The organism is Micromonospora sp. CNZ322 (assembly GCF_007827755.1).
Genome location: NZ_VITD01000002.1, coordinates 279,925 through 337,595, shown reverse-complemented (window position 1 = coordinate 337,595; position 57,671 = coordinate 279,925). Strand labels below are relative to the sequence as shown.

The 57,671-nt window shown below is 70.9% G+C and carries 42 protein-coding genes (2 of these 42 only partly in view); 11 read left to right on the top strand and 31 right to left on the bottom strand.

Annotated features, from left to right (window positions below):
* Together FB453_RS06535 and FB453_RS06530 are read left to right on the top strand one after the other, a co-directional pair.
* Positions 1-93, top strand: partial view of a hypothetical protein gene (locus tag FB453_RS06535; RefSeq protein ID WP_091400038.1) — the end only. It extends 249 nt beyond the left edge of the window; the window shows 93 of its 342 coding nt (coding positions 250-342); the start codon falls outside the window, past its left edge; its stop codon occupies positions 91-93.
* A complete protein-coding gene (locus FB453_RS06530; protein ID WP_145788333.1) occupies positions 90-749 on the top strand; it encodes a nucleotidyl transferase AbiEii/AbiGii toxin family protein in 660 nt (219 codons plus the stop codon). The genes FB453_RS06535 and FB453_RS06530 overlap by 4 nt, the downstream gene beginning before the upstream one ends.
* A 169-nt stretch (positions 750-918) precedes the next feature.
* Here the strand turns inward: FB453_RS06530 and FB453_RS06525 are convergent, their stop codons facing one another.
* Positions 919-1,821, bottom strand: a complete 903-nt coding sequence (locus FB453_RS06525; RefSeq protein WP_145788330.1) for an SDR family oxidoreductase — start codon at positions 1,819-1,821, stop codon at positions 919-921.
* 184 nt (positions 1,822-2,005) lie between these two features.
* Here FB453_RS06525 and FB453_RS06520 point away from each other — a divergent pair, with 184 nt between their 5' ends.
* Positions 2,006-3,799, top strand: coding sequence for a 5'-nucleotidase C-terminal domain-containing protein (locus FB453_RS06520; RefSeq protein WP_145788328.1), 1,794 nt, complete (start codon positions 2,006-2,008; stop codon positions 3,797-3,799).
* Positions 3,800-3,857: 58 nt separating this feature from the next.
* Here the strand turns inward: FB453_RS06520 and FB453_RS34060 are convergent, their stop codons facing one another.
* The gene (locus tag FB453_RS34060) at positions 3,858-4,031 is read right to left on the bottom strand and encodes a hypothetical protein (protein ID WP_167362358.1); all 174 of its coding nucleotides are present in this window, start codon (positions 4,029-4,031) and stop codon (positions 3,858-3,860) included.
* Positions 4,032-4,115: 84 nt separating this feature from the next.
* Positions 4,116-5,276, bottom strand: coding sequence for a geranylgeranyl reductase family protein (locus tag FB453_RS06515; RefSeq protein ID WP_145788326.1), 1,161 nt, complete (start codon positions 5,274-5,276; stop codon positions 4,116-4,118).
* A 148-nt stretch (positions 5,277-5,424) separates the two neighbouring features.
* Between FB453_RS06515 and FB453_RS06510 the strand changes: the two genes are divergently transcribed.
* Both FB453_RS06510 and FB453_RS06505 read left to right on the top strand, forming a co-directional pair.
* A complete protein-coding gene (locus FB453_RS06510; protein WP_112587077.1) occupies positions 5,425-5,661 on the top strand; it encodes a hypothetical protein in 237 nt (78 codons plus the stop codon).
* Between the two features lie 85 nt (positions 5,662-5,746).
* Positions 5,747-7,186, top strand: a complete 1,440-nt coding sequence (locus FB453_RS06505; RefSeq protein ID WP_112724826.1) for an MFS transporter — start codon at positions 5,747-5,749, stop codon at positions 7,184-7,186.
* Positions 7,187-7,429: 243 nt separating this feature from the next.
* Here FB453_RS06505 and FB453_RS06495 read toward each other — a convergent pair whose 3' ends face one another.
* The 4 genes from FB453_RS06495 to FB453_RS06480 all read right to left on the bottom strand — a co-directional run bounded on the left by FB453_RS06495 (position 7,430) and on the right by FB453_RS06480 (position 12,544).
* Complete coding sequence (locus FB453_RS06495) at positions 7,430-7,996, bottom strand: hypothetical protein (protein ID WP_145788320.1); 567 nt, start codon at positions 7,994-7,996, stop codon at positions 7,430-7,432.
* 775 nt (positions 7,997-8,771) lie between these two features.
* Entirely contained in the window at positions 8,772-9,401 is a 630-nt protein-coding gene (locus FB453_RS06490) for a hypothetical protein (protein WP_112587085.1), read from the bottom strand.
* A gap of 13 nt (positions 9,402-9,414) precedes the next feature.
* On the bottom strand, positions 9,415-11,193 hold the full coding sequence (locus tag FB453_RS06485; protein ID WP_486480180.1) for a DUF4012 domain-containing protein: 1,779 nt from the start codon (positions 11,191-11,193) through the stop codon (positions 9,415-9,417).
* Positions 11,194-11,296: 103 nt separating this feature from the next.
* The gene (locus FB453_RS06480; RefSeq protein ID WP_145788316.1) at positions 11,297-12,544 is read right to left on the bottom strand and encodes a glycosyltransferase family 4 protein; all 1,248 of its coding nucleotides are present in this window, start codon (positions 12,542-12,544) and stop codon (positions 11,297-11,299) included.
* Positions 12,545-12,712: 168 nt separating this feature from the next.
* Between FB453_RS06480 and FB453_RS06475 the strand changes: the two genes are divergently transcribed.
* Positions 12,713-13,267 (top strand): arsenate reductase/protein-tyrosine-phosphatase family protein, encoded by a 555-nt coding sequence (locus tag FB453_RS06475; protein ID WP_112587092.1) that lies wholly within the window; start codon positions 12,713-12,715, stop codon positions 13,265-13,267.
* On the opposite strand, the gene FB453_RS06470 is transcribed toward FB453_RS06475, so the two are convergent.
* Positions 13,248-14,726 (bottom strand): tyrosine-protein kinase domain-containing protein, encoded by a 1,479-nt coding sequence (locus FB453_RS06470; RefSeq protein WP_244220624.1) that lies wholly within the window; start codon positions 14,724-14,726, stop codon positions 13,248-13,250. The two genes, FB453_RS06475 and FB453_RS06470, sit on opposite strands and share 20 nt — an antisense overlap.
* 323 nt (positions 14,727-15,049) lie before the next feature.
* Here FB453_RS06470 and nhaA point away from each other — a divergent pair, with 323 nt between their 5' ends.
* Complete coding sequence (gene nhaA / locus FB453_RS06465) at positions 15,050-16,423, top strand: Na+/H+ antiporter NhaA (RefSeq protein ID WP_145788940.1); 1,374 nt, start codon at positions 15,050-15,052, stop codon at positions 16,421-16,423.
* A 94-nt stretch (positions 16,424-16,517) separates the two neighbouring features.
* Here nhaA and FB453_RS06460 read toward each other — a convergent pair whose 3' ends face one another.
* The 10 genes from FB453_RS06460 to FB453_RS06415 all read right to left on the bottom strand — a co-directional run bounded on the left by FB453_RS06460 (position 16,518) and on the right by FB453_RS06415 (position 24,336).
* Entirely contained in the window at positions 16,518-16,715 is a 198-nt protein-coding gene (locus tag FB453_RS06460) for a hypothetical protein (RefSeq protein WP_112587094.1), read from the bottom strand.
* 4 nt (positions 16,716-16,719) lie between these two features.
* Positions 16,720-17,043, bottom strand: coding sequence for a hypothetical protein (locus FB453_RS06455; protein WP_145788313.1), 324 nt, complete (start codon positions 17,041-17,043; stop codon positions 16,720-16,722).
* Positions 17,040-17,402: a DUF1622 domain-containing protein gene (locus FB453_RS06450; RefSeq protein ID WP_145788311.1), complete on the bottom strand. Its 363-nt coding sequence runs from the start codon at positions 17,400-17,402 to the stop codon at positions 17,040-17,042. Before FB453_RS06450 ends, FB453_RS06455 begins: the two co-directional genes overlap by 4 nt.
* 39 nt (positions 17,403-17,441) lie before the next feature.
* Positions 17,442-18,029, bottom strand: a complete 588-nt coding sequence (locus tag FB453_RS06445) for a TMEM165/GDT1 family protein (RefSeq protein WP_112587100.1) — start codon at positions 18,027-18,029, stop codon at positions 17,442-17,444.
* Positions 18,030-18,246: 217 nt separating this feature from the next.
* Positions 18,247-19,212 (bottom strand): L-histidine N(alpha)-methyltransferase, encoded by a 966-nt coding sequence (gene egtD, locus FB453_RS06440; protein ID WP_145788309.1) that lies wholly within the window; start codon positions 19,210-19,212, stop codon positions 18,247-18,249.
* The gene (egtC, locus tag FB453_RS06435) at positions 19,209-20,009 is read right to left on the bottom strand and encodes an ergothioneine biosynthesis protein EgtC (protein ID WP_145788307.1); all 801 of its coding nucleotides are present in this window, start codon (positions 20,007-20,009) and stop codon (positions 19,209-19,211) included. Before egtC ends, egtD begins: the two co-directional genes overlap by 4 nt.
* 43 nt (positions 20,010-20,052) lie before the next feature.
* On the bottom strand, positions 20,053-21,390 hold the full coding sequence (gene egtB, locus FB453_RS06430; RefSeq protein WP_145788305.1) for an ergothioneine biosynthesis protein EgtB: 1,338 nt from the start codon (positions 21,388-21,390) through the stop codon (positions 20,053-20,055).
* Positions 21,391-21,470: 80 nt separating this feature from the next.
* Entirely contained in the window at positions 21,471-22,706 is a 1,236-nt protein-coding gene (gene egtA, locus FB453_RS06425; protein ID WP_145788303.1) for an ergothioneine biosynthesis glutamate--cysteine ligase EgtA, read from the bottom strand.
* A gap of 156 nt (positions 22,707-22,862) precedes the next feature.
* Positions 22,863-23,687 carry a hypothetical protein gene (locus tag FB453_RS06420; protein WP_145788301.1) on the bottom strand — a complete coding sequence of 275 codons (825 nt, stop codon included), beginning with the start codon at positions 23,685-23,687 and terminating at the stop codon, positions 22,863-22,865.
* A 16-nt stretch (positions 23,688-23,703) separates the two neighbouring features.
* Positions 23,704-24,336, bottom strand: a complete 633-nt coding sequence (locus FB453_RS06415; RefSeq protein WP_145788299.1) for an RNA polymerase sigma factor — start codon at positions 24,334-24,336, stop codon at positions 23,704-23,706.
* Between the two features lie 538 nt (positions 24,337-24,874).
* Between FB453_RS06415 and FB453_RS06410 the strand changes: the two genes are divergently transcribed.
* Positions 24,875-26,242 carry a serine/threonine-protein kinase gene (locus FB453_RS06410; RefSeq protein WP_145788296.1) on the top strand — a complete coding sequence of 456 codons (1,368 nt, stop codon included), beginning with the start codon at positions 24,875-24,877 and terminating at the stop codon, positions 26,240-26,242.
* A gap of 125 nt (positions 26,243-26,367) precedes the next feature.
* Complete coding sequence (locus FB453_RS06405) at positions 26,368-27,630, top strand: nucleotide sugar dehydrogenase (RefSeq protein WP_145788293.1); 1,263 nt, start codon at positions 26,368-26,370, stop codon at positions 27,628-27,630.
* Between the two features lie 108 nt (positions 27,631-27,738).
* Here the strand turns inward: FB453_RS06405 and FB453_RS06400 are convergent, their stop codons facing one another.
* From FB453_RS06400 to FB453_RS06385, 4 genes are all read right to left on the bottom strand, one after another.
* The gene (locus FB453_RS06400) at positions 27,739-30,213 is read right to left on the bottom strand and encodes an FtsX-like permease family protein (RefSeq protein ID WP_145788291.1); all 2,475 of its coding nucleotides are present in this window, start codon (positions 30,211-30,213) and stop codon (positions 27,739-27,741) included.
* A 147-nt stretch (positions 30,214-30,360) separates the two neighbouring features.
* On the bottom strand, positions 30,361-31,026 hold the full coding sequence (locus FB453_RS06395) for a response regulator (protein ID WP_112587120.1): 666 nt from the start codon (positions 31,024-31,026) through the stop codon (positions 30,361-30,363).
* Positions 31,023-32,243, bottom strand: coding sequence for a sensor histidine kinase (locus FB453_RS06390; protein WP_145788288.1), 1,221 nt, complete (start codon positions 32,241-32,243; stop codon positions 31,023-31,025). Before FB453_RS06390 ends, FB453_RS06395 begins: the two co-directional genes overlap by 4 nt.
* A 47-nt stretch (positions 32,244-32,290) precedes the next feature.
* Positions 32,291-32,998: a DUF305 domain-containing protein gene (locus tag FB453_RS06385; protein WP_145788286.1), complete on the bottom strand. Its 708-nt coding sequence runs from the start codon at positions 32,996-32,998 to the stop codon at positions 32,291-32,293.
* A 139-nt stretch (positions 32,999-33,137) separates the two neighbouring features.
* Here FB453_RS06385 and FB453_RS06380 point away from each other — a divergent pair, with 139 nt between their 5' ends.
* Positions 33,138-34,583, top strand: coding sequence for a hypothetical protein (locus tag FB453_RS06380; RefSeq protein ID WP_145788284.1), 1,446 nt, complete (start codon positions 33,138-33,140; stop codon positions 34,581-34,583).
* A gap of 155 nt (positions 34,584-34,738) precedes the next feature.
* Complete coding sequence (locus FB453_RS06375; protein WP_145788282.1) at positions 34,739-35,947, top strand: SLC13 family permease; 1,209 nt, start codon at positions 34,739-34,741, stop codon at positions 35,945-35,947.
* A gap of 4 nt (positions 35,948-35,951) precedes the next feature.
* Here FB453_RS06375 and FB453_RS06370 read toward each other — a convergent pair whose 3' ends face one another.
* From FB453_RS06370 to FB453_RS06330, 9 genes are all read right to left on the bottom strand, one after another.
* Positions 35,952-36,779 (bottom strand): MerR family transcriptional regulator, encoded by an 828-nt coding sequence (locus tag FB453_RS06370; protein WP_145788280.1) that lies wholly within the window; start codon positions 36,777-36,779, stop codon positions 35,952-35,954.
* Positions 36,780-36,840: 61 nt separating this feature from the next.
* Positions 36,841-38,430, bottom strand: a complete 1,590-nt coding sequence (locus FB453_RS06365) for an asparagine synthetase B family protein (protein WP_112724813.1) — start codon at positions 38,428-38,430, stop codon at positions 36,841-36,843.
* A gap of 4 nt (positions 38,431-38,434) precedes the next feature.
* Entirely contained in the window at positions 38,435-39,403 is a 969-nt protein-coding gene (locus tag FB453_RS06360; protein ID WP_145788277.1) for a DUF5715 family protein, read from the bottom strand.
* A gap of 482 nt (positions 39,404-39,885) precedes the next feature.
* Positions 39,886-40,683, bottom strand: coding sequence for an isocitrate lyase/PEP mutase family protein (locus FB453_RS06355; protein ID WP_145788275.1), 798 nt, complete (start codon positions 40,681-40,683; stop codon positions 39,886-39,888).
* Positions 40,680-41,627: a cytochrome P450 gene (locus FB453_RS06350; RefSeq protein ID WP_486480179.1), complete on the bottom strand. Its 948-nt coding sequence runs from the start codon at positions 41,625-41,627 to the stop codon at positions 40,680-40,682. Before FB453_RS06350 ends, FB453_RS06355 begins: the two co-directional genes overlap by 4 nt.
* Positions 41,628-41,786: 159 nt before the next feature.
* The gene (locus tag FB453_RS06345) at positions 41,787-42,530 is read right to left on the bottom strand and encodes a winged helix-turn-helix domain-containing protein (RefSeq protein ID WP_145788271.1); all 744 of its coding nucleotides are present in this window, start codon (positions 42,528-42,530) and stop codon (positions 41,787-41,789) included.
* Between the two features lie 96 nt (positions 42,531-42,626).
* Positions 42,627-44,990, bottom strand: a complete 2,364-nt coding sequence (locus tag FB453_RS06340) for a DUF8189 domain-containing protein (RefSeq protein ID WP_145788269.1) — start codon at positions 44,988-44,990, stop codon at positions 42,627-42,629.
* A gap of 85 nt (positions 44,991-45,075) precedes the next feature.
* Entirely contained in the window at positions 45,076-47,442 is a 2,367-nt protein-coding gene (locus FB453_RS06335; protein ID WP_145788267.1) for a DUF8189 domain-containing protein, read from the bottom strand.
* A 369-nt stretch (positions 47,443-47,811) separates the two neighbouring features.
* Positions 47,812-57,671, bottom strand: the 3' portion of a protein-coding gene (locus FB453_RS06330; protein WP_145788265.1) for a LamG-like jellyroll fold domain-containing protein. 61 nt of this gene lie beyond the right edge of the window; the window shows 9,860 of its 9,921 coding nt (coding positions 62-9,921); the start codon falls outside the window, past its right edge — the gene reads right to left on this strand; the stop codon is at positions 47,812-47,814.

The window sequence follows — 57,671 nt, the reverse complement described above, 5'->3', positions numbered from 1 at the left end:
CGGACGCTGCGTCGGGTGTGGCGACTGCTCAACCTGCCGCGGGGCGTACGCCAGGCGTGGGAGAGCCGGCACCGCGGCCTGCGCGCGGCGTGATCGAACCTCATCTGCACGAGTTCTACCGGGAGGTGGCCCGGGTGGCGCTGGCCGCCGCCGGGCCGTACCGGTTCGTTCTGGGTGGTGGGGTGGCGTGGGCGGCGCACGGGCTGGTCGCCCGACCGACGGAGGACGTGGACCTCTTCGCGGACGTGGAGGGCGCTGCTGCGGCCGCGTCCGCCGGAGTGCGGGTTGCCCTGGAGCGGGCGGGGTTCATCGTCAGTGATGCCGACCCGGACAGTGAGCTGGCCGAGCTGTTCGACGGGTACGAGCAGGACATGAAGGACTTCGTGGTGAGCCGCGACGGACGGCAGATCCGGCTCAGCCTCGCCCGGTTGGACCGCCAGCAGAGCCCGGTGGTGATGGACCTGGGCCCGGTGATGGACGTTCGCGACCTGGTGGCGAACAAGATCGCGGCGTTGGTCAACCGACGGGAGGTTCGCGACTTCATCGACGTGGCCGCCGCCCTCGACCACTACGACGTGACCGAACTGTTGGTGCTGGCACGGCAGGTCGACCCCGCCCTGGACCCGGACGACGTGCGCGCCGCCGGCCGCTACCTGGACCGGCTCTCCGACCAGCGCTTCGGCCGGTACGGCCTGGGCGCCGCCGACGTCGCCGAGATCCGGCAACGCTTCGCCGCCTGGCCACGCTGACCAGCGAGCCACGCGAACAGGCCGCACCAACAACGGGCCGCGCGAACAAGCTTCACCACCAACGGGCCACGCCAATAAGCCGCACCAACAAACGGCCGCGTGAACAAGCGACGCGAGCGGGCCACAGCGTCGGGTGGGCATCCCGCGCGGGCGCCCACCCGACTGCTGGTCACTTGGTTGGTCGACCGCCCGTGACCCCCAGGATCTCGCCCGTCACGTAGCTGGACTCCTGCGAGGCGAAGAAGACGTACGCGGGCGCCAACTCAGCGGGCTGCCCGGGACGCCCCTCGGGGGTGTCGGTGCCGAACTGCTTCACCTTCTCCTCCGGCATGGTGGACGGGATCAGCGGCGTCCACACCGGTCCCGGTGCGACAGCGTTGACGCGGATGCCCTGCTCGGCCAGGTCGGCGGCGAGGGCCTTGGTGAAGTTGGCGATCCCCGCCTTGCTGGTGGCGTAGTCCAGCAGCTGCGGCGACGGGTCGAACGCCTGGATCGACGACGTGTTGATGATCGCCGACCCCTCGGCCAGGTGGGGAATGGCGGCCTTGCAGAGCCAGAACATCGCGTACAGGTTGGTCTTGAACACCCGGTCGAACTGCTCGGTGCTGATGCCGAGGATCCCCTTGTCCTGCGACATCTGGAACGCCGCGTTGTTGACCAGGACGTCGAGACCGCCCAGATCGCGCACCGCCCGGTCGACCAGTTCCTGGCAGTGCGCCTCGTCGGTGATGTCACCGCGTACCGCGACGCCCCGCCGGCCGGCGGCCTCGACCAGCCGGATGGTCTCCCGGGCGTCGGCGTCCTCCTCCTCGCCCAGGTAGGAGATGAGCACGTCCGCGCCCTCCCGGGCGAAGGCGATCGCGACGGCCCGGCCGATCCCCGAGTCACCGCCGGTGATCAGCGCCCGCTTGCCGTCGAGCTTGCCGCTGCCCCGGTACGACTCCTCCCCGTGGTCCGGCTTCGGCGTCATCTCCCCGGTCGAGCCGGGCGCTGACTGCTGCTGTGCGGGCTGACCGGACTGCTGGCCGTACTGGCTGGTCGGGTCCTGCTGGGTGTGCTGGTCCTCGCTCACTGAAATCTCCTCGCTGCGCGCGGGAAGCGGGGCTCTCCCGCGAATGTCGTCCCTGACCGCCCTACCCTGCGTCGGCCTGCGGAAACCGCTGCAACGATCGGGGCTGCCGTGGCGGCAGTGCCGGGTGCTGGTTATGGTGCCCAAGGCGCTCACGAGGCGCGTCCACCCCATGGAAAGGCACGTCATGACCTCTCCCTCCGGCCCGTCGCGCCGCCAGGTGCTCGTCGCCGCGGCGGCCGCGGCGACCACCCCGCTGATCGCCGCCGCGCCCGCGCAGGCGGCCGGCGCGGCCCGGCCGCGCACCTGGGACCTCACCCTCCTGGGCACGTCGGACACGCACGGCAACGTCTACAACTGGGACTACTACCGCGACGCCGAGTACGACGACAGCAAGCAGAACGACATCGGCGTGGCGAAGCTGGCGACCCTGATCAACCAGATCCGTCGGGAGCGGCGCGGCAAGGCGACGCTGGTGCTCGACGCCGGCGACACGATCCAGGGCACGCCGCTGGCCACGTACTACGCCAAGCAGGAGCCGATCACCGCCACCGGGGAGAAGCACCCGATGGCACGGGCCATGAACGTCATCGACTACGACGCGGTGACCCTGGGCAACCACGAGTTCAACTACGGCCTGCCGTTGCTGGACCTGTGGATCCGCCAGCTCGGCTTCCCGGCGCTCGCCGCGAACGCCGTCAACGCGAAGACCGGCAAGCCGGCCTTCCTGCCGTACGTCATCAAGAAGGTCTCCCTCGGTTTCGCCGCGCCGACCCTGCGGGTCGGCATCCTGGGATTGACCAACCCCGGTGTGGCCATCTGGGACAAGGGCAACGTCGAGGGCAAGCTGCGCTTCGACGACATGGTCGCGACCGCCGCGAAGTGGGTGCCGATCATGCGGGCCCGCGGCGCGGACCTCGTGCTGATCTCGGCACACGGCGGTGACAGTGGCACCTCCAGCTATGGCCCGGAGCTGCCGAACGAGAACCCGGTGGCGCTGATCGCCCAGCAGGTGCCGGGGATCGACGCGATCCTCTTCGGTCACGCGCACAACGAGGTGGTCGAGCGGTTCGTCACCAACGAGCGCACCGGCACGCAGGTGCTGCTCTCCGAGCCGTCGAAGTGGGGCCAGCGGCTCACCCGGATGGACTTCACCCTCACCCGTGAGCGTGGCCGGTGGACGATCACCAAGAAGGCCGCCACCATGCTGAACACCAACACGGTGGTCGAGGACCCGAAGGTGCTCGCCGCCGTGCGGGCCCAGCACCAGAAGACCATCGCGTACGTGAACCAGGTGGTGGCCCAGGCCACCGTCGAGATGTCCACCGTGGAATCCAGGTACAAGGACACCCCCATCCTGGACTTCATCAACCACGTCCAGGCCGAGACCGTCACGAAGGCGCTGGCCGGCACGCAGTACGCCGACCTGCCGGTGCTGTCGCAGGCGTCCCCGTTCAGCCGCACCGCGGTCTTCCCCGCCGGGGACGTGAAGATCCGTGACGTGGCAGGGCTCTACGTCTTCGACAACACGCTCGAGGCGGTCGTGCTCAGCGGCGCGGAGGTGCGCACCTACCTGGAGTACTCGGCGAAGTACTTCCGGACCCTCGCCCCGGGCGCCCCGGTCAACCCGGAGCAGATCAGCGACTCGCCGGCAGTGCCGGACTACAACTACGACGTGATCTCCGGCCTGGACTACGACATCGACATCTCCAAGCCGGTCGGGCAGCGGATCACCCGCCTGGTGCTGGCCGGCACCGACACCCCGGTGGCCGACAACGCGCAGTTCGTGGTGGCGGTGAACAACTACCGGCGCAGCGGCGGCGGCAACTTCCCCGGCATCGTGAAGACCCAGGTCTACAACGCGCAGCAGGAGATCCGCCAGCTGCTCATCGACTGGGCGCAGGCCAAGGGGACGATCGACCCGGCCGACTTCTTCCAGCCCAACTGGCGTCTGGTCCGCGAGGGCGTGCCCGTCTTCTGACCGCAGCGCATCACGAACGGGCCGTGGGTGGCGACACCCGCGGCCCGTCGCGCGTTTCTCAGCCCTGCACGTTCCAGCGGATCGGGTCCTCGGACTCCTCCGGCCGGTCGCGCCCGGGGTCGGTCTCGGTCAGGGCCACCCGCTCGTCGGGACGGACGGCGGGCGGCAACTCCCCGAACCGCGCGTGGCGCAGAAACGCGTACTCGTCGTCGGTGAACGGCTGCTCGGTCATCAGCGCCTCCTCCTGCTCCACTGTGATTGTCCAGCGGCCACGCCGGTCGACACCAGTAGCCGGGCACACACCCTGTAAGGCATCCTAGGATCCTGGGTGAGCAGTGGTGGCCTGGCGCGACGATTGGGACAACCGGTCGAGCACCGCAAGGGCGGCCCGGATGGGGCGGCGGCGCAGCATCTCGTCGAAGCTCGCCCGCCCCTGGCAGAACTGCACGAACATCCGCCAGCCCGGCGGGGTCGCCAACAGGGCGTGGAACACGTCCGGCCGACGGGTGAACACGTCGAGCAGCCGGAACCCCGCCCGCATCTCCGGCAGCAGACGCTCGGCCACCGCCCGCTCGTACCCGGCCAGGTCACCGTCCGCGACCGCAGCTCCGGCCAGCTCGCCGGAGCGCAACGCGAAGCTGATGCCCTCCCGGCTCCACGGCTCCAGCAACCCCGCCGCATCCCCCACAACCAGCACCCGACCGTTGCGCAACGGTGAATCCTCCGCCCGACAGCGGGTCAGGTGACCGGAGTCGTGCTCCGCCGGCAACCCGGTCAGACCCAACCGGTCGACGAACCGCCGCAGGTAGTCGCGGGTCCCCTCCCCCGCCCCCCGCGCGGCGATCACGCCGACGGTCAGCCGGTCACCCTTGGGAAAGACCCAGGCGTACGAGCCCGGCATGGCACCCCAGTCCAGCAGCAGCCGGCCCCGCCACCGCTCCTGCTCGACGGGCGGCACCGGAATCTCCAACTCCAGACCCAGATCCACCTGCCGGTACCGAACCCCGACGTGCCGCCCGGTCACCCCCGACGAGCCGTCCGCCCCGATCACGGCACGAGCCGCGATCGTCGTACCGTCGGCCAGCCGCAGGCGTACCCCCTCGGGGTCCTGCTCGATCGCGCGGACCGCGACCCGCTCCCGCAGCTGCGCGCCGGCGGCGACCGCCGCCGCGCGCAGCCGGTCGTCGAACTCCTCGCGGCGCACCATCGTCACCACCGGACTGCCGTTGCGGCGGGTGAACTCCCGACGACCGTCGCGGGTGAATGTCACCCGGTCCACCCGGTCGTGCGCGGGCACCTCGATCCGATCCTGAACGGCCGCCAGCGAGGTGCCGATCAGGCCACCGCCGCAGGTCTTGTACCGCGGGTGAACTGCGCGCTCGACGACAAGGGTGGAGACGCCCGCACGGGCAGCGGCGTGCGCCGCGGACAGCCCCGCGGGGCCAGCGCCGACAACGACGAGATCCCAAACGATCACGGAAGCAGCCTAGGGCACCTCCCCCGCCCGACCGCCGGACCCGCCCGCCGTCGCGACCGCCCGATCGGGTGTGCATCTTCGGGCACCGAGGGGGTAACCGGCGCACGGCAGCCGCCACCGCAGTGGCGGACGAGCACAAGGAGGAACCATGCAGCAGGTGCAACTGTCGGAGGCCGAGCAACGGGTGTACCAGGCGGTCACCACCCTCGAAGCACGCGGGCAGGTGCCCTACCCGGACCTGATCGCCGAGGAATCCGGGCTCACCCAGGAGCAGGTGGGCAGTCCCCTGCACCTGCTCACCGAGAAGGGCCTGCTGCACCGCGAGGACTCGCCGATGGCCGGCCTCGACTTCGGTCCCCGGTTCTGCGCCCGCCAGATGGCGTGACCCACGGAACCAACCGGTACGGTTCGCCCCCCGAAGACCCGGGTAGCGGTCAACCATGGATGACCGAGGGTCGACGGGGGGCACGATGAGCGCGGCGCAGACGCCGCAGCCGGTGACCGCGGCCGAGAACCGACGACGCTGGCAGGCGGTCGGCGTCGGACTCGTCGCCGCCTTCATGACGCTGCTCGACGTGAGCATCGTCAACGTGGCCGTGCCCTCCATCGACCGGGCGCTGCACGCGTCGTCGAGTGACCTGCAGTGGATTCTCTCCGGGTACGCGCTCACCTTCGGCCTGGCACTGGTGCCCGCCGGCCGGTTCGGCGACGCCCGCGGCCGGCGCAACGCCTTCGTCTTCGGCATCGCGCTGTTCACCATCACCAGCGCGCTCGCCGGCCTCGCCACCTCCCCGACCTGGCTGGTCATCGCCCGACTGCTGCAGGGCGCCGCCGCCGGCGTCGTCAACCCCCAGGTCATCGGACTGATCCAGCAACTGTTCCGCGGGCCCGAACGGGCCCGCCCGTTCGGGCTGCTCGGCGCCACCATCGGCATCTCCACCGCCGTCGGGCCGCTGCTCGGCGGACTGCTCATCGCCATCGGCGGCGAGGAACACGGCTGGCGATGGGTGTTCTTCGTCAACGTGCCGGTCGGTGTCCTCGCGGTGATCCTCGGCTGGCGACTGCTGCCCGGCCGCCCCACCGGTCAACCCGGCTGGCGTCGACTCGATCCCGTCGGCGTCCTGCTGCTCGGCATCGGTGTCGTCCTCGTCCTGCTGCCACTGGTACAGGAGCAGCAGTGGCGGACCCCCTGGAAGTGGGCGCTCATCCCGGTCGGCCTGGCGGTGCTGGTCGCCTTCGGGCTCTGGGAACGACGGTACGCACGCCAGCACCAGCCCCTGTTCGACCTCCGACTGTTCAGCTTCCAGTCGTACACGCTGGGCTCGATCCTGGCGCTCGTCTACTTCGGCGGCTTCACCGCGATCTTCTTCATCTTCACCCTGTTCCTGCAGATGGGGCTCGGCTACAGCGCCCTCGTCGCCGGCCTGGCCATCACCCCCTTCGCCCTGGGCTCCGCGGCCGCCGCCGTGCTCGGTGGCCGCATCGTCAACCGCTTCGGCCGACCACTGGTCGCCATCGGACTGCTCACCGTGGTGGTCGGGCTGGCCGCCACGGTGATCGCACTGCGCCTCTTCCCGGACGCTCCGGCGCCCTGGGTCACCGCCGGCCCACTGCTCGTCGCCGGCATCGGCAGCGGACTGGTGATCGCACCCAACCAGACGATCACCCTCTCCGAGGTGCCGGTCGATCAGGCGGGCAGCGGCGCCGGCATGCTCCAGACCGGCCAGCGGATCGGCGCCGCCGCCGGGATCGCCGCCGTCGGCTCGCTGTTCTTCTCCACATTGGCCGACAGCCGCGGGGACTGGACCAAAGCCTTCGAACAGTCCCTCATGCTCGCCACCGTCATCATCGCGCTCGCGCTGATCACCGCGCTGATCGATATCTGGCGCAGCCACAACCACAAAACCTGACCGGGTACGCCGCTGGCCGGCACCCCGCGTGTGAGTGCCGGCCAGCAAGTCGGTGTCGTGGTGCGGTTTGTGCGGGGGGCCAGGGCACGGAGATGCCGCTGGCCGGCACCCCGGGTTGCGGGTGCCGGCCAGCGGTCGGTGTCGTGCTGTGGTGTTGCCGTGCGGTGTCGTGCTGCGGTCTTGCCGTGCGGTGGTGCTGGCGTGCGGTGGTGCTGCGTGCTTGTGGTGTGGTGTGGTGCGGGGTCAGCTGTTCCAGTGCTGGGCGACCAGGTCGGTGGCCTGCTGCTCCCACTGGGCGTAGGCGTCCGGGTACGCCGACACCTGCACCGTCTGCGCGGCGTCGGTCAGCGGCATGTCCTGCCAGCCGTCAACCTGCTTCAAGCCCTTGAGGAACGCGGTCGTCGAGTACTCCGGGTCGGTGATCTGCTCCGGCGTACCCCAACCCGAGCTCGGGCGCTGCTGGAACAGGCCCAGCGAGTCGTGGTCGTTCCTGTCGCCCAGGTGACCCAGGTTCTCCAGCTTCGACTCCTGCAGGCTCGTCGCGATCGAGATGACCGCGGCCCGCTCCGGGAGACCGGCCTTCTTCGTCGCGGCGATGATCGCCTTCACGTTCGCGGTCTGCTCATCGTTCAGGCTGATGTGGGACTGCTCGCCCTGCGGCTTCGGCGCCGCCGACTGCACAGCAACCGCAACCGGCTTGGCATCCACGGCCGGGGTGGCGGCGTGGGCGGCGATCGGGCCGGCGAACACACCACCGGCGAACGCGAGACCAGCAACAGACAGCATGCTCTTACGGAAGATCGTGTTCATGAGGGGTAGCTCCTTCGGGGGTAGAACACCCCGACCGCCAAAGGGGGCAGCGGCAAGGGTGTGAGCACCTCGTCCGGCGCTGCACAAACAAGGGGGGAAAGTCTGGGGGGGTGACGCCCTGTCGGGCGCCGGGCGGCAACCTGCGAGCGGGGGCTCGTGGCGCCGGGTCCCTGTGTAACGACCGGGGGGCCGAGGTCATTCCGGGGTTGGCCCACCCCGTCGGCACCCTCATCGTGGCGGTGCCCGTCGGTCGTTCGCTGGGGACTGTAACGACCGGGTGGAGGCTGGCATTCCGGCCTGCGCGACCAGCCCTCAGGGGTCGGGCGGCGGGTCGGTGGTACTGCGATCGTCAGGGTATGTAACGACCCCGACCCCGCCATGATTCCAGCCCACGGGTGCGCCCAGTCACCACCCACAAACCCCCACCAACGGACAAATGACCAACGCAACGGCGGGCTCGCAGCGCCGAACCGGCCCTCACCGGGTGATCCACTCGGGTTCACGGAAGTCGGGGCATCCCGGACGCCCGGATACCCCGACTTCATGCAACCCGAGTCGATCACGAACGAGTCGACCGGCGCAGAGGACGCAAGACGGACATGACGCGCCGTCGTACCGCGGTATGTCGACCTCGGTATCCGGCGGGCATGGCCGGACCGACGACGGCCCGAGGGAGGGTGCCCGGGCCCCGTCTCTCTGAACAGGCTGGCGCCCGTCGGAGTGTTCCGACGGGCGCCAGCTTCGGTGCTATCCGGGCGCAGCCCGGTGGTGTGGATTAGTGCGCCGCACCACCGAAGCGCTGGCGGCGACGCCAGGCCAGGGTCAGCAGCAGCATCACTGCTCCGGCGCCGACCAGGCCGCCACCGAGCTTCATGGGCGTGCCGAGGCTGTCGCCCGTGACGGGCAGCGGCTGCTTCTTGTGCAGCACCCGCAGCTCGGTGGTGGCGGTACGGCCGGACTCCCGGCCCGTGGCGGTGAAGGTCAGCAGACCCGTCACCGACGGCTTGTAGGTCTTGGTGAAGCGGCCCTGAGCGTCGGTGTACGCCGTGAAGTGCAGGGGCGCGCTCGCCTGGTAGGCCACCGGAGCCATGGCCACGGTGCTGCCGTCGCTGCGGCGAGCCGGAGCCGCACCGCCGGCCGGAGCGGCCTGCGGAGTGACCGTCACGGTGATGTCGACGGTCTCGTTCGGGCCGAAGTTGGTACCCGTCAGCACCACCGTCTCGCCGAGGTAGATCGTCGGCCGGTTGACGGTCAGCGACGCGGCGGTCGGCGGGTACGGCGGCGGTTGCGGCGGGTCGGTGGTCGCGCTGGGCGTCGGCTGCGGCTGTGCCGCCCCCGCTGCCGTCGGCACGGCCACCACGGCCAGGCCGACCGTGAGCGCCATGATGATGCGGGATAGCCGCATGATTGGTTCCCTCCTACTGATCACAGCTTGGTGCGGAATGAACTTGGGTGGTCCAGGGGGTGGCGGTGGGGGTGAGCCACAGCTCGGCCTGCCCGACGCCGGTCTTGGCCGTCAGCACTGTGACCTCCAGTGCCCGCTCGACGCCGGGGCCGACGTCGACGCTGGCCGTCGCCACCTGACGGCGGCGTTCGGTGCCGCTGCCAAGTGCCGTCTCGGCCCCGTCCAGCCGGGCCTCCAGCACCGCTCCACCAGCCGGGCTGAAGATCGACACCAACGTGCGGGCGGTGTACGGATCGCCAGCCAGACCGAGGCCGAGCACGGATTCGCTAAGTCCGGACTTCGGCGCCGTTGAGCGCAGGGTCACCCGCAGCCGGAGCTCACGGCGGCCGTCCGACCGGCATTCGCCGACCGTCAGGTTCGCCGTCGGCCGCAGGTAGTAGCCGAGCTTCGCGCCGCTGCCGTCGTTGAGGAACACGCCGACAGTTGGCACGGTGTCCTGTTCCGGAAGCGTCCCGGCCATCCGGCTCTCGCCGAATGTCCGCTGTTCCTCAGGTCGGGCACTCCAGAACAATATCCGGCGTTCGGTGATAGCACGGTCAAATGCGGACAACAGCACCCGCGGGTTGACATTCTTCTTGAAGAAGGTGTCGAACACCGAGGCGGCGGACGCCGCGAAGAAGTCGTCCTGCTGTTTGACGTCGAGGCGCTGGTAGCTGTCGTTGAGCAGGGTCTGCACGACCTTCTCGCTGGCGAGCGGGACGCCGCCGGGCACCAGCACCGGACCGGTCGCCTTGAGCAGGTACGACAGCACCACCGGATCAACGGCGAGCACGCCGTCGACAGTGGTGCCGGTCTTGCGCCGGAACATCTCGCGGTACAGCGCGGCGGCGGTCGGGAAGTGCGGAGACAGGTTGACGTCGGCGGGATAGATGCCCGGCAGGTCCGTCCAGAGGGCCCGGGTCTCGGCGGGCACCTTCAGCGCCGGGGTGAACCGGCCGAGCGAGGCACTGCTGCCCTGCTTGCCCATCTTCACCTTGCCGTTCTCCGCCTCGATCATCGCGTACGCGCCGAACATGCCGCCGGTGGCGCGCAACTCGGCGAGGTTCTGCGAGACGAGCAGGTAGCGGCGTGGGCCGTTCGCGCCGAGCAGCGGCGGGAGGAGGCGGGCTCCCTGGTCGGCGGCCGTGGTGAGGCTGGCCAGCCGGTCGATCTCGTCGCGCAGGTCGGTCAGCGCCTGCCGGATCTGGCTGACCAGGCTGTCGGCGGGCACCGCGGCCAGGTTCTGGCGGGTACGTTGCACGGACTCGTGGGCCGCGGTCAGCTGCGTGGAGACGGCGGCGAGTCGGGCGAGGTCCACCCGCCCGCCGGTCGGCACCAGGCTGGTCAGGTCCGCCCGAAGCAGGGTCGGGAACGCGTGTCGGGCCAGTTCGTCGATGGCGACGGCGATCTGCGCGACGGCGTCGAGGTCGTCGCCGGCGATCGGCGTACGTCGCCCGAGGTGCCACGTCGGATCGGCCGTCGCCGCGCGGGCCGCGCCGGCCTGCTCCTGGAGGGCGGCGAGCGTCCGCAGGGCGCGGCCAGTGTCCCCACCGACAGTCTGGGCGCTCAACTCTCGGGCCAGGCCAGCGGCGTTGAGCAGGTGAGTGCGTGCCTGCCAGCCGCGGAAGCCGACCCACCCGGCGGTCGCCAGCAGCAGCGAGCTGACCACCAGGGCGCCAAGGAGGGCCCGTCGCAGTCGGGCGCGCCGACGACGCCGGGACCGGCTCCGCCGCCGGATCGGTCGTTCGCTCACCGTCACACCACACTCCCATTCACGGAATCGGACAGAAGGTCGATTCCCTGACGTTCTTAGCACGCATCAGGGAAGTTCGTACCGTTATTGCGCTGATCGTCCTTTAAGCGAATTTCCTTCGTGGTTCCGTGGCGGGCTGTGCGACCCGTCCGGCCGCTTCGTGCAACAGCCGTTCGATCTGGTCCACGCCAGCGGGCAGCGACATCTCTCGCAGGTATGCGGCCCGACCCCGGCGACCCATTTCTGTGCGGGTCGGCGGCGAGATGGTGGCGGCCAACCAGAACCGGTCGGCCAACGCCGCCCAGTCCTCCGGCGGGCAGGACAGCCCAGCCCGAGCCCGTTCGACCAGCTCGGCCGTGTCCCCGCCGGCCGACGCGATCACCGGCGCGGCGCAGGAGAGCGCGGCCTGGAGCTTGCCGGGCACCGTGCCGCGCAGCTCCGGAAGGTCGCGCAGCATGACCAGTTGGTAGTCGGCGGCGGCGTACAGCTCGGGCATGTCGACCGGCGACCGCCGCTCCAGGAAGCGGACGTTCTCCGCGCCCAGCTCGGCGGCGAGCCCCCGCACCCGCCGCTCCGCCGCGCCCGAACCGACCAGGACAAGATCCATCGTCCGGTCCAGCGCCGCCGCCGCCCGGACCGCGGTCTCCAGCCCCTGCCGCTCCCCGATGGTCCCGGCGTGCATCACCACGCACCGACCGTCTCGACGGACCAGCTGGCGGGCCGCCGCACTGGGTGTCGCCGGGTGGAAGATCCGCTCGTCGGTCCAGTTCAGCACCAACCGGACCCGGGCCGGGTCGGCGCCAGCGGCGACCACCAGGTCCCGCATCGACGGCGCGGCGACCGCGATCCGCGCCGCGGTCCGGTAGATCCGGGTCATCGTGCTGCCCATCCGCGCCGCCCAGCGTCCCTCGCCCCCCTCGTCGGCGCCGTCGCGAACCCAGACGTCCTGCACGTGCAGCACCGCCGGCACCCGCCCGAGCAACCGGATCACCCCGGCGGCGGCGAACGTCGTCGCCGGCAGTTGAAAGACGTAGAGCGCGTCCACGTCGCCCAGGAACCGGCGCGCGACCAGCCCCGCGCTGCCGGCGAAGGAGAGGTAGCTGGCCATCCGGCCGCCGACCGACGCGGCGCCCCCCGGGTACCGGGGCACCCGTCGGACACTCAGCCGTTGGCTGTGTGTCTCGTGGTGCCACCGCTGTCGCCAGCCGGGATAGACGTGCCCGCCGGGGTAGTCCGGAAAGCCGGTGAGGACCCGTACCTCGTGCCCACGCGCGGCCAGCTCCTCGGCGAGGCTCCCCGGGATGAAGGCCGGCTCGGGCGGAAAGTGGTACGACAGGATGCCGATCTTCACCGGTACGCCCCCGTCCCACAGAGATCGCCGGCGGCCGGCGCGGCACCACGACCGGCGCGCGTGCGGCCCGCGTACGATGCCGACAACCCCTCCCCGCGCGGCCACCGGCGTCGACGCACCGCCCTCGCGGTGCGAGCGCCCGTGTCCGTACCGATGAGAGGGGCACCGATGGCTGATCGCGTGTTGTTCGTCTGCCACGCCAACCTGTGCCGGTCACCGATGGCCGAGTACCTGGCCCGTCGGCTGCTGGCCGACCGACCCGTCGAGGTGGCCAGCGCCGGCACCGACGCGATCGACGGGCTGGCCATGCACCCGTACGCCATGGAGGTCGCGACCGAGAACGGCGCGGACCCGGCCACGTTCCGGACCCGCGGGTTGCGGCCCGAGTACCTGGTCGAGGCGACGCTCGTGCTGACCGCGACCCGACGCCAACGCTCGGTCTGCACGGCGTTGACGCCTGGAGCGCTGCACCGGACGTTCACGCTGCGCCAGTTCGGGCGGCTCGCCGCGGCGGCCGAGCCGCCCGCCGACTCGGCCGACGACCCGTTGCGGGCGGCGATCGCCGCCGCCGCCCAGGCCCGGGGACGGCTGCAACCCGCCGCCCCGGACGAGGACGACCTTCGGGACCCGATCGGCGGTACCGCGGCCGACTTCCGACGCTGCGCCGAGGAGATCGAACGGTCGTTGCGACCCCTCGCCGCGCTCATCGGGGCAGCCGGGTGAGTTCCTGGGTGTGGTCGGGGACGCCGTTGACCCCGTCGGCGGTCGCGCTGTGCCGGCCGGACGCGGCCCGGTCGGCCGGCACCGACGCCTCGGGCGTCGAGGCGACCACCCGGTAGGCCTCGTACTGGTACGCCTCGGCCTTGGCCACCTTCGCCATGTTCAGCACACAGCCGAGCAACCGGACCGAGACCGAGTGCAGCGACCGGGCCGCCGCGGCGACCTGGGTCCGCGAGGTACGGCCCTGCTGGGTCACCAGCAGCGCGCCGTCGGCCTGCACGGCCACCACCACGCCGTCGGTCACCGCGAGCAGCGGCGCGGTGTCGATGATCACGATGTCCGCCGACTCGCGCAGCGCCAGCAGCAGGTCCGACATGGCCTTGGAGCCGAGCAGCTCGCTCGGGTTCGGCGGGGCCGACCCGCTGGGCAGCACCAGCAGTGACTTGTCGCCCCAGCGTTGCACGACGTCGCCCACCTTCACGTCGCCGACCAGCACGTCGGTCAGACCGACGCCGGCGTCCAGGCCCAGGTAGTCGTCGACCTTCGGTCGGCGCAGATCCGCGTCGACCAGCAGCACCCGCCAGCCGGCCTCGGCCAGTGCGATGGCCAGGTTGCAGGAGAGCGTGGTCTTGCCCTCGCCCTGCAGGGCGCTGGTCACCGCGATGACCCGGGCCGGCTCGTGGACGTCCACGAAGCGCAGGTTGGTCCGCAGCTTGCGGACCGCCTCGGCGCGCGCCGAGGTCGCGGCGTCGCCCACGATGAGAGGCGCACTGCGGGCGTTGGCCTCGAACGGAATCTCACCGAGCAGTGGGCTGCCGGTGGCGCGTTGCAGGCCGGCGGCGTCGCGGAGTCGGACGTCGGCGACGCCCCGCAGGATCGCCAGCCCGATGCCGAGGATCAGGCCGACCAGACCACCGAGGGTGAGGTTGCGGGCCGGCTGTGGCGAGACGGGGTCGGCGCTGACCCGCGGGCCACTGACCACTTCGATCTTGATGGGCGCCTTGCCCTCCGGGGTCGTCTCGACCTTCTGGACGAGCTCGACGAACTTGTTGGCGAGGCTCTCCGTCACGCGCAACGCGCGGGTCTGGTCGGTGTCGGTCACCGACGCCCGCAGCAGAACGGTGCCAGTCTCGGTCGAGGTGCTCACCCGGCGCTGCACCTCGTCCGCGGTGAGGCCGACCGGAGTCTCGGCCACCACGCTCTGCGCCAGCCGATCGCTGCTGAGCAGGTCGGCGTACGACTTGACGCGCTGCTGGAGGAAGAGCCCGCCCTGGTAGGCGTCGCTGACGCCGGTGTTGGGGGTGGTGACGAAGAAGGTCACCGAGGCGACATACCGGGGTTGGGCCCGTACGGTCAGGAACGCCGAGACGCCGAGAGCCACCATGACCGTGACCAGCGCGACCCACCAGTGCCGACGCACGTGGCGCAATTGGCGGAGCAGGTCCATCAGGAGTGCCCCCATGCCGGTCCGGTTACGGCAAAGAACTTCACGAAAACCCCCAAGGTCGTCTCTAAACTCGTGAAACCATTAAAGCGGCTCATGCGGCTTATGTCCGGAGTTATGTATTTTCCGGCGGCGAGATGTGCGCCCGCATGACCAACCCGACAAACGCCCATTCGGCTGCGGCGACAACGGGGAAAAAGTCGGAGGCCGATCGGATGGCGTCCGATCGGCCCAGCTGTCGCCGCCGACCGCGCCGCCGGATAGGGTCGACAGCGGTGTGCCGGGAAGTCTGGTCGGCGAGTGGATTCCTGCCGTCCCGACTCCTGTAGGTGAGCCCGAAGTTGACCTCCCCCACCCCGCCATCCGGCCCGCGTCCGCCGAAGATCCGGCTGTTCTCCCGATCGTCCTGGCCGCAGGCCCGGCACCTGGCCGACGTGCTGCGTACCGAAACCGTCGGCGGCGCGCTGCTGCTGTTCGGCGCTGTGATCGCGCTGGTCTGGGCCAACTCCCCGTGGTCCGACTCGTACACCCGGCTCGGCGACGTGGTGCCCTGGCCCGGCGCGCCCTGGCACCTCGACCTGGATCTGGCCACCTGGGCGGCGGACGGCCTGCTGGCCATCTTCTTCTTCGTGGTGGGCCTGGAGCTCAAACGGGAGTTCGTCGCCGGTGACCTCCGCGACCCGCGCCGGGCCGCGCTACCGATTGCGGCCGCACTCGGCGGGATGCTGCTGCCGGCGCTGATCTACGTGGCGGTGGTGCTGAGCGCGGGCGGGGACGGCCTGCGCGGGTGGGCCATTCCGACCGCCACCGACATCGCTTTCGCGCTCGCCGTGCTCGCGGTGGTCAGCTCACATCTGCCCCAGGGCCTACGCGCATTCCTGCTCACCCTCGCGGTGGTCGACGACCTGTTCGCGATCACCATCATCGCGATCTTCTACACCGCCGACTTCCAGCCCGTTCCACTGCTCGCCGCGTTGGTGCCGATCGGGCTCTTCGCGGTGCTGGTGCAGCGGGGGCGTACCTGGTGGTGGGCGCTGATCCCCCTCGCGATCGCCGCCTGGACACTGATGCACGCCTCGGGCGTGCACGCCACGGTGGCCGGTGTCCTGCTCGGCTTCACGGTCCCGGTGCTCGCCCGTCGACCGGCGGGCGGCAAGCAGCCGGCTACCGCCAACGCGCAGGCCGGCGCCGGGGAGGCGGGCGAAGGTGGGCTCGCCGGCCGCCTGGAGCACCGCTGGCGGCCGGTGTCGGCCGGCTTCGCGGTGCCGATCTTCGCCCTCTTCGCCGCCGGGGTCACCCTGCGCGGCACCGACCTGGGCGCCCTGCTGAGCGACCCGATCGTGATCGCCATCGTCGCCGCCCTGGTGTTCGGCAAGAGCATCGGCATCTTCGGCTCGACGTACCTGCTGGCCCGGTTCACCCGCGCCGAGCTGGACGAGGACATCACCTGGGCCGACCTGCTCGGGATCGCCCTGCTGGCCGGCGTCGGCTTCACCGTCTCGCTGCTCATCGGCGACCTGGCCTTCGGGGCGGGCAGCACTGCCGACGACCGGGTCAAGGCGGCAGTGCTGCTCGGCTCGGTGATCTCCGCCGGGTTGGCCGCCACGGTGCTCAGCCGCCGCAACACGACGTACCGGAGGGTGGCGGAGAAGGAGCGGCTGGACGCCGACGGGGACGGCGTACCCGACGTCTACCAGCACCCCGACGCCCGCTGAACACGCCGACGCGCCCAGCGAACGTCAGGCGCCGAGGGGCGACGCGGCGCGCGGTTCGCCGTCGTGCCGCCGCACCCACCGCGCGGGCTTGCGCTCAGTGGCGACGATCGGCGGGCGGCAGGTCCTCGGTCTCCTCGACCAGCGCCTCGGCCGCCGGCCCGGTGAGGTCGTCGCCCGGCACCGCCACCGCCTCGACGCGATCCTGCTCATCGGGCTTCCCGCCGGGCGGCGGCTCCGGGGCGGTGGCACCGCCGGCGTAGCCGTACTCGTTCGGTTCGTCGTGCCGGCTCATGTGGTCATCCTCCCGCTTTTCCCGTTTCACCTGTCGAGGCCAACGGTAGGTGGTGATCGTCCTCAGCGCAGCGCGCCGGGGATTGTCGGCCGGACCATGCTGGTGGGCGGCTGAGCGCCATCCCGAGCAGCTGACGCAGGGCGATGATCGATACCGCGCCGGCCAGGCCGTTCCAATCCGGCTCGCCGGCGAGCCGGATCAGACCGGCCGCGGTGAGCAGGTCCAGCAGTATCCGGACGCCGCTGCGCAGCGCCCCGGTGGTGAGTGTGGTGAGCACCCCGGCGAGCAGCGCCAGGGCGGTGACCGCCGTGACCAGGGTGGCCGTCACGATCGACGCTCCCCCTCGGCCACCTGACGCTGCTCCTGACGGATCTCGCGGCCCAGGAAGTAGTTCAACGCCGTTCGGATCGTCGCGATGGCGGCCAGTTGGCCGATCTGCGTGAACGATGGGGACACCGCCGTGCGCAGCACGTCGGCCGCCAGCTGGAATTCCAGGCCGAGAGTCAGAAAGCGGCCCAGCGAGAGCCGGATCGGCGTGAAGCGGGCGGCGCTGCGGTGTCGCAGCCCCTCGACCACGAACCGCACCGCCGCCCACACCGCGCCAACGAAGATCACCAGCGCGCCGGCCACCTCCACCACGGCAACCAGCACCTGGTCGCCCTGGCGCAACAACTCGGCCGGCTCCACCCCGGGCCGTTACCCGCCCACGCTGCGGCTAGTCGGCGCTCAGGTCAGCTCGTTCACCGCCTCCAGGATCAGCCAGAGACCGGAGATGGCGAAGAGGATCGCGGCACCGTACCTGATGGTCTTCTCCGGCAGCCGCCGACCGAGCATCCGGCCGACCAGGATGGCCAGCGCGTCCGCGGCCACCATGCCGATGGTGGAGCCGAGCCAGGTGCCGAACCAGCCGTACTTGGTGGCGAGCGTGATCGTGGCGAGCATCGTCTTGTCGCCCAGCTCGGCGAGGAAGAACGCCACCGACACCGCCACGATCGCGGTCTTGCTGGTCTTCTCCGCCTTGCGCTTCTCCTCCTCGGTGAGCTTGTCCCCGCGGAGCGTCCACGCGCCGAACCCGAGGAACGCCACACCGGCCACCAGGGAGATCCACTCGGTTGGCAGCACCGCCCCGAGACCCACGCCGATGGCAACCGACGCCAGGTGCACCACCGCGGTGGCGACCGTGATGCCGATCAGCACCGGGATCGGTTTGAACCGCGTGGCGAAGGTCAGCGCCATCAGCTGGGACTTGTCCCCCAGCTCGGCGACGAAGATAACGCCGAAGCTGATGACCAGCGCGGCGAAAAATCCCTCCATGACGTCCTTCCCGTTCACGCCGGGAGGAGGTACAGGGGCGCCCTCGACCCGGCTGCAACAGCCTGAGTCGAAGGTCTCGCCCGCCCCGAGGGAACCGGGGCCGCGTGGCCGGATGCGGAACGCACCAGTATGTCGACCACGACATTGGGGGCTACTCCCCTTCGCGTGATCAGCCTATCGGATCACCGCCCGGCCCGGCCGCGCCGGGTGAACGGGCTCACCGCGCCCGCGCCAGCGTCACGCCGAAGAGCCCGTCCGGGTCGGTCCAGAACTCCGCCGTGGCGAAGCCGGCCGAGGCCAGCTCGGCGGCGACCCCCTCCCGGTGGAACTTCGCCGACACCTCGGTACGCAGCTCCTCCCCCGCCGCGAAATCGACTGTCAGCCCCAGCACCCGCACGCTCATCGGCCGGGTCGCCCGCAACCGCATCTCGATCCACTCGTGGTCCGGATCCCAGACGGCGACGTGCTCGAAGGCGGCCGGGTCGAAGTCGGCGCCCAACTCCCGATTGATCACGCGCAGCACGTTGCGGTTGAACTCGGCGGTGATTCCGGCGGCGTCGTCGTACGCCGGCACGATCACCGACGGGTCCTTCACCAGGTCCGTGCCGACCAACAACCAGTCGCCGACCTCCAGCGCGGCGCGCATCGCCGTCAGGAACTCGGCCCGCTCGGCGGGCAGCAGGTTGCCGATGGTGCCGCCGAGGAACACCACCAACCGCCGACCGCCGGTGGGCAGCCGGTCCAGTTGCCGGGTGAAGTCCCCCACGATGCCCCGAACCCGCAGGCGGGGATAGTCGGCCGCGATCTGGGCGGTGGACCCGCGCAGCGCACTGACCGACACATCCAGGGGGACGAACGTGCCCAGCCCACCCCGGCGGGTGAAGGCGTCCAGCAACAGCCGGGTCTTCTCCGACGAGCCGGAGCCCAACTCGATGAGCGTCTTGGCCCCGGTCAGCGCCGCGATGTCGGGAGCGTGCGCAGCCAGCACGGCCCGCTCGGCCCGGGTCGGGTAGTACTCGGGCAGTCGGGTGATCTCCTCGAAGAGTTCGCTGCCCCGGGCGTCGTAGAACCACTTCGGCGGCAGCCACTTCTGCCCGGCGCTCAGCCCGGCCCGGACGTCGTCGCGCAGGCCGCGCTCCAGGTCGCCCTCTTCGAGATAGATCTCCAGGGGTTCCGCGGTCATCGGTTCGCTCCTCTGTTCGATCGACCGTTGCCGGACTGCCCGGCGTGACGCACCGGGGTCGGCAGTGGACGTACCCGCACCTCACCCGTGGTGGCGACGACGAGGTGCCCCTCCGGCACCGACCGCCAACCGGGATCGTCGTCGTGTGGCTCGGAGGCGAGCAGCACCGAACCCGGCGTCTCGCGGACCGACAACGCGTGCCCCGCCACGCTGGCCACCACCCGGTGCCCGTCGGTGAGCAGCAGGTTGAGTCGCGACCCGGGGGCGGCAGCGGCGACGTCGGTCACCGTCCGCCCGACCGCCTCGACCGGGTCGGCACCAGCACGCAACCGATGCCGCACCAGCGCCCAGAGCAGCGCCGAGTCGGTGGTGGCGTCCAGAGTGAGCAGGTCACGCACCGGGAGATCCGCGGCGAGCGGCACCACGGCGTCCGGCCAGCCGCGGATCACACCGTTGTGGCTGAACAGCCACCGCCCCTCGGCGAAGGGCGCCGCCGCGCCGTCGAGCACCGCCATCCCGACTGTGGCCGAACGCACCGCCGCCACCACCGCCGCGCTGCGGGTCACCGCCGCCAGTTGGGCGATGGTCGGGTCGCTCCAGATCGGCTGCGCCCGCCGGTACCGCACCGGCTCACCCGCACCCGGGTACCAGCCGACACCGAACCCGTCGGCGTTGATCGTGCCGCCGCCGCGCATGTCGCGGGGCGCCCAGGACTGCCGCACCAGCGAGTGCGGAGGGTCGAACAACAACTCGGCGAGGGTGACCGGCGGCCCCAGGTAGGCCAGGTGGCGACACATCAGCGCCCCCGGCCCGCCGCCGGGCCGCCGGTCGTGCGGCGACTCACCGGTACGACTCGTCCGGTCGCGCGTCCCGGGCGCAGCGGAAACCGCTGAAGATCTGCCGGCGGATCGGATAGTCCCAGTTACGGAAGGTGCCCCGGCAGGCGGAGCGGTCGGTGCCGAACGAGCCACCGCGCAGCACCCGGTAGTCGCCGCCGAAGAAGACCTCCGAGTATTCGCGATAGGGAAAGGCGGCGAACCCCGGATGCCCGTCGAACGCGGTCGAGGTCCACTCCCAGACGTCGCCGATGAGCTGGTGCACACCCAACGGCGACGCGCCGGCCGGATACGCGCCCACCGGCGCCGGCCGCAGATGGCGCTGGTCGAGGTTGGCGTGCGTCTCGGTCGGGTCGTCGTCCCCCCAGGGGTAACGACGCGACCGCCCGGTCGTCGGATCCCACCGGGCCGCCTTCTCCCACTCCGCCTCGGTCGGCAGCCGCTTGCCGGCCCACGCCGCGTACGCCTGCGCCTCGTACCAGCACACGTGCACCACCGGCTCGTCGGCGCGGACCCGCGCCCACTGACCGAAGCGCCGATACGACCAGTCGTCGCCGTCGCAACGCCAGTGCATCGGGGCGCTCAGCTGCTCCCGAACCCGATGCTCCCAACCGGCCGCGCTCCACCAGCGCTGCTCGGTGTAGCCGCCGTCGGCGATGAAGGCCAAGTACTGGCCGTTGGTCACCGGGGCGGCGTCGATGACGTACGCCGGGAGGTCGACCCGGTGCGCCGGACGTTCGTTGTCCAACGCCCATGGATCGGTATCGGTGCCCATGGTGAACTCGCCGGCCGGCACCAGTACCTCCGCGCCGACCTGGACCGACGGCTCGGGCGGAGCCGGAGCGTGCAGCACCGCCGGCCCCGAGCGCAGCTGGTGGGTGGCGAGCATGGTCTCGTCGTGCTGCTGCTCGTGCTGCACGATCATGCCGAAGGCGAACCCGTCGGCGACCAGCGGCCGCTCGGTGAAGGTCACCGCGTCGAGCAGGTCGTGCACCTTGTCCCGAACGGTGGCCAGGTAGGCGCGCGCCTCCGCGGGCGGCAACAGGGGCAGCGCGGGGCGGTCCCGGCGCGGCTGCTTGAACGCGTCGTACAACTCGTCGATGTCACACCGGACCGGCTCCCGGCCGCCGACGTCCCGGACCAACCAGAGCTCCTCCTGGTTACCGACATGGGCAAGGTCCCAGACCAACGGCGACATCAGGGGTGAGTGCTGGCGTGTCAGGTCGGCGTCGTCGACCACCTCGGTCAGCAACGCGGTGCGGGTGCGGGCCCGCGCCAACTCCGCCGCGATGTGGTCGCGCAACTGCTCTCCGTCGACCCGGCCCGACCGCGAGGCTCGCACAACCGGCTCACTCCTCGCGCTCACTGAGCCGTCCTCCGTTCGCGGCTGCGCGGGTCGCACAACCGGCTCGCTCCTCGCGCTCACTGGTCTCTCCTCTCTGCGGCGGCCAGCCGCTGGCGTATCCCTCGCCGAATCTCGTCATGGCTGCTGGCCGGCAGCTCCAGTCGGGGCAGGGTGGTCAGGGCCAGGTCGAGCAGAGCCGCCGCGGCGGCGGCCAGCGCCGGGTCGGCCAGGCCGTGCCGGGCGGCGGCCGACCAGCGGTGCGCCACCGGCGTGGCGATCGTGTACGCCTCGCGCACGGTGCTCTGGTCACCGAACAGGGCGGTCAGCACCGCCAGCGGCAGCCGCCAGCCGCGATCGGGTTGGGCGTCCAGGTAGCGCAGCTCCAGGTAGCCGCGCGGCCGCACCGGCGGAAAGAGGGTGCTGATGTGGTAGTCGAGGTCATCGGTGCTGGGCGGTTGTGGCAGCGCGCCGTCGAGCCAGTCGGCGAAGGTCACCCCGGGCGGCGCGGCCCAGTCAGCGCTGCGCCGGCGCAGACAGAGCAGCGGCGCGGCGAGCACGTAGCTGACCCAGGCGTCGGTCGGATCGTCCCCGGCCTGAGAGGGCGACCAGACCGGGCGGGTCCGGGCCGGGTCGATGGCCAGCCAGGCGGCCATCCGCGCGGAGGCCCAACCGGTGCGCCGCCCGGCGTGCCGAGCGGCGGAAGCGAACGCCGCGAGCAGTGGGGGCCCGACCGCGTGGGCCGCGGCCCAGCGGTCAGCGACCTGGTCCGGCTCACCGGCGTCGAGGCAGATCTGCAGGCCGGCGGTGCTGTACATCATCGTGCGGCCGGCCGGGCCGTGGCGGTCGAAGGCTCCGCGCATCGCGCGGTAACGGGGGGTTTCCACCACCGGGCGCGGCCGTCGGTGGGGGTCGATGCCGCTGCTGCCGAGGACCAGCCCGGCGGCGGCCAGCAGGTCGGTGACCTGGGCGATGTCGGCCTCGGTGGCGCGGATCAACGCGGCGACCGAGGGGCGGGGCGGGGTGGAGATCTCCAACTGGCCACCCGGCTCCAGGGTGACCATGCCGCCGTGTCGCAGCGGCTCGGCCGGGCTGGTGGCATCCAGCGTGGCGGGGCTGTGCCGCCCCAGCGCCGCCCGCAGCCGCGTCGCGTCGACGGGGCGGGCGGGATCGGCGGCGTCGTGCACGGTCCATTCCAGTTCGACGCCGGTGTGGGTGGGTGGGCCGGTCTTGAAGCAGATCCGGGCGAGGTGTCGGACTGCGGCTGCGGACTCGCGCAGGATGGCGCTGCGGTCCAGGTCGGATGACGTCACCAAGGGTCGGGCCTCCTCTCCGTGCGCCGGGTCCGGCACACCGTGCCACCGTAAACCCACCCACCGACACCGTCGGGGGCGTGCACGGCGCCACCAACCTCTGTCTAACAGACGAATTTTCGAAGCAGGGCGGAACAAACCGCTCCAACCGGCGATCGGTCAGCCGCCGGCGAGGTGGCCCGGCCGCGGCGGTGACGGCGGGGCTTTCCCCGACTGGGACGGCTTCCCCTTCGCCGACTCGGAGGGCGTGACCTTCGCCGGCTCGGACGGCTTCGTCTCGGGTACCAGCCGTTGGCAGTACGCCTCGACCTCGGCGGGGCCGCCGGCGGCGGTCACCAGCTTCTGGAAGGCCGGCGTGCCTAGCGCCTTCTCCCGCTGCTCGGGCGCCTTCGCCCGCCACGCGCGGCACTGTCCGTGCATCTGGCCGGCGGTAGTGGGACTGGTCGGCGGCGTGGCGGTGACGGGCGGCGGCGCGCCCGGCGACGGGGCGCCGGGGCCCACCGACCGACCGGGCTCGGCCGACCGGGACACGCCCTGGTGCGGGGAGGGTGACGGGCGCGACGGTGCCGGTGCGACCGGGTCTGGCCCTCGGTCCCGGGTGACCGCGGCGAAGGCGGCCCCCGCGGTGGCGGTAGCTGCGACCGCTCCGATCCAGGCCACCGCGCCGGTGGTTATCCGGCGACGGCGTGGCCGCTGCGGCACGGCCGGCGCCGGGTTGGCCCGGGCGGCCCGGAACGCGGCCACCGCGGCGTCCTCCCCGGCCAACTCGCCTGGGCGAACGGGGCCAGCCGCCGCAGCGAGCAACGCGGCCACCGGCTCGGCCGGGGGCACGTTCGGGGCGCTCAGGCGCACCCCGGGTGAGTTCGCGTCCACTTCCGTGAGCGTGACGGAGGGGCCCTGATCCAGCGCGGCGTCCACCTGGGCAGAGGCCGAGTCGAGCAGCCGCTCGGTGTCGGCACGGTCGGCCCGCCGGAACGAGTTCATCGGGAGTCCCCTCACGTCAGCCGTCCGCCGGTTCGACGTGCGATGCCCGCAGGGCGGGGCCGCTCCCCGCACGCGGCGGTGGCACCCCCTCGACCCCGACCGACGACTCGGCCGGGCTCTGCCGCTCCAGCAGGACCGCGAGCCGGCGTAGGCCACGGTGAGCGGCGGTCCGCACGGCACCGGCACGGCGGCCCAGCACCCGACCGGCGGACCCTGCGTCCAGCCCGATCACGGCCCGCAGCAGGACCGCTTCGGCCTCCCGGGGCGGGAGGGTGGCGATCAGCGCGAGGGCGGTCTCGGTACCGATCGTCTCGCTGGCTCGCTCGGCGGTGTCCGCGTCGCTGGCGAGCTCGACGAGCGCCTGCACCGGGACCGGGAGCGAGGGGCGGCGGCGCAGCCGGCGCAGGTGGTCCATCGCGCGGTTACGGGCGATGGTGACCGCCCAGGCCCGAAACTCGCCCCCGGTGAAGCCGGGCAGGTCACGGGAGATCTGAAGCCAGGTCTCGGAGGCGACGTCTTCGGCGTCGGCCCCGACGAGCGCGGTCAGGTACCGCAGCAGCCCGGGCTGGAGGCTGCGGTAGAGAAAGCGGAACGCCTCCTCGTCCCCGGCCTGCGCGGCGCTCACCACCTCCGACAGGTCGGCGGTCATGCGCGACCCACGCATCGTTCGGGGCGTGTCGGCCCGGTCAACCGGGCTGGCGCACGCCACGCGGCACGAGTCGTCCGCCCGATCAGCACCAGCACCGCACCGCCCTCCACCGCTCTGATTGTGCCCGCGACCACGATTGTCGGGGCGGCGTGTCCGGCGGCCAACGCCAGGGTGGTCGATCGGCGCGCTGCCCGCCGAGGTGGCCGGGAGGGCCCGAGCCGGGCTAACGCTAAGAGGGCACCCACGACCCGACAAGTCGGCGTCGTGTCACGGAAGAGTGACAATTATCAACCCTGCCCGACGGCGCGTCGTCGTAACGGTCAGTACGCAGCAGACGCCCACCACGCCTGTAGGCGGTTTCTTGCCCCCATCGTCGACCCGAGCGACGGAAATAGTCGCTTTTTGTGACACCACACATCCGCAGCGTCACGAAGGGCGAGCGTCCACACAGGTCAGGCCGGATCAGCCACTCTGAACCAGCCGCCCGGCGGCCCTGCCGCGGCGCGCCGCCCCGCGCCACTCTAGGTACGGTAATGCGGTGTTGTCATCGGAGGTCGTGCTCAGCGGTCGCTACCGCTTGGACGAACGTGTCGCCACGGGCGGCATGGGCGACGTTTGGCGTGCCTCCGACCTGATCCTCGGCCGGCAGGTTGCGGTCAAGGTCCTCCTGCCGGCGCTGGTCTCCGATCCCGATTTCATCGCCCGGTTCCGCGCCGAGGCCCGGATCATGGCGGCGCTGCGGCACCCCGGCATCGTGCAGGTCTTCGACTGCGGTGCGGACGACCTCCCCGACGGCGGGCGGGCGGACTACCTCGTCATGGAGTTCGTCGCCGGCGAGCCGTTGTCCAAGCGGATCGAGGCGGCCGGGCGGCTCGACGTGGCCGAGACGATGTCGATCGTGGCCCAGGCGGCCGCAGCGCTCAACGCGGCGCATCGCGGCGGCATCGTGCACCGCGACGTCAAGCCCAGCAACCTGCTGGTGCAGGAGGACGGCACCGTCGTCCTGGTGGACTTCGGCGTGGCCCGCTCCACCGACATCACCAGCATCACCAGCACCAACGCGGTGCCGGGCACCGCCCTCTACATGGCTCCCGAGCAGGCCGCCGGTCGGCCGGTCAGCGGTGCCACCGACATCTACGCCCTGGGCGCGGTCACCTACTGCTGCCTGACCGGCAGCCCGCCGTTCACCGGCGACAATCCGCTCCAGGTCGCCGTGCGGCACCTGGACGACGAGCCGCCGGAGCTGCCGCACGACATTCCGGAGGCGGTCCGCGCTCTGGTGTCTCGGGCCCTGGCCAAGGATCCGCTTGAGCGGTTCACCAGCGGAGCGGCGATGGCCGAGGCCGCTCGGACGGCGGTCACCGGCGGCGAGCCGCCGACGGCGATGGCCGGGCCGGTCGCGCTGCGCGACGCTGGGCCGGGCACCCGCACGGACGTGCCGGCCGGCGCGGCGGTGGCGGACGGGCGCCAGCGACGGCGGGGTCCGCTCGTTGGCGCGGCGGCGGCCATGCTGGTCGCGCTGGTCGGGCTCGGCGCGGCGCTGGCCGCGACGCGTAACGTCGGCGACGACCCGGCGGTCAATCTGCCGGCCACCTCGCCGACGGTGGCGCCGAGCGGCCCCGTCGACCTGCCCGCGGCGAACGAGCAGATCACCAGCGTCGAGCCGGGCCGGCCGGACCGGCTGCCGCACGTCCCCGGCAACTCCCCGTCCGCGTCGGTCTCCGCCACGCCGAGCCTGCAGCCGAGCCAGACCGCCAACTCGCCGACGCCAACGGCGGGCGTCACCACGGCGCCGCCCACCAGCGCGGCGCCCACCACGGCCGCGCCGCCGACGACCAGCGCGCCTCCTGATCCACCCGCCACCTCCAGCCCGCCTGTCGATCCCGAGGTGCCGGCGGAAGGTTGAGCCGCGCGCTGTGGCCGACCCCCGTCAGTCCCACCAGCACCGATATCCCCAAAACGGACTTACGACGCCGAAGACGCCTCTAGGCTCTCAGCAGGCTATTTACACCATCTGCTGCGGGAGCCTGGGTGAGCGCTGAAAAGCTGGTCGTTATCGGTCAGGGGTACGTCGGACTTCCGCTGGCCATGCGGGCCGTCGAGGCGGGGCTCGACGTGGTCGGTCTCGACGTCGACGCCGACCGGGTGAAGCGTCTCGCCTCCGGCGAGTCGTTCGTCGAGGACATTCGGGCCGACCAGCTGGGCCGCGCGTTGGGCAGCGGCCGCTACCACCCCAGCACGGAGTACAGCGACGCTGACGGGTTCGACATCTGCGTCATCACTGTGCCGACCCCGCTGCGCGACGGGACCCCGGACCTGAGCTTCGTCGAGCAGGCCGGAATCGGTATCGGCCCATACGTACGCCCGGGCTGCACGGTGATCCTGGAATCGACCACCTACCCGGGCACCACTGAGGAGCTGCTGCGCCCGCTGTTGGAGTCGGCCAGCGGTTTGACCAGCCCCGGTGACTTCCACCTCGGCTACAGCCCCGAGCGGATCGACCCCGGCAACCCGACGTGGCGACTGGAGAACACCCCGAAGGTCGTCTCCGGTGTGGACCCGGCGGCGTTGGCCCGGGTGGACGAGTTCTACCAGCGCCTCGTGGAACGCACCGTACCGGTGGACTCCACCCGCGTCGCCGAGCTGACCAAGCTGATCGAGAACACCTTCCGCCAGGTCAACATCGCGCTGATCAACGAGCTGACCATGCTCTCGCACCACCTCGACATCGACGTCTGGCAGGCGATCGACGCCGCCTCGACCAAACCGTTCGGCTTCATGCCGTTCCGGCCCGGCCCCGGCGTCGGCGGGCACTGCCTGCCGATCGACCCGTGCTACCTGTCCTGGCAGGTCAAGCGCCGCCTCGGTCGGCAGTTCCGGTTCATCGAGCTGGCCAACGACGTCAACCACGAGATGCCCGAACACGTCGCGCAGCGGATCATGGGAGGGCTGAACCGGGACGGTCGTGCCGTCAGCGGTGCCCGGCTACTGCTGCTCGGTCTGGCGTACAAGAAGAACACCGGTGACATGCGCGACTCCCCCGCCGTGGACGTGGCCCGTCGGTTGCAGGCCCTCGGCGCCGAGGTGCACGCCGTCGAGCCGTACGCCGAGGCGCACCAGATCCCCGCCGGGGTCACAGTGGTCGGGCTCAGCGAGCGTGAGGTGCGTGCGGCCGACGCGGTGGTGGTGGTCACCGACCATGACACCTTCGACTACGACCTCGTGGTCAGGCACGCCCGCTACATCTTCGACACCCGTAACCGGTGCGTCGGCCCGATGGTCGAGCGCCTGTAGACCCGGCACCGCTGGCCGGTCCCGCCGCCGGGGAAGATGGCGGGGCCGGCCGGCGGATGTCCGTCCGGTCACCGGGGGGAGACCCGACCGGTCCGGACCGCGACCGGCTCACTGGTCGGCGAGCGCCTCGACGACCGGGCGGGACAGCGCTCGGCGGGCCGGCAGCACCGAGGCGAGCAGGGCGGCGAGCACCGCGACACCGAGGATCAGCCCGAGCTGGCCGAGCGGCAGCACCACGTGGAAGTCGCCGCCGAGGCGGTCCAGCAGAGCCATCGTGGACGCGCTGACTCCGGTGCCGAGCCCGACCCCGAGCACCGCGCCGACCAGCGCCATCAGCACCGCCTCGACGGCCAGCACCGCCCGCATCCGCCCTCGGGTGAGCCCGACCGCCCGCAGCACGGCGTTCTCCCTGGTCCGTTCGACCACCGACAGGCTCAGGGTGTTCGCCACGCCGACCAGGGCGATCACCACGGCCAGACCGAGCAGCGCGGTGACGAAGGCGAGCAGCATGTCCACAGTGCCGGTGAGCATCTTCTTGTAGGCGCCCTGGTCCATCAGGTTCACCGTCGGGTAGCGGCCCAGCACCGCGGTGATCGCGTCGCGGGCGCGCGCGGGGCCCACCCCGGCGGCGGGGTCGATCTCGGCCAGGTAGCCTCGCCGGGCGGGGAAGAGCGCGGTGAAGTCCTGGTCGGACAGGTCGATGACGTGACCCGCTGGCACCTCACCGCTGGGGCTGTCGTCGGTCACCACGGCGGCCACCCGGAACGACCTCCCCCCGACGGTAACCGGGGCGCCGACCTGCCAACCGCGGGCCCGCGCCAACTCGCGGTGCACCAGCATCTGCCCCGGCCCGACCCGCTCGGCGTCGCCGGACAGCACCCCGCTCAGCGTCCGGCCGACCAGCGCCGGGTGTGCCGCGCGGATCTCGACGTCGTCGACGACCGTGCTGCGCTGCTCGTGCACCACACCCAGCTCGGGACGGGAGGCGAGCTCACCGACGAGCGCGGCCGGCAGGTCCTGACCGATTCCGCTGACCACGAAGTCCGTCCCGATCTGGGCGTCCACGCTGCGCTCGATGCCGTCCTTGGTGCTGCGCGCGCCGACCATGAACGCCGAGACCAGTCCGATACCGATCACCAGCGCGGTGGCGGTCGCGGCGACCCGCCGCGGATTGCGCACCGTGTTGCTGACCGCCAGTTCACCGATGGTGCCGAGCACTCGTCGGACCGGCCAGCCGAACACCCGGGCCAGCGCGGGGACGAGCACCGGCCCGAACAGCACGATCCCGAAGAAGGTGAGCACCCCACCGACCGCCACCAGTAGCAGCTGACCGGCGCTGGCGGCGCCGGCCAGCGCGGCCACACCGACGGCGAGGACCACCGCGCCGATGCTCAACCGAACCCGACCGGCACCCTGGCTGGGCTGCACCGCGGCGTCGGTGAGCGCGGCCACCGGGGCGATCCGCGTCCCCCGCCAGGCCGGCAGCAGGGCGGCGCACACGGTGAGCCCGGTGCCCAGCAGCAGGCCGGTGAGCACTGTCGAACCGTTCACGGTCAGCCCACCGGTGACCGGCACGTCCAGTCGGGACAGCAGCAGCCGCAATCCGGCGGCGAGGGCCACCCCGAGCAGCACCCCGAGCGCGGAGGCGACAAGCCCCAGCACCGCCGACTCCAGCAGCGTGGACCGGAAGACCTGTCCCCGGGTGGCGCCGATCAGGCGCAGCAGCGCGGTCCGTCGGGTGCGCTGGGCCAGCACGATCGCGAAGGTGTTGGCGATCACGAAGCCGGCCACCACGATCGCGACCCCCACGAAGATCAACAGCAGCATGCGGAACTGTTCCACGTTGCGGACCGCGTCCTCCACGGCCTCGTCGAGGATCTGCTGGCGACTCTTCACTGTGGCTTCGGCGCCGGACGCGGCCCGTACCTTCTCGGTCAGCGCCGCGACGTCGGCGCCCGGTCGGGCCGCCACCATGATCCGGCCGTAGCCGCGCTCGCCGCTGAGGGCCAAGGCGTCCGGCCCGACCAGGCCGACGAACGGACCGCCGACGTCGCGGGCGGTGCCCGCCACGTCGACGGTGCCCACCAGGGTGTACGGGCGGGCCGCCCCGCCGGTGGCGCCGATCCGGACCGCCGCGCCGAGTCCGAAGCCCTGCTCTGCCGCCGTCGGCGCGTCGAGCACCACCTCTCCGGCCCGGTCGGGCAACCGGCCGGCCACCACGTCGTACGAGCGCAGCGCGTCCTCGGTGGGGATGGCGACGAGCATGGTGAAGCCGAGCACCGGCCGACCGTCGGCTCCGACGATCCCGGCGGTGTTGGTCAGCTCACCGGCGGCGGCGGCCACCCCGTCGACCGCCCGCACTTGGTCGACCAGTGCCGGGGGCAACACCTCTCGGCCGGCCGAGTAGACCCCCAGGTCGGTGTGGCGGTCGAAGGTGCCGGCCCGCTCGTACGCCCCGGCCCGCATCCCGTCCACGAAGATCATCGTGCCGGCGACGAACGCGACGCCGAGCATGACGGCGAGCGCCGAGAGCAGCATGCGCAGCGCCTCGGCGCGCAGCGAACGCAGGGTCAGGCGGATCATGCGGGGCTCCCGGTGCAGGTGGCGGATCGGACCCCTCCGACGCTATGGCCGGCACCGGTCTGTCGATCTCCACCTGCGCGCTCGACCTGCGTGCGCCCCGGGTCGCGGTGCGCCCTCCGGCCGCTACGACCCAGGTCGTACACGGTGTCATCCGCCGGGCGTGACCAGCCCGCTCTCGTACGCCAGGACCACCGCCTGGACCCGGTCGCGCAGCTGGAGTTTCGCCAGGATCCGCCCGACGTGGGTCTTCACCGTCGCCTCGGCCACATGCACCCGGGCGGCGATCTCCGCGTTGGACAGCCCCTGGGCGACCAGCAGCAGCACCTCCCGTTCCCGTTCGGTGAGCTGCGCGAGTCGGGGGTCGGCGCTCGGGGCGGCGCCGAGCTGCCCGGCGAACCGGTCCAGCAGGCGTCGGGTGATCGACGGAGCCACCACCGAGTCGCCCTGGGCCACCACCCGGATCGCGGCCAGCAGTTCCTCCGGCGGGACGTTCTTGAGCAGGAAACCACTCGCCCCGGCCTGCAACGCCGCGAACGCGTCCGCCTCGGTGTCGAAGGTGGTCAGCACCAGCACCCGAGGGCCACCCTCGGGCCGCTCGGCGCAGAGTCGACGGGTCGCCTCCACCCCGTCCATGGTGGGCATCCGGATGTCCATCACGACCACGTCGGCCTCGGTGCGGGCGAGCACCCGCAGGGCGTCCGCGCCGTCGATCGCCTCGCCGACGACCTCCAGGTCGGGCTGGGATTCCAGCACCATCCGGAAACCGGCGCGGACCAGCGCCTGGTCGTCCACGATCACTACCCGGACCGTCATGCCGCGATCACCTCCGTTGCCGGCTCTGACGGTAGCGGCAGCCGAACCTCGACCTGCCAGCCCCCGGTCAGGCGGGGACCGGCGGTGAGGCTGCCGTCGTACACCGTCACCCGCTCCCGCATGCCGAGCAAACCGTGACCGCCGGACGGCGCCGGGCTGACCAGCGGGCGGCCGCGGCCGTCGTCGACCACCCGGACCATGACGGCCTCGGCGGTGTACGACAGGACGACCTCGACGCCGGCGCCGACGCCGGCGTGCTTGAGCGCGTTGGTCAACGCTTCCTGCACCACCCGGTAGACGGTCAGCTCCAGGCCCGGCGGCAGGGCCGGTAACGCACCGGTGACGGTGCTGCGAACGTGCAGACCGGCGTCGTCGAACCGGGCCAGCAGGTCGGGCAGCTCGGCCAGCGCGAGGCGCCGGTGCTCGGGGTCGGCCGCCACCGCCAGCCCGTCGGCACCGTCCGCACCGGCCGGGCCGGCGTCGCGCAGAACGCCGACCAGGCGGCGCATCTCCTCCAGTGCCTGCCGGCCGGTGTCCGCGACCACCTTCACGGCGGTGCGCGCCTGGGCGGGGTCACGGTCGAGCATGAACCGGGCCCCGTCCGCCTGGACGATCATCACGGCCATGCTGTGGGCGACCACGTCGTGCAGCTCACGGGCGATTCGGGTGCGCTCCTCGGCGACCGCCGCCCGGGACTCGGCCTCCCGCTCGCGTTCCAGGGTGGTGGCCCGCTCCTCCAGGCTGAGCACGTAGAGCCGGCGGGTCCGCACGTTCAGCGCGACCAGCCACACCGCCCCGGTGACCAGCGCGTACCACAGCGCGGTCACCCACCACTGGATGACGTTGGGGGTCTGCGCTGCGGCCAGCAGCACGCCGACGGCCGCGACCGCACCGGCCAGTACACCGTCGCGCAGCCGCCGGCCGTACTTCACCACGCTGTAGAGCGCGATCAGGACGGCCACGTCGTAGATGAGCGGACCCCAGCGGGCGATCACCTGGATCAGGGCGAGCACCGCGACCGCCACCGTCACCGCGCTCGGGTGGGTGCGACGGAACAGCAGCGCCACCGCCATCCCCACGCCGACCGCCGTGGCCGCCCAACCGCCCGGCTGGTTCACCGCCGCGGCCAGGGAGACGAGGACCACCAGCAGAGCGACGGCCACGTCGAAGGCGACGCCGCGCAGCGGGCGACCGAACAGGGTGCGTCTCACGGTCACCCAGCGTACGTGCCGGGACGCTCGGCCCTCGCGCCCCGCGCCCGGGCTCAGCCGCCGAGGACCTCGCGCATGCGGTCGATCTCGACGGTCTGCTCGGTGGCAACGGAGGTGGCGAACTCGTTGAGGGTCAGGTCGGAGCCGACGGTGAGCAGGTTGGTGGCCATCTCGATGGCGCCCTGGTGGTGCTCGGTCATCATCCGGACGAAGAGCCGGTCGAAGTCCGCGCCCCGGGTTGCGGCGAGTTGCCGCATCGCCTCTGGCGACTGCATGCCGCGCATGGTGCCGTGGTCGTGCCCCTGCACCTCCGTCGGGAGGCCACGGGTCTGCAGCCAGCCGCGCATCATGCCCATCTCCGGCCCCTGGCTGGCGCGGATGCGCTCGGCGATGGCCCGGACGTCGGGGTCGGCGGCCCGGTCGGGGGCGAGCTCCGCCATCGCCAGGGCCTGCGCGTGGTGCGGGATCATCATCCGGACGAACAAGACGTCCAGCGAGTTGTGCGGGGCGGGACCGGCGTCGCGGACCTCGTGCGCCGGGCGGGTGGCCGCCGTCTCGCCCGGACGGCCGGGCGCGATGACGGTCAGGTCGGTGGGGACGGGGCTGGCCGTCGGCGACGCGGCGGAGGTGGCGGGCGCGGAGACCGGCTGCGGTGCGCTCGTACCGGTGTCGCCGTCGAGGCGGATCACCATGAACACCACCAGCGGCAACACGAGAGCCAGTGTGACGACCGCCAGGATGCGTGCGCGCCGGTTGGTCATGGGCCACTCCCTGCAGTCGAGGTCACCGCGATGTTATCCATTGAAGAACCCGCTTTCATGTGATCCAGCTCACATCGACGTTCTTCGTCGGACGGTAACGTGTCAACCATCGTCTCCCCCTTGCGAAGGGCCCCCGCCGATGATCAGATTCCACAAGCCACGGTTACGACAACTGCGTGTCGTGGCGCTCGCCACGACCGGCCTTCTCGTCGCCAGCGCCCTCGTCGCCCCGGCGAGCAACGCCCAGACGGTGCCGCAGGCGGCCAAGGCCCCCGCGCTCACCAACACGATCCCCGGCGTCGACGAGATCGTGAGCAGCCCCAACCTGCGCCAGATCGCCAACCTGCCCAAGGTCGCCCCACTGGACGCGACGAACAGCGACATCGCCTTCCAGGGCAAGTACGCGTTCGCCGGCAACTACAACGGCTTCGTCATCTACGACATCTCGCGGCCCAGCGCGCCGACGGTCAAGGCCCGGGTGCTCTGCCCGGGGTCGCAGAACGACATCTCCGTCCACGGTGACCTGCTCTTCCTCTCCACCGACTCGTCGCGCAGCGACGACTCCTGCAACAGCACCACGCAGGGAGCGGACGTGAAGGGCTCGTGGGAGGGCATCAAGGTCTTCGACATCAAGGACAAGGCCAACCCGCGCTACATCAAGTCCGTCGAGACGGCCTGCGGCTCCCACACCCACACCCTGGTGCCGGGCAAGGACCGCAAGGCCATCTACCTGTACGTCTCGTCGTACAGCCCGCGGGCCGAATTCCCGGACTGCCAGCCGCCGCACGACTCCATCTCCATCATCAAGGTGCCGGTGAAGAAGCCGACCGACGCGGCAGTGGTCGCGACGCCGAACCTCTTCCCGGACGGCGGCTTCCCCGGCAGCCAGACCGGCTCGGCGACCACCGGTTGCCACGACATCACCGCCTACCCGTCGAAGGACCTGGCCGCCGGCGCCTGCATGGGTGACGGCATCCTGCTCGACATCAAGAACCGCGAGGCCCCACGGGTCATCAACCGGGTCCGGGACGAGGTCAACTTCGCGTTCTGGCACTCGGCCACCTTCAACAACTCCGGCACCAAGGTGATCTTCACCGACGAGCTGGGTGGTGGCGGGGCGGCGACCTGCAACGAGACCGTCGGCCCGAACCGCGGCGCGGACGCCATCTACGACATCGCCGGCCGGGGCAACGCCCGGACGATGACCTTCCGCAGCTACTACAAGATCCCCCGGGCGAACGCCAACACCGAGAACTGCGTGGCGCACAACGGCTCGCTGATCCCAGTGCTCGGCAAGGACATCATGGTCCAGGCGTGGTACCAGGGTGGCATCTCGGTGTTCGACTTCACCGACTCGGCCAACCCGAAGGAGATCGCCTTCTGGGAGCGCGGCCCGCTCTCGGCCGACACGTTCGTCGGCGGCGGCACCTGGTCCGCGTACTACTACAACGGCCACATCTACTCCAACGACATGGTGAAGGGCCTGGACGTCCTGGAGCTGAACGACTGGCGTACCTGGTCGGCCAAGCTGACCCGCTACCAGGAGCTCAACGTGCAGACCCAGCCCAGCTACCTGGGCTGGTAGGCACCACGCACCACACCGGGCCCGGCCTCCGATCTTCGGGGCCGGGCCCGGCGCGTTGCGACGCCAGGGCCGTTCGAGGGCGGGCACGGTGGGGCCCGTCACCAGGACGGGGGTTGCGAACCGGCTGGCCAGGCGCTGTGCCAACGTGAACAGACGTGACAGTTGCCGCCCCGCCCGAACCGGCCACGCGTCGGCGGCCCCACCCCCTGGACCTGGTGGCAGCCGTCCTCGCCGTGGTCGGAGCGGCCTGCGCGCTGAGCGGGCTGCTCCCCCGCGCGGACACCACCGCCACCCTGCACCGGATCCTGCCGCTGCTGCTGTTCCTCGGCACCGTGATCGTGCTCGCCGAGCTGACCGCCGTGGCCGGTGTCTTCGACGTGCTGGCCAGCCGACTGGCCATCGCCTCCCGGGGCAGGTGGGCCGTACTCTTCCTGCTCTGCGGCGGTCTCGCCACGCTGACCACCCTCGTGCTCAACCTCGACACCACCGCCGTGCTGCTCACCCCGGTGCTGCTCGCGCTGGCCCGGAACCTGCGGATCCCCGCCGCCCCGCTCGCCGTCACCACGGTCTGGCTGGCGAACACCGCGAGTCTGCTGCTGCCGGTGTCCAACCTGACCAACCTGCTCGCCGCCGACCGGGTCGGGCTGGCACCCCTGGCGTACGCGGCTCGGATGGCGTTGCCGCAGCTCGCCGCCGTGGCGGTCACCATGGCAGTGCTGTGGTTCGGGTGGTGGCGGCGGGAGCGGCCCGCCGGTGGGCGCTTCGTCCCGCCGACCCGGCACGTGCCGGCCGACCCGGTGCTGCACCGTACGGCGCTCGCCGGTTGCCTGATCTTCGTCGCCGGCATCCTCGCCGGCGTGGAGATCGAGATCGCCTCCACCGTCGGGCTCGCCCTGGTGCTGGTCGGGTTCCTGGTCCGCTCCCCCGACACGCTGCGCCCGGGTCTGGTCCCGGTGCGCCTGCTGTTCTTCGTCACCGGCCTGTTCCTGGTGGTGCAGACCCTCGGCCGGCACGGGCTGGACGACCTGGTCGGCACCCTGGTCGGCGCCGACGGTGGTGCGCTGGGTGCCCTGCGCGCCGGTGGCACCGGAGCGCTGCTCGCCAACGCGGTGAACAACCTGCCCGCCTACCTGGCCGGCGAGTCGGTACTGCCGACCGGTGACCACACCCGCCTGCTGGCCCTGCTGATCGGCACCAACGTCGGTTCGCTGGCCGCCCCCTGGGCGTCACTGGCCACCCTGCTGTGGTTCGAGCGCTGCCGGGCGGCCGGAGTGGCGGTGCCGCTGACCCGGTTCGTGCTGACCAGCACCCTGCTCGCGGTCACCGCGACGCTCGCCGCGGTCGGCGCGCTGCTGGTGACCTGAGCGCTCAGTCGCGGTACACGGCGACCTGAAGTTCGGTGACGCCCTTCTCCGGGGTGTCCGGGCAGTAGTCGAGGTATACCTCCCGGGCGAAGCCGTCGGTGCGGTAGCCGTTCTCCTCGATCCACCGGGCGAGCGCCTGCATGCTCGGCTCGACGTCGTCCATCGCACCGTGATGGATGATCGTCGCAGCGTTGCGCAGCTCCGGCAGGTCGCGGACCGTGACGTCGGGCGCCGCGGACGGCTCGGCGTCGACGAGCACACCGGCGTGTACGACGACAGCGTCGCCGCCCGGGTCCGCGGGCTCGTACCAGGCGATGGCCGGCCCTGTGGGTGTGATCCCGGCGGCGGCCAGCCGACGGAACAACTCCGGGTAGAGCGGCTGGATCACCGGGCCGATGTCCTCGCCCTGGTAGCTGGGCGCGACGGCGGTCAGCTCCGCGACGCGAACCGGCGCGATCTCCTTGAGGACGACGTCCTGGGTGGTCATCCGACCCTCCGACTCGATCATTCGGAGCCTCGCCTCGACGGCCGTGAGCCGGGCCGTGTCGGCGGCCAACTGTTCCGCCAACTGGCTCCGGCGCAGCCGCAGCATGCCACGCAGCTCGGCCACGTCGACGGCGTCGTCGACGATCGCGCCCACCTGTTCGAGGGTGAGGCCCAACTCCTTGAGGGCGATCACCCGGTTGAGCCGGCGCAGCTGGTCGGCCCGGTAGAAGCGGTAGCCGGTGTGCGGGTCGACGCTGGCGGGGGGCAGCAGACCGATGCTGTCGTAGTGGCGCAGCATCCGCACCGACACCCGGCCGAGTCTGGCGAATTCTCCGATGGTGAACATGGTCCCCTCACACTCGTCCCTGACACCGTGTCAGAGTCAAGCGTGGCGTGCGGGGCGGCCGTCACTGGCGGGCGGGGCGCGGGCCGACCAGCCGGCGGACCACCGGAGCGGCGTTCCACTTGGCCGCGCCGACCAGGTCGCGGGCGTGCTCCAGAACCGTGTAGTCGGGCCGGGTCAGCCCGTCGGCGATGGCCCGGTCCAGGTCGTTGCCGCAGCGGCTCAGCACGGTGTCGAAGTCCCGACGGACCGGCTCCTGCAGGTCGTAGCCGAAGGAGCGGTGCAGCCGGGCGAAGAGCGGCTTGTACAGCCGGACCCGCTCGTGCAACCCCGACGAGTACGACATCGGGTTCTTCCGACGGCGGAGGATGTAGTCCGGCAGCACGTCGGCGAACGCCCGCCGGACGATCCACTTCTCCTGCCCGTGGCGCAGCTTCAGATCCACCGGCAACCGCATCGCCAGCTCCACCACGCTGAGGTCGAGGAAGGGCACCCGGGCCTCCACGCCGTATGCCATGGCGGCCCGGTCGACCCGCTGCAACTCGGTGCGGCACAGGTTGCGGATCCGGTGCAGGAACAGTCGGCGGGCCGCCGCCGGGGCGACCTGGTGGTACATCGGGTACCCGCCGAACAGCTCGTCGGAGCCGTCGCCGGTCAGCACCACCTTGATGCCCAGGTCGCGCAGCCGCCGGAAGATCGGCACCGAGACGACCGCGTTGATGATGTCGCCGTACTCGGTCAGCTCGGAGATCCGGATGGCCTCGCGGACGTCGGCGAGCCGGATGTCACGCGGTCGCAGCTCGACCACCACGTGCGGCACGTCGAGGTCGGCGGCGAGCCGCCGGGCGTACGCCACGTCGGGGCTGTCGGCGACGCCCACGGTCACCGCGACGCAGTCCGGGTGGATGTCGCGCACCTGCCGCAGGGTCAACGAGCTGTCCAGCCCACCGGAGAGCACCACCCCGACGGTCAGGTCGGTCTCCACCCGCATCCGGATCGCGTCGCTGAGCGCGGCGCGTACCAGCAGCGCGGCCTCGTCCGGGTCGTCGATGACCGGCAGGCCGTCGCCGATGGTGAGCAGGTCGACGTACGGGCTCAGTCGCACGTGCCCGTCCGCCTCCGCCCAGCCGTGGTGCCCGGGCGGCACCTCGGCGATCGGGGCACCGTGCCCGACGAGGGCCTTGACCTCGGAGGCGAGGTGCAGGCAGCCGGGTCGACGGGACCAGTACAGCGGCTTGACCCCGAGCGGGTCGCGGGCCAGGTACGCCCTGCCGGTGGCCCGTTCGACGACCGCGAAGGCGTACTCGCCGCGGAGTCGGGTCACCGCCGCCTCGCCCCACTGCTGGAAGGCGGCGAGCAGCACCTCGGTGTCGCTCTCGGTGCGGAAGGCCTGCCCCAGGCGAGTCAGCTGCGCCCGCAACTCCCGGTAGTTGAAGATCTCGCCGTTGAAGCAGAGCAGCCAACGCTCGTCGGTCGACGTCCACGGTTGCACCGCCCGGTCCCGGTCGACGATCCGCAGGCGGCGGGTGCCAGCGAGCAGCCCGCTCTCGGACCGGGTCTCGGTGACCTCACCGCGCGGGGCCAGGGCGGCGAGCATCCGCCGGAAGGTCGCCGGGTCGGCCTCGGGGCCGATGCTCAACGCGATGCCGCACACCGGCTCAGACCCCCATCTCGGCCTCGTACGCCCGGCGTAGGCGACGCCGGGCGGTCGGCGCGAGACACAGGTGCCAGGCCTGCCCCTCGTCGATCAGGTTCAGCTCACCGGCCTCCTGCCGGCTCAGCAGCAGCTCCGCCAGGGCCTCGCGCGCTCCGAACCGGTCGAACCAGGCCAGCTCGACGTCGGCCGAGTAGCCGAGGCAGTGCCCGCTGGGCAGCATCGCCGCGTAGCCCAGGCGGCGCAGCCGGTACTGGTGCTCGGCGCTGCGGACCAGGCTGGTCACCCAGAGCGGCGGGGTGGCCGGCGGCGCGACGGCGGTGAACTCCCGTCCGATGTCGTTGAGCAGCGCCACCACCTCGCGCCGGGCGCGGCGGAACAGCAGCCCCGCGGTGCGCGGGGTGGCATCGGGTCGCAGCCGGCGACGCAGCCCGCGGGCGGCCCGGCCCAGGGTCGTGGCGGGCTGCTCCTGGTAGCGGAACCGCAGCAGGTCGCGGCGGCGCAGCCACTCCAGGTCGACCAGCTCGGGGCTGCCGTTGACCTGGTCGTCGGTGACGAAGGTCGGCGCGTCCTGCCACCACAGCACGTCGATGCGGGAGAGCAGGTAGATCCGGACCAGTGCGCTGAGGTCAGTCGCCGAGGTGCGGTCGTTCGGTTGGTAGCGGGCCATCTCCAGCAGCAACGTCTCGCGCGCGCCGATCAGCCCCTGCGGGGTGGCGTCGAGGACCGCGGCGAGCGCCGGCTCCCGCAGCCGCTCGTCGATGAGCACCTGCCGGGCCCGGGTGCTCGCCGCGTCGGCCAGGGCACCGACCTCGACCAGCAGTTCGGCGACGGCGGCCCGATAAGCGGGCAGGTCGGGGGCAGGAGCGGGAACGCGGCGGGAGGTCGCACCGGAGGGTCGGCGGCGGGCCGGAGCGGTGGGCGACGGAGGCGAGCCGGGTTGCTGTCCCGGGCTACGGCTGGGCACTCGCATGACGGGTCCCTCTCTCCGGTCACGGCACTGGGTGGTTCGCCCTGAAACACACCGTAATCATCGGGAGCGGAACGGACCGAACAATCCTCCTATTTCCCCTCTAACGGAGCGTGGACGACGCACCGGGATGATCCTTGGTTTGGCGCTTTGGAGCTGATGTCGCCAACGAATCAACGCCGCCGGCTTCGCAAGCGGGTCCTGATGTCCACAACAAGCGGGCCCTGATGTCACACAGGGCGGGCCCTGATCTCACACAGGCGGGCCGTGATGCCGCACAGGGCGGCCGCGTGATGCCACAAACGATTCAGCTCCGAAGGCAGCAACCAACACACAAACCACCGACGCCCGAACCCAGCCGGCGGCCGGCGGCCGGCGGCCGGCCGGGCCATATCGAGCGGGCCGAGCACGGCACCCACCGACGGGCCGCCTGGCGCGGGCCAGAGCCGGCCCGGCAACCACCGCCGGAGCGCCGGCAGCCACCGTCAGTCGCCGTCCGTCGGCACCAGGGCCTGCACCTCGGCGTACGACGGCAGTCCCGCCGGTGTGGTGGGCCCGCCGTCGCGGACGGCGTCGGCGGCGGCGAGCGCGGCACCCAGCGCGGCCCGGAACAGCAGCGATCCGGTGCTGACCCGGGCCACCCCGGCCCCTCCCAACTCAGCCAGCCCCGGCCCGCCCGGCTGGTACAGCGCGTTCACCGGAGCGTCGATCCGCTCGGTGAGGACGCGCAGGGTGGCCAGGTCGACGGTCCCGGGCACGAAGATCCCGTCGGCACCGGCCACCCGGTAGGCGCGAGCACGAGCGAGGGTCTGCGGCAGTGGGTCGTCCACTCCGAGCCACCAGGTGTCGGTGCGGGCGTTGACGAACAGCTCCGGCACCGCCGCCTTCACTGCCACAATCTTGGCAGCGGCGACCTCGGTGTCTGCGAGGGTGCCATCGGCCCGCCCGTCCTCCAGGTTGATCCCGACCACGCCGAACCCGGCCAACTCCGCCACGTACTCGGCGACCTCCGCCGGGTCGTCGCTGAAGCCACCTTCCACGTCCACGCTGAGCAGCACCGGCAGCGGAGCCAGCCGGCGGGCCAGGGCGAGGGTCTCCGCCGCGGTGGCCGCGACGCCGTCGGGAAGGCCGGCGGTCGCGGCGACCCCGAGGCTGGTGGTGCCGACGGCCGGATGCCCACGCGCGGCGAGCGCCGCCGCCGAGGCGTGGTCCCACGCGTTGGGCAGCAGCAGGGGACGACCGGCACGGTGCAGGGCTTGGAACGCGGCACGACGTTCGCTCATCGGACGCTCACCTCCAGAGTTGTCGGCACCCGCAGGGTCGGGTGCGGTTCGTAACGCACCGAGGTCGGGCCGCGCCGGCAGCGTTCCCGCAGCACGTCGAGCACCCCGCAGACCAGCGCCAGGGCGTGCCGGTCGCCGGGGCAACCCCGCTCCCCCGCCCCGAAGGTCAACAGCCGGGCACCGGGTCGACCGGGCTGGAACGTCGCGGGCTCGGTGAACGCCTGCGGGTCACGGTTGGCCGCGTCGAAGCGCAGCAGCACTGGACTTCCGGCCGGCAGATCCTGCCCGCCCAGCCGTACCTCGTCGACGGTGACCCGTCGGGTGGCCCGGACCGGTGGGTCGAGGCGCAGCACCTCGGCCAGCAGGTCGGTGGTTCGTGCCGTGGCCGCCGCTCGCGGGCCAGCCGGGGGCAGCAGGTGATGGGCGGCGGCGCCGATCAGGCCGGCGGTCGCGTCGCATGCCTGGACCAGCAGACCGATCAGGTTCGCCCGTACCTCCGGCGGACCCGGCGGCGTGAGTGCCAGCAGCGCCGTCACCGCCCGGTCGGCCCGCGCGGTCAGGGCCGGGTCCACCCCCGGGTGGTACGCCGCCGCGACGACCGCGACCGCCGTCCCGGCGGCTGCCGGATCAGCGAAACCGAGGCGGTCGGCCAACGCCCGCAGCGGAACCGGCCGGGCCAGTTCCCGCATCACGTCGACGCGGTCGCCGGCGCGGTCGAGAACGGCAACGGTCAGCCGCGCCGCGTCGTGTCGCAGGTCGTCCGGGTCCAGCGAGGCCAGCGCGCTCACCGCGACCGCCCGACGGTCGGCGTGCCGTCGCGGTGGACTGAACCGGCTGACCGTGGCGCGCAGCCAGGCGAGGGTGCCGGGCGAACCCGTGTCGACGGCCGGTACCTGGAATGCCGGGTCGGTCAGCGCCGCGCTCACGTCGGCGTGCCGGGTCACCCACCAACCGCGTTCCGGTTCAAACGAGGGCGTCCCACACGCCGGTGTTCCCGGGGCGGGCGCAATGTGCGGCCAGTTGTCAGTCACCGCCCGACCGTAGGGCGCGAACCGTTCGCCCCACACCGAACGATCCCGCCACGGTCACCCGCTGCTCGCCGGTCAGGCGCGGCCGCTCGTGGGCGGCGGGGCTAACGGCGGGTCGAGGGTGTGTTCGGGGATGGACAGGGCCGCGGCCAGCCCGAGGCGACCGGTGGGAGTGAGACGGACGGCACGGCCGGCGCCCTGGCTGATCCAGCCCAGGTCGGTGAAGCGGCGGCAGAGCGCCGCGCCGAGCGACCCGGCCAGGTGCGGGCGGCGTTCGGTCCAGTCCAGGCAGTCGCGGACCACCGGGCGGCGGGCCGCGCGCAGCACGTCCACGGGTACGCCCAACCCGGCCGCCCAGGCCCAGCCGTCGGATGTCAGCGCCAACCCGCTGGACCGGTCGAGCCGACGCTCGGTGAGCAGCGCGTCGTACATCAGCACGCCCAACCGTCCGGCAAGGTGGTCGTAGCAGGTCCTGGCGTACGCCAGGGAGGCGCTGGCGGTCACCGCGCGCAACGACCCGGTCGGTGCGGGCGCGGCCGGAGCGTGCCCGGCCAGGTCCTCGATCAGCTGGGCCACCGACGGCCCGGCCAACCGCAGGTAGCGGTGCCGGCCCTGCCGTTCCTCGACGAGCAGCCCACCGCGGACGAGTCGGGTGAGGTGGTCGCTGGCCGTCGAGGGGGCGACACCGGCGCGCCGGGCCAGCTCACCGGCGGTCCACGCCCGCCCGTCGAGCAGCGCCAGGCACATTCCGGCGCGGGTGCCGTCGGCCAGCAGAGCCGCCAGCTCGGCCATCCCCCGACCGTCGGTGCCAATGCTCATCGCTTCAGTCTAGGAAGGCAGGCGCGCACCGGTGAACAGCGACCCGGGGGCCTCCGTCATGTGGACGAAGACCCCCGGGGCTGATGGCGCCGAGGATCAGGCCGGCGGCGTCGGGATGAGGTGCGGGGTGAAGCTGACCGCCGACGGGCTCACCTTCGCTGCCGCCATCCCTCCGGGCGCGGCGAATCGACGGTCGAGCGCGATGGTGGTGTTGTTCCGATTACGGTAGACCACCACGAACCCGGGCCCGCCGGAGTTCTGGATCGGCGCGATGGTGGGATCGGTGGCGGCGGTGGCAGCGGTCGGGTCGCTGGGGTTCTCGTACAGGCGCAGCCACTCACCAAAGGCGCCCGAGCCCTGCTCGGTCTCGTACACCCGGTAGACCTCGTTGTCAGGCCCACGGGCGACAACGGCGATCCGGCCCAACGCCGGGTCGACAATCGCGGCCGGGGAACCGGCAGCGGTGAAGGTTCCCACCGTCTGCCAGGTGGTCGGCCAGGCCCCACCCAACTCCTGCTTCTTCATGACCAGCGAACCGTCGGCCGCACGCGCCACCACCGCGGTGCGGGGACCCTGGATGAGGAAGGCAGCCGGCACGCCGGTCACGTTTCCGCCCAGGTCGGTCCAGCCGGTGAGTGCCCCATCGGTCGAGTAGAACGCGGTCTTGATGGTGCCGGTGCTGGTCGTGGCGACCAACTGAATCCCGGTGTCAAGCGCGAGCGTGGCGAGGCCACCGGAGAGGTCGACGTCACCGAGGCTCTTCCACGACGCACCCGTCCCGGTCTGACGGTAGTGCCACAGGCGACCGTCGGCGTCCACCGCGAAGATCACGCTGCTGCCGTTGGCGAGAGTGACCGCGACGGGCGGGGCTGCCATGGTTCCGCCGTAGTTCCCGGTGGTGCCCCAGGTCGCGGCGTTCGCCACCGTCTGGGCACCGGCCCAGACCGTACCCGTGGTGTGCAGGGCGCTGATCTGCATCTGCTTGCTGGCGCCCAGCACGTTGAGTGCGGGCTGTCCGGTGAACGCCTCCGCGCCGAAGAGGGGGGTGTGCTGGACGCTGCCGAAGTCGTCGGGGTTCGCCTGGTGGACGACCCGCACCTGACCGGTGTTGTCAGTGTGCGCGTAAACGATGGTCCCGAGCGCGCTGCCGTCGCTCGGCTCTCCCTGCCTCGCCACCGACCGAGAGAAGGATTGCACCGGCAGGAACGGCATCGGGTCGGCGAACCAACCCTGCAGGTCGACCAGGATGTGCGCAGTACCGCCGCTGACGTTCTTGATCCGAACCTTCCCCTCGGTGCCCAGCTTGGTCACCACGAGGCTCGATCGTGTGTTGTTGAGCCCGGCGGGGAAGTCGGCAGTCGAGGCGGAGTTCGGAGTGCCGTCGAGCGGCGTGACGGTGAGATAACCGGCGGCCGCGGGACCGACCACGTGCACGTTGAGGACGGCGGCGGCGATGCCGCGAGTCGGCAGGCCGTTGGTGCCGCCAACCGCGACGTCGACGGAGCCGCCCGCGGGCACCGCCTGGGCGCCGGTGGGCAAGCGGCTGTCGTACAGCCTTGTCGCCGGGATCGGACGCAGACCCGCGCCGGTGGTCGGGCTGCTGGTCCAGTACCCCTGGACCGTGATGGCGACGTGCACGGCGGGCCCGCGAGCCTCCAGTTGCACGTTACGGCTGCCATCGGAGCTGAGCTTGATCGCCATCCCCATAGACGTGGTGGCCTTGACGTAGTCGATGCCGACCTTCGCGGTCGCGCTCGACCCGACCGTCACCCAACCGTTGCCGGTCGAACCCGTCACCACCACGTCGAGCATGACCGCCTTCGCGGTGCTGGGCACCAACCCGCCACCGGAAAGGTTGGCAGTGCGGGTCCCGCTCGTGGGTAGGGTGCCGGTGGCGATCCCCAGCCCTACTCGGCTGTCGACCACCCGCGTGTGGTTCACCGGTACGAAGCCAGAGCCGACGCTGCCCGTGGCGGTGGTGTAGTAGCCCGCCACGTCCACTTTGATGTGCAGACTGCCGGTCAGGTTGTAAACCGCAATCTTGCCGTTCGCGCCCGGCTTGACCACTGACGAGTTGGTGATCGTCTCGCCGACCGCGGCATTCAGCTCCGAGGTCGTCCGGCTCGTCTGGTCGGGGTAGACGGACAGAAACGTGTTGGCGGTCGGGTTGATCGCCGTCACGTCCACCATCAACGCGCTGACGCCGCTGGACGGGATACCGCCGATGCCGACGGCGTTGAACGTGGTGACGGACTTGGCGCCCCGAACACCGGTGGTGCCGCCGGTGCCGTTACGGGTGTCCAACAGGGTCACGCTGTCGATCGGTACGTAGTCACCACCCCTGCCCGCGGCGTCGGCGTGGGCTGGCGTCGGCGAGACAACCATTGCCAGCACGACACCAAGGGCAGCTAATCCACTACCGACACGGGCGCGCAAACGTGAGGTCAATAATTCGTTCATGCAAATTCCTTCTAGAGGAAGCAACTGGGACGCTCGGGGGCCTCCGTCACGTGGTCGAAGGCCCCCGGGCTGGTGGTGCCGAGAATCAGGCCGGCGGCGTCGGGATGAGGTGCGCGGTGAAGCTGACCGCCGACGGGCTCACCTTCGCTGCCGCCATCCCGCCGGGGGCGGCGAACCGCCGGTCCAGCGCGATGGTGGTGTTGTTCCGGTTGCGGTAGACCACCACGAAGCCGGTTCCGCCGGAGTTCTTGATCGGCGCGATCGTGGGATCGGTGGCGGCCGTGGCAGCGGTCGGGTCGCCAGGGTTCTCGTACAGGCGCAACCACTCACCCCAGGTGCCCGAGCCCTGCTCGGTCTCGTACACCCGGTACATCTCGTTGTCGGGCCCACGGGCGACAACAGCGATCCGGCCCAACGCCGGGTCGACGATCGCGGCCGGGGAACCGGCGGCGGTGAACGTACCCACCGTCTGCCAGGTGGCCGGCCAGGCCCCACCCAGTTCCTGCTTCTTCATCACCAGCGAACCGTCGGCGGCACGGGCCACCACGGCCGTACGGTAGCCCTGGTTGATAAAGGCGGCCGGCACCCCGGTCACGTTCCCGCCCAGGTCGACCCAGGCGCTGAGGGTGCCGTCGGTGGAGTAGAGCGCGGTCTTGATCGTGCCGGTCATGGTGGTGGCAACCAGTCGGACACCGGCGGCGTCAACATTCACCAGAGTGATTCCGCCGGTGAGGTCGACGTCACCGAGGCTCTTCCACGCACTCGTCCCGGCCTGGCGGTAGTGCCACAGGCGACCGTCGACATCCACGGCGAAGACCACGCTGGTGCCGTCGGCGAGGGTGACCGTGACGGGCCGGCCCACCATGGTGCCGCCAAGGTCCCCGGTCGTTGCCCAGGTCGCCGCGTTCGCCGCCGTCTGGGCACCGGTCCACACGGTGCCGGTGGTGTGTAGGGCGCTGATCTGCACCTGCTTGGTGCCGCTCTGCACGTTCAAGGAAGGTTGCCCGGTGAACGCCTCCGCGCCGAACTGGGGGATGTGCTGGACGCTGCTGAAATCGTCCGGGTTCTGCTGATGGACGACCCGCACCTGCCCGGTGTTGTCGGTGTGCGCGTAGACGATGACCCCGAGCGAGCTGCCGTCGCTCGGCTCCCCCTGCAATGCCGTCGAGCGGGAGAAGGACTCGGTCGGCAGGAACGGCATCGGGTCGGCGTACCAGCCCTGCAGGTCGACGACGATGTGCACGGTACCGCCGCTGCTGTTCTTGATCCGGACCTTCCCCTCGGTGCCCAGCTTGGTCACCACGATGCTGGACCGGGCGACGTGCCCGGCGGGGAAGTTCGTCGTCGACGCGGTGTTCTCGACGCCGCCCAAGGGCGTGACGTTGAAGAACCCGTCCACCGTCGAGGCGACCGCGTGCACATTGAGGACGGCCGCGGCGATGCCACGGGTCGGCAGGCCGTTGGTGCCCGCGACAGCGACATCGACGGCACCGAAGGCGGGCACCGGCTGGGCGCCACTGGGGAAACGGCTGTCGTACAGGGTGGTCGCCGGAACCGTGCGCAGGCCGGCGCCGGTGGTCGGGCTGCCGGTCCAGTAGCCCTGGACGGTGATGGCGACGTGCACGGTCGAACCGCGATTTTCCAACGTCACAGAGCTGGCACCGGGGTTCAGTTTGACGACCATCCCCAACGAGGTGGCGCCCTTGGCGTAGTCGATGCCGGTCTCCGCGGCCGTGCTCGACCCGACGGTCATCCAGCCGTTGCCGGTCGCGCCGATCACCACGACGTCCAGCATGACCGCCGTCGCGGAACTGGGCACCAGCCCACCGCCGTAGATGTTGGCGGTACGCGTTCCACGGGTGGGCATGGTGCCGGCGGTGATCCCCTGTCCGGTCCGGCTGTCGACCACCCGGGTGTGGTCCACCGGCACGAAACCGGAACCGGTGCTGCCGGTGGCGGTGGTGAAGTAGCCCACCACGTCCACTCTGATGTGGACGTTTCCACCCGCGTTGCGCACCGCGAGCTTGCCGTTCGTACCGGGCTTGACCACCGCCGAGTTGGTCATGACCTCACCGACCGAGGCGTTCATGGCCGAAGCCTTCGGGTCCGTCAGGTCTGAGTAAATGGTCAGGAACGTGTTGGCGGTCGGGTAGATCGCCGTCACGTCCACCATCAACGCGCTGACCCCGCTGGTCGGGATACCGGCGATGCCGACGGCGTTGAACGTGGTGACGGACTTGGCGCCCCGAACACCGGTGGTGCCGCCGGTGCCGTCCCGCGTGTCCAGAAGGGGGACGCTGTCGATCGGCACGAAGTCACCACCCCTACCGGCGGCGTCCGCGTGTGCCGATGAATCCATTTTGACCAGCGACGTTCCGGTCGATAGAAGTGCAAGCAGCATTACCATGAAGGCCCGAACCATCGGCCGTTCAGTCAGTTTCAGCGAGAGCACGTCATTCCTTATTAACAAGCCAGTGCCTACATTATGTGTTTAAAGCGAGTTTGCACCGTGTCGACAGGTCTCGAAAATCCAGGTCGATTACACCTGCAGCGCTTCCTCGATCGATTGCCCATATACGTATTCAAGGTGCGTCATAGGGCAACTCCGCCGATGGTAAATATTCCGTCGGACTACCTCCGTCTTCCCAGAAAACCCACAGCCTCTTGCACGTCGGACAATGTAGAACGATTCTCGCCAACCCGAACAGGTCTGCAGCGTCGAGATCCACATTGAATTCACGACGAGACAGCAAGAGTAAGCCGCTATCAGGATCATCGTCCCTGAGAACCGTCCCGCACACGCAAATCATCTTGGACACCGCTACCCGCCTATGAATTCCAAACCACTGATGGGCTGCTTGCCCCAGCTGTTAATCATCCCATTGACTCGCCCTAACGCGTTGCCAAATTCGCTCATAGCAAGCCCTGTGCCTCCGAGGTCAACAACCACGCCGCCGCCGTTCACCTGGGAGTGCTTCTTGGCAACGCTGGTCAGGATGTGTTTGACGGTTTGACTTGTTGGCGAATACACATCCCAAGCAACTCCATCCACCAACAAGTCGCTCGTCATTCCTCCGGACCTTCTGCCAATGGGATCACGAAGAAGAACCTTCGCCCCGCGAGCCGCCATATGCTGGGCCGCTGCAATCTCGGATGCGGATGGATTCGCCGCCGAGACTCGGAGAGACCCCAAAATTGGCCCAGCAATGAACTCCTCGCAGTTGTGCACCAACACGGAGGTGTCGCCTGCCGCGACGAAGTACGTATGAAGCGCGTCGACGGTCAGGTTGTGGACCTGGCGATATTCCGTCCACTTTCGGGTGGCCACGACGGACGCCGGTCGGTGATCCGCCGTCTCGAAGACGTAGCCGTTCGCCAGATCCTTCGCCTCGACCCAACGGTTCTGATCAGCAATCCAGAACGGGTGGCCGGCCGTAGCGGTCAGCTTCTCCGTCCGGTCGCCCTGCTTACCGTCACTGTCGACAGTAATCTCGACAAGGTCCTTGCTGCCCGCGCCGACGATGAGCGCGGTGACCGCGCGTTCCTCGGTGCGCCCAGTGGTCGGGTCGGTTGCCAAAACCTTCTCGCCGACCTGCACCTCGTCGATTCGCTTGGAGCTGCCATCCGCCATCAGCACGCGGGTCTCGCCCGTGAAGCTATTGGGGCACCCTCCAAGAAGCTTCTTGCCGACGTTCTGCATGCCGCTGCCGATCGCCCGGGCCTCGCCGATGCCCGCGTTCAGCGCCTTACTGCCGGCCGACCGGAGCCCGCCGCTCAGCCCGCGGATGCCCGCACCCAGCGCCTGGCCGCCGATGGAGCCGAGCGCACCACCGAGGGCGCCGGTGAGGCCGCCCATGGCGGTGGCTCCGGCGAGGTCCCAGCCGCGCTTGCCGTCCATGTAGCCGGTGACCGCCGAGCCGACCGCGCCGGCGAGCGCCCCGCAGGCCACCGCCCCGACACCAGTCCAGCCGATCGCCGCACCGCAGCCCAGGCCGACGACGGCACCGACGGCGAAGCCGGCGATCTCGGCCGCATGGTCCTCGACGAACTGGGTCGCCTTGTCCCACATCTTCTCGGCGCCCTCGACGAGCGGCGTCAACTTCTGGGCGGCCGCCAGCCAGAGGTTCTGTTTGAACTTCTGTGGATCCTGAATGGCCATTGTGGTGACCGCGACGACGCTCGCCGCCATCTTGAGGCCGGTGGACACCACCTTGCCGAGCGTGATGAGCGGCTTCGTCAGGGCAGGAATCACCGCCAGCTTGGTGAACTTGACAGCTTGTTTGATGGCCGACTTCGCGGCGGCTGTCACCGCGACCTTTGCCTGGTAGACGCGTTGCGCGACCATCTTGGCCTGTTGTTTGGCCCAGTCGGCGGCGCGGGCGACCTGGTTGAGCCCGGACTGGATCTTGTTGCCGACATACCGGACGGCGTTCATCGTCTTCTCGCCGAGCCACTTCGCGCTACTGGAGATCGCTCGGCCGACCGCTTTGATCCCGGACCAGGCGTAGTGAGCGACGGTGGACACGAAGTTCCTGGCGTAGTTGTACGCCATGGACGCGCCACTGACGACGTTGGAGACGGTGTTGCTCACCACGCTCGCGGCACGCTTCATCCAGCGCGGCCAGTGGCCGTCCGGGTCGTCGAAGTCCAGCGGGGCGCCAGCACCGTAGGTGTAGCGGTTGGCCAGGATCGAGTCGCCGGAGGTGTAGTTGACGCTGTCCCGCGAGGTGAACGTGCCGGTGCCGGGCTGATACCAGCGGGCGCCCATGTCGACCTGCCCGGTGTCCGGGTCGGTCCAGTCCCCCTGGAATCCCAGTCGGCCGGTGCTGCCGGTGCTTGTCACCTTCTTGCCGAACGGGTCGTACGCGGTGGAGTCGTTCAGCGTGGACAGTTGGGTGTCGGCCGGGTTGATGGCCGCCACCACGTCACCGTGGGCGTCGGTCAGCGACAGCCGCTTGTTGGCGCCCTGGACGGTGGCGAGCAGCTCGTCGTTCGGGCCCCGGCCGTAGTACTCGTACCCGTCGTGCACCACTTCGTCGCCCAGACCGGCGTAGACGAAGGAGTTGCCGGTGCGAGACGCCACCCGGTCCAGGCCGTCGTAGGTGTAGGTCTGGTCCTGCGCCCCGGTGAGCCGGTCGAAGGCGTCGAACGAGAACTGTTCGGCCATGCCGGAGCTGGTGCGGGTCCGCAGCGTGCCCCGCGGGGTGTAGGAGTAGGTGTAGTCGCCGTCGGAGAGCAGACGGTTGCGTTCGTCGAAGGTCGCGGTCTTGGACCCGGCCCGAACCCGGTTGCCGCTGGCGTCCCAGGCGTACGTGACGGTTCCGGCCGGACTGGTCCAGGAGATCAGCCGGCCGGCCTTGTCGTAGTCGTAGGTGTTGGCGCCGGCGCCGGCGGTGCCGGTGGTGTTCTTGCTGGTGAGGTGGCCGTTCAGGTCGAAGCCGTAGGTGACCGATGCCACCGTCTGGCCACCCGCGTTGCGCAATACGTCGCTGGCGACCCGCCCGTAGTCGTCGTACCCGAAGGTGCGGACACGGCCGGCGCCGTAGTCGACGGTCTTGACGTCACCGGCGGCGTCGTAGCCGAGCTTCTGCTGCTGGCCGGTGATGCTGTCGGTGAGCGTGTCGAGGCGACCCTTGACGTAGCCGAAGCTGGCCGTGCCGGTCAGGTCGGTGCGGCTGGTCACCCGGCCGTCGTCGTTGTAGTCGAAGCTCGCCGTGCCGGACGGGCCGGCGGTGGACAACAGTCCACCCCTGTCGTTCCAGTTGTACGTGTTGCTGCCACCGGGGGCGTTGACGCTGGTCAGCCGGCCGTCCTGGTCGTAGTCCAGGGTTCGGGTCGCGGTCGGGGTGTCACCCCCGGAACCGGTCTCCACTGTCAGCCGGCCGGCTGCGTCGTAGGTCCGCGTGCGGCTCACCCCACCCGGGGCGCTGAGCCGCACAGCGTTGCCGTCGGCGTCGTACGCGACGGTCCAGGTCCGGTCCGCTGCGGTCGGGTGGCTCGCCGTGGACGGCTCGATCGCCGACTCCGGCAGACCCAGCGTGTTGTACGTGTAGATGGTGGAGTTGTTGCGGCCGTCGGTGTAGCGGGTCCGGTTGCCGGCGGCGTCGTACCCGAACGTGGTGGTGATCGGGTCGGCGTCGGTCGGCTCGATCTGCTTGACGAGCTGGTCCGCGGCGTCGTACTCGTAGGTGGTGACGGTGTTGTAGGGGTCCTTCGACGAGGTCATGTTGCCGGCCACGTCGTAGCCGTAGCTCTGGGTGCGCAGGACCGTGCCGTCGGCCTTGAGGTTCATGGTGCTGAACCGGTTGCCGAACTGGTCGTACCCGACCCGGGTGGTGCGGCCGAGCCCGTCGGAGACCCGGACCTGGCGGCCCGCGAAGTCGTACCCGAAGATCATGGCCTCGCCGGTCGGCGCGGTGCTGCGGGTGATGTCGCCGGCCCCGTTGAAGGTGTTGACAGTCGTCGCCCCGGTCGGGGACGACGACGAGGTCAGGTTGCCCGCGTCGTCGTAGGCGAGCTTGCTGACCAGGTTGCGGGTGGTCGGCCGGCGCTCGACGACGGTCTGGGTGACCTGCCGGTCGAGATCGTCGTAGGTCGACTCCACCCGGGCGCCGGTCGGGCCGGTGATCGACAGGACCTCACCGGTGCGGGTGTAGGTGTAGCGGGTGAGCGCCCGGTCGTCGTTGGTCTTCGACGGTTCGTCCCGCACGGTCAACCGGTTGAGCTGGTCGTACGTGTAGTTGGTGGTGCCGGCCGGGTCGGTCTCCTCCAGCACGTTGCCCAGGGCGTCGTAGCGGCGCTTGTGCTCAGGGGTGACCGGCTGGGTCGCCCCGGGCGCCTGGTACGTCGGCGCGAGGCTGCGCACCACCCGGCCCAGCTTGTCGTACTCCGAGGTGGAGACCCGTCCGAGCGGGTCCTTGACCGCGACCTGCTCGCCGAAGGTGTTGTAGCCCACCGAGCTGCTCGGGTTGGTGGAGACGGCAGCGTTGCCGTCGCTCTCGGCAAGGACGGTCGGGCCGCTCTGCCCGATCTGACGGCCGAGTTCGTCGTAGCGGAAGGTGTCGGTGTACTTCGCCTTGTCGGCGCCGCTCACATTGCCACGCGGGTCGGTGACCGAGGTGCGCAGGCCGCGCCTGTCGTACGTGTAGCTGGTCACTCGGGTGCTGCTGCCGGCGGTGACCTTCTCGGTGAGCACGTTGCCGGCGTCGTCGTAGGTGTAGTCGACGACCTCGGAGGTGGCCAGCACCTCCCAGTTCAGGTTCGACGGGTTGCCGGTCCGGACGGTCTGCTTGACGTTGCCGTTGTAGTCGTAGGTGAAGGTGTTGGTCCGGCGCACCCCCGTCGGGTCCAGCACGGTGCTCGCCACCTTGCCGGCCTTGTCCGGCATGTGGTCGGTGATCTGGGTGCCGTTGGCCCCGACCTTGCGGGTGACGTTGCCGGCCCCGTCGTAGGTGTTCTGCTCCACGACGTAGTCCCGCTTGGAGCCGTCCGGGTTGCGGAAGTCCTTGAGGGTGATCTTCTCCAACAGGTCGTCGCGGTAGTACTTGTACTCCAGTCGCCGTCCCATGGCGTCGGTGTCGCTGGCCAGCCGCCCGGCGAAGTCGTACGAGTAGGAGTGCAGGACCAGGTAGTCGCCGGTGCCGGCGCCGGGGGTGCCGGCCGGGTCGCTGCGCCAGTCCCGCAGCCGCACCTCGGCCACCTTGTTCTGGGCGGTGTACGCCCAGTCGTAGCGGTTGCCGTTGGCGTCGGTCATGGTCGTCTTGTTGCCGAACCTGTCGTACCCGTAGCTGGTTTCGTTGCCCTCCGGGTCGACGACCCGGACCGGCCGTCCCTCGTCGTCGTACTCGGTGCTGGTGACCCGCTCGGGGTCACCGCCGAGCAGGTCGGAGACGGTGACCTTGGTGGGGTTGCCGTCGGCGTCGTACTCGTTGACGGTCCGGCTCTGGTGCTGCTTGCCGGTGACGGCGTCGGTGGTGACCGGGCCGGTGACAGTGGCGACCCGTGAGTGCCCGTCGTAGGTGATCGTGGTGGTGACGCCCGCGGGATAGGTGTCGGAGATTTCCTTCTCGGTGATCCGTCGGCCGAGCGCGTCGTAGGTGTACTCGGTCACCAGCCCGGACGGCTCGGTCACCTTGTACAGGTCACCGTTGGCGTAGTACGCGTAGGTGGTGGGCTTGCTCTGCCCGTTGGTGATGCTGCTGGCCAGCAACCCGGACGGGGGAATGCCGTTGACACCGGCCTCGCCGCCGCTGGTGTAGGTGTGGGTGACCTTGCTGAGGTCCGGGTTGGTCTGGGTGAGGGGCTGTCCGGTGCGCTCTCGGTACGTGAAGGTGGTCAGGAACCCGTTGTCGGTCGGGCCGCTGGAGCGGCCGTCGCGCTGCTCCACCGCCAGGTCGATGCGCGGGTCGAACGGATCGGTGATGGAGGCCGGGTACGTGTAGTAGTTCGTGAAGCACTGGGTGGACGTACGGCAGCTCTTGCGGGTGGCGAGACGACCCCTGCTGTCGTACGTCATCTCCACCGTGTCACCGTTCTCATTGGTGACCTTGCTCTGCTGACCGTCCTCGTTGTAGGAGAACGAGCGGATGGCCATGCCGTCCAACGGGTGCCGCACGAAGATCGGCCCACCGGCGTCGCCGGGGATCACCGTGCAGAAGGCCGGGTCATTCGGGTCGGGCTGGGTGCAGACCTCGGTGGGCGGTGGGTTCGGCGGCGGGCTGGTCTGCCCGGGTCGGTCCTCCTCGCGGGTCTCCAGTCCAAGCGGGGTGCCGGAGCGCAACAGTCGACCGGCGAGCGCGTCGTACTCGTACAGGTAGGGGCGGTTGGCCGGGTCGAGGACCTGGACGCTGCGCCGCAGGTCGGTGTCGCCGCCGTAGACGGTCGGCTGGCCCACCTTCCAGGTGCCGCCGTTGTCGTCGGTGTACTCCTTGACCCGGTCGGTGGCCGTGTCGTACTCGACCTCGGTGGCGACCCGGCCGCTGGGCAGGGTGACCCGGGTCAGCTGCTGGGCGGCCGGCTTCGCGTACTGGAAGTGCGCCTTGGCCGTGTCCGGGCCGATCGGGCGCGAGTAGACGGCGACCTCGTCGATCGTGCCGGCGAAGTAACGCTGGGCGGTGCCGCCCCAGGCCGGCCAGGAATTGGGCGTGGTCGCCGAGGCGAGGCCGACCTGGTTGAAGGTCAGCAGCGAGTGCTCGATCGGTTGCCCGGTCAGGTCACCGACCTTGACCCCGTCGAGGTACATGGTCTGGGTGTTGGCCATCGCGGAGAGCACCACGTGGTGCCACTTGTTGTCATTGACCGTGATGCCCGAGGTGATCGGTGCGATCGTGCCGGTGGCGAACTGGCCGCGCAGCTTGCCGTCGGTGCCGGTGTAGAGCAGCGGGACGCCGCTGGTGGCGGCGGTGCCGACGGCCTTGTCCTGGTAGCCGATGAGCGGGCCGCCGGTCTGGGTCAGGCCGATCTTGAACCACAGCTCGACGGAGACGTCGCGGCTCTTCTTGACCAGACCCTTGGGCAGTTCGAGATAGGCCGAGGTGCCGTTGAAGGCGGCGGCGGTGCCGTTGGTGCCCTCCAGCACGCCGGGCTGACCCAACGTGACGTTGTTGCGGTACGTGCCGGCGTCCTTGCCCAGGTTGATCGCCACGTCGCTGGCCGCACCGGTGCCCTCGGCCTCGCCGAGGTGGTAGTACGAGTCGGGCTTGGCGTCGAGAACGGCGGTGCGGTAGTGCGAACCGGCCGCGTAGGCGTAGTTGGTGCAGGCGGACTCCGGGCCGCAGACCTTGGTCAGCAGGTCACCGTTGTAGGTGTAGTTCCAGGTCAGCTTCGCGCCGTTGACCTGGTCGGTGCTGACCGTGGCGATGCGGTTGCCGTTCCACGTGAAGGTCAGCGAACGGCCGGCCGTGTTGGTCTGGCTGTTGGAGACCTGGGCGCGGGCTAGCTTGCCGGTCATCGGGTCGAGGGTCAGGTTGACCGAGTGCCCGGAGTTGTCGGTGATCTTCTGGAGTTTGTAGAGCAGGGAGAACTGGTAGGTGCTGCCGGTGCGGTCGACAAGTTTCCAGCTGCTGCTGTCGACGCTGAGCTTCGCGACCCGGCCCGGCGGCGGTGCGTACGTGCCGTCCGGGTTCTTTCCGAACCGCACCTCCTGACCGTCCGGGTAGCGGACCACCACGTTGCCGGAGCCGTCGTTGTCGGGAACCAGCGTCATGTCGTACCGGCTGGACCAGCCGGCGCCGAAGACGCCGGTCGTGCGGGGGTCGAGGCTGTTGTAGGTGCGGACCAGGTTCAGCTCCGGCCCGACGGTCACCACTGTGGCGTCCACAGCGGAGGTGGCGAAGTTGCCGGTCTGGGCGTCGAACTCGCGGCCCTGCTCGGCGTTGGGCGAGGTGGCGATCCGGGACAGCAGGTCCGGTTGTGGCACCGAGCTGAGCATGGTCGAGTACGGCGAGATGACCTCGTTGGCGCTGTCCTTGACGAAGGAGCGCCACAGGTAGCTCTTGCCCCAGACCATCCGGCCGGCGGGCACCACCCAGGACTGCTTGGCCTGGTAGCCGGAGTTGGTGCAGTTGGTCGCCGCACCGGCGTCGGTGCGGTCGCAGATCTCGAACTTGAACGACAAAGTGGCGCCGGGTGCGGCGTCGGTGTCCACGGCCCGGGCCCAGAGCAACGGGGTGAGCGTGGGGGCCTGGTAGCCGTTTTCCGGGTAGAGCTCCTGCACCACCGGCGGAACGTCGAACACCTGGAGCACGATCCGACCGGGTGGCACCTGGTGGTCGGTGAAGACCGCGCCGCCGGTACGCACCATGGTGAAGTCGAGGAAGTAGGAGCCGGGCTCCAACCGCTTGACGGTCGCGTCGAGGGTCACTTTCGCGCCACGGGCCAGGGTGGTGGGCAGACTGGCCGCCCGCTGCTGGGTCACCGCCGCGCCGGTCTGCGCGTTGTAGACCCGGTAGGCGAGGTAGTAGTTGGCCGGCGTCCACGCCTCGGCGCCGAGGTTGGTGACTGTCACCTTCACCTTGCCGTCCTGGTTACGCAGGACGGCCGGCTCCGGGGTGGGCTTCGGGATCGCGTACCCGGCGTTGTACGGGCTGTGCGTGACGTAGAGCGCCGGCGGGTTGGCCGTGCCGGTGCCGGCGAACTTCTTCCACGCCAAGGTGTCGGTGGTCGACGCGCGCAGCGAGAGACCGTTGTTGGCCTGCTGGCCGTTGACCCAGCGCTGCACCAGGTTGCGGCCGCCGACACCGAGGTCGAACATCTCCCCGGCCGCCGGGCACGCGGATTTCGACTGGCCGAGAGCGATGTACCCGTGGGCGAACGAGCGGCTGACCAGCGCGCCACCCACTGACGGCCCCGGGTACGAGTAGCCGGCGCCGGCCGACCACGACCCGGTAACCGGGTGGACGGTGACCGCGCGCGCCTTGCAGGAGCCCGCGTCGAAGTTGACCGCGGAGAGCGCCGCACCGTGGATGGTGTGGTTCTGGAGTCGGCTGACCAGGTTGCCGAACTTGAGGTAGGCCGCCGCGTTGTCATTGGCGGAGCGACCGACGAGCAACTCGTCCTTACCCTCGATGGAGCGATCCCCGTGCACGTACATGCTGCTGTCGGCGTTGATCGCAGCGACCGGCGGGCCGACGGTCGGGTCGACCTCGACCGGGTAGCGCCGGGCCGGGTCGGTCAGCCAGGCCCGGTCGGGGGTCACCTTCAGCGCGGTCTGCCCACCCGTGGTGACCAGCTCGTACGCGACCTTGGTGGAGGTGGCGGGACCGGCCGTGTCGGAGTCTGCGTCCACCATGTAACCCGCCGGGATGACCCCGCGCTGGCGCCCGTCCCGGTCACTGAGGACGACCTGACCGTCGACCAGCTTCGCGGTGAGGTTGCGCAGATTCAGCGGGAACACGTACGACGTGGGCGCCTTGGCCGAGTGCAGGACCAGGGTTTCCTTCACGCCACCGGCCCGGGGCTCCAGGCGCAGGTCGACGTCGGGGCGTACGCCCGGGTAGGTGACGGCGTTGCCGTCCACCCGGCCCGGCGCGTTGGACGCCTCGGCCAGGCCGAACCCGAACTCGGTGTCAGCGTCGAAGCTCAGCCGGGCCAACTGACTCGCTGCGCCGTTGCCGGCGAGGTGCAGACCGACCGAGTCGGCGGCGGTCCCCCACCCGTCGGCGGCCGCCACCAGAGTGTGGTCGATGGGTGCCCAGGTGCCGTCCGGCTTGCGGTAGTTGACCGGGGCGGAGGAGAACTCGGTGGTCTGGGTGCCGTCGGCGTTGTCGAACACGCGCTGGTTGACGTCGCGCTCGGCCGGCCGTTCCCGGCTGGTCCGCTTGTCGAAGCCGCGGGTGTCGTCGACGGGTGCGGTCGCGACGGACGCCCTGTTGCGCCCCGGGGCGGGCTTGTCGGCGAGCTTGTGCAGCGGGTACTGCCCGCGCTGAGACTTCGGCAGGTCACGGTTGGGTCGTCCGGGCGTCACGTGTGCCTTGCCCGCCGCCGAGCCCCATGCCTGGTTCGGCTTCGCGCCGCCGCCACCCCGACTGGTGGAGCCGACACCGTCGCGGTCCCGGGCACCGCCCGCCGGCAGCGCGGTCACTCCACTGCCACCCAGGTTGAGCATCAGCACACCGGCCAGGGCGGCCGCCAGGACCGACCGGGTGGCGCCGGAGCCGAACACCGAGCGTTGCCGGGGTAACC

What these genes read in the sequence shown, in the direction of transcription:
- FB453_RS06520 (WP_145788328.1), top strand. Translation starts at nt 2,006, where the DNA reads ATGACCTCTCCCTCCGGCCCGTCGCGCCGCCAGGTGCTCGTCGCCGCG.
- FB453_RS34060 (WP_167362358.1), bottom strand. Translation starts at nt 4,031, where the DNA reads ATGACCGAGCAGCCGTTCACCGACGACGAGTACGCGTTTCTGCGCCAC.
- FB453_RS06510 (WP_112587077.1), top strand. Translation starts at nt 5,425, where the DNA reads ATGCAGCAGGTGCAACTGTCGGAGGCCGAGCAACGGGTGTACCAGGCG.
- FB453_RS06505 (WP_112724826.1), top strand. Translation starts at nt 5,747, where the DNA reads ATGAGCGCGGCGCAGACGCCGCAGCCGGTGACCGCGGCCGAGAACCGA.
- FB453_RS06495 (WP_145788320.1), bottom strand. Translation starts at nt 7,996, where the DNA reads ATGAACACGATCTTCCGTAAGAGCATGCTGTCTGTTGCTGGTCTCGCG.
- FB453_RS06490 (WP_112587085.1), bottom strand. Translation starts at nt 9,401, where the DNA reads ATGCGGCTATCCCGCATCATCATGGCGCTCACGGTCGGCCTGGCCGTG.
- FB453_RS06475 (WP_112587092.1), top strand. Translation starts at nt 12,713, where the DNA reads ATGGCTGATCGCGTGTTGTTCGTCTGCCACGCCAACCTGTGCCGGTCA.
- FB453_RS06470 (WP_244220624.1), bottom strand. Translation starts at nt 14,726, where the DNA reads ATGGGGGCACTCCTGATGGACCTGCTCCGCCAATTGCGCCACGTGCGT.
- FB453_RS06460 (WP_112587094.1), bottom strand. Translation starts at nt 16,715, where the DNA reads ATGAGCCGGCACGACGAACCGAACGAGTACGGCTACGCCGGCGGTGCC.
- FB453_RS06445 (WP_112587100.1), bottom strand. Translation starts at nt 18,029, where the DNA reads ATGGAGGGATTTTTCGCCGCGCTGGTCATCAGCTTCGGCGTTATCTTC.
- egtD (WP_145788309.1), bottom strand. Translation starts at nt 19,212, where the DNA reads ATGACCGCGGAACCCCTGGAGATCTATCTCGAAGAGGGCGACCTGGAG.
- egtC (WP_145788307.1), bottom strand. Translation starts at nt 20,009, where the DNA reads ATGTGTCGCCACCTGGCCTACCTGGGGCCGCCGGTCACCCTCGCCGAG.
- FB453_RS06420 (WP_145788301.1), bottom strand. Translation starts at nt 23,687, where the DNA reads ATGAACTCGTTCCGGCGGGCCGACCGTGCCGACACCGAGCGGCTGCTC.
- FB453_RS06415 (WP_145788299.1), bottom strand. Translation starts at nt 24,336, where the DNA reads ATGACCGCCGACCTGTCGGAGGTGGTGAGCGCCGCGCAGGCCGGGGAC.
- FB453_RS06400 (WP_145788291.1), bottom strand. Translation starts at nt 30,213, where the DNA reads ATGATCCGCCTGACCCTGCGTTCGCTGCGCGCCGAGGCGCTGCGCATG.
- FB453_RS06395 (WP_112587120.1), bottom strand. Translation starts at nt 31,026, where the DNA reads ATGACGGTCCGGGTAGTGATCGTGGACGACCAGGCGCTGGTCCGCGCC.
- FB453_RS06385 (WP_145788286.1), bottom strand. Translation starts at nt 32,998, where the DNA reads ATGACCAACCGGCGCGCACGCATCCTGGCGGTCGTCACACTGGCTCTC.
- FB453_RS06380 (WP_145788284.1), top strand. Translation starts at nt 33,138, where the DNA reads ATGATCAGATTCCACAAGCCACGGTTACGACAACTGCGTGTCGTGGCG.
- FB453_RS06370 (WP_145788280.1), bottom strand. Translation starts at nt 36,779, where the DNA reads ATGTTCACCATCGGAGAATTCGCCAGACTCGGCCGGGTGTCGGTGCGG.
- FB453_RS06360 (WP_145788277.1), bottom strand. Translation starts at nt 39,403, where the DNA reads ATGCGAGTGCCCAGCCGTAGCCCGGGACAGCAACCCGGCTCGCCTCCG.
- FB453_RS06355 (WP_145788275.1), bottom strand. Translation starts at nt 40,683, where the DNA reads ATGAGCGAACGTCGTGCCGCGTTCCAAGCCCTGCACCGTGCCGGTCGT.
- FB453_RS06345 (WP_145788271.1), bottom strand. Translation starts at nt 42,530, where the DNA reads ATGAGCATTGGCACCGACGGTCGGGGGATGGCCGAGCTGGCGGCTCTG.
- FB453_RS06340 (WP_145788269.1), bottom strand. Translation starts at nt 44,990, where the DNA reads ATGAACGAATTATTGACCTCACGTTTGCGCGCCCGTGTCGGTAGTGGA.